The following is a 57,671-nucleotide window of genomic DNA, read 5'->3' as shown; positions in this document are numbered from 1 at the left end:
AGGTTAAACTGCCTGTGTTCTTTTTTATTGCTGTGGATGAGCAGGAAAAACTGCGTTCGGGCGGTGACCCGCTCTGTGCACTTCTCGTGGCGCAGGTACTGGGCGCTGCAGGGGTGCGGCTTTATACCGAAGTAGATGAAGATGACCTTACCAACCTGCGCGACGGCTTAAACAGCGATGATACTTTTGTGCTGTGCAGTGAACATAATGTGTTTTACCTGAATGAGGATTTTGAACTTTCTGACCCGCTTACCTGCTCGCTGGATATGACCGATACCCTGCGAGATGCAGAGGACGCAGGCTGTGACGTAATTTCGATTCACCTTACTTGCCCTGAGGATGCGCACTGTTTTGTACAAAGTGCGCATATGGCAAAACTGCCCGTTTCATTCCTCGCCGAAACCGAAGAAGCCCTTGAAGCCGGGCTGATTTTGTATAACGGCAGAGCCATGATTGATTCGCGCAGCGAAGTAACAGACGAACAGATGGCATCGCTTGCCGCCGGCTACGGCGCGGTGGTACGGTAAAAAAACCCCGCTTGAAACAATTAGTGAACAGGTCCAGTAAAAATGGACAATGACAAAAACCCCCTGATGTAGGAAAATAGAACTACATTAGGGGGTATTACTATGTCTAAAAGAAAATACACACATATTCAGGAGCTTTTGCCTGAAATCAAAGAGATGATAGCAACAGGGAAAACGCAGCGAGAAATAGCAGAACATTCCGGTTTCAAGGATAAGTACGTAGTAAAAGGGCTGTTGAAGCGCGAACGCAGAAAAGAAGCAAAAATCGCTGCCGGAATTGTGCCGAGACCTAAAGGAAAACCGAGAAAAGATGTTTCATTAAGAGATGTATTGGCCGAACAGGCATATGAGATTGAACGCCTGAAAATGGAGAACAGGCTGCTGCGGGATTTTCTGCAATTCACAGGAAGGAAGTGAGGCCGGTCGTCAAATATCACGTCATTTACCGCCACAAAGATGAATATCCGGTGTCATCCATGTGTCGTTTCTTTGGAGTATCGCGAAGCGGTTACTACAGCTTTGTACAACGTTTGGATATATCAAAAAAGGAGACGGAGCTGGCAGAAGTAATCTCGGCGCAACAGAAACGCTGCGGCTGCACCTACGGTTACCGGAGGATGTGGCTGGAAAAGCACAGTATTCATCACAATCCTAAAACAGTGCTGAGAATTATGAGAAAATATAACTTGCAGGCTGAGATTCGTCGCCGCAGGAAGTGGGTTCAGATGGGTCAGCAGATACATAAATATGAAAATTTACTAAATAGAAACTTCCATGCAGACAGACCGAATCATAAGTGGGTAACGGACATTTCCTACATCCATACCAAACAAGGTGTACTCTATTTATCCATGATTCGTGATTTATATGACAACAGTATTATTGCATACAAAACTGGAACCCAGCAGACGGTAAACCTTGTTCTGGATACCATTCACCTCGCAATGAAAAAGGAGAAAAAGAAGGTCACTGAAGAGTTGCAGCTCCACAGCGACCAAGGATTTCAGTACACGTCACAGGCATACTTTAACCTAACAAAAGCATACGGCATAACGCCGTCTATGTCAAGGCGAGGAAACTGCTATGACAATGCAATGGCTGAAAACTTTTTCTCAATTCTCAAAACAGAGTGTATCTACAGACACAAACCGGCCACATTTGCACAGGCTAATGAAATGATTGACCGCTACATTCACTTCTACAATTACGAGCGCATCCAACTAAAAACAGGAGTGGCACCACTTGCGCTACGACACTTCGTTTAAAACTAAACATTTCCTCACCGGGGACTTTTTGTGCTGTCCGCACAATCTGGGGCGGTTCACAGTTCATAGTTTGAAGCGGGGTTTTTGTTGTACAGCATAAGCAGCTATTCTATTTCATCAACAAATCAGATTCTCTGTATTGCTTTCCGCTGAAATCTTTATAAGCATTGTTATCAACAGATAAAAAAGCGTAGTCGGAGCCTACCGCGGTTCGTTCGCCGTTCTCTTCACAAGAAAGGAAAAGCACATTTTTCTTTCCTATTTCTAATTCAAGTCTTTTGGTATATTTCATATGGACAAAACCGTTTTGAATTTCCTCATCGGAGAAAGTTTTTTTAAAATCTTTGGCTGTTTTCGTTTGCTGTTCAAAGTATTTTAATGCAGGCACATATCCCCCGCGAACGAAAATTGTACTATACCGTCTGCTTCGCCTTTCAAAACTGTTTCGCATACTACTTCGGTCAGTGAATAAGGCAGTACTCTATCGTCGCGGTATTGACTGACACCAATTGACTGAATCTCCCCTACTATCACAAGGTCTGCGTAATCAAATACCTTCTCCACAGAAGAAAGATCAACCGAAGAAAGATCAACCGCAGTATCACCTATAGCCACTTCTGTCTCCATAATTACATTTGCCTTGGCATTCGTATAGTCATCATCCTTTGTTGTTTCTGCTTCTGTAGTAACGTTTTTGGGCGAATTAATGTATTCATCATTTTTAACCGTTTCTTTTGCTTTGCAGCCGGCAAAAACAAGTAACCCACAGCCTAAAAACAAAATCAATTTATAATAAATTCTATTCATAAAAATCTCCTTATTTCATAACCAAAATTACAGAAACGATACAATTTTCGAACTGACAAAATACAGGTTATTACTGATTTTGATTGTATTTGCTTGTTTATCTAATATCAAATTCAGTCATTATTAGTGCTTCTCTTAATTTGTATTGGCTCACTTTGCAGCCGCTTATTTGTACTTATAGTTTAAATAAGTTATAAAAATACAATCAGCAATTCCAAACCAAAATAGCAAATGAGATAGCCCGCCCGATAGAAAACAGGCTGATGTAATTAGTAAAAGCGCCAGTAGATTTAATACTGTTATAAATTTGATGCAGTTTGATGATATTGACAGCCACTCTTCCATTTTCAGTTTTATAAAAACAAAATGCATTTATATTTCTCTCCGTTCCAAAAAGCTTTCTGAATTAACGCTTGTTCATATTAGTAACTGCTATAGCCGCAAAAGCATTACACAGTTTATAATGAAGATATCATTTTTGTGTGACTCGCTAGATTTTTAAGATGATTTCAGTTAATAATGACTAATTTCAGCATGCAGAAGCTACAATAAAAAGTAAGTTTAATGTGTCCATGCACAAAATCACCTCTCTGAACATAAGATAGCAGAGAGGTGATTTACGATGTTTTCCGCATTGATAACACTTGCCCTTGGGGGGCTTTTGTATTTTGCTTTACACGTTACAAACAACGGTGCTTTTCCTCGCCCCCTATCGCCTACGGAGGAACGCGAATGTCTTGAAAAAATAAGAGAGGGTGACAATGAAGCTAAAAACAAACTGATTGAACACAATCTGCGTCTTGTAGCACACATTATAAAAAAATACTATTCCAGCTTTAAAGACCAAGATGATTTGATATCGATCGGCACGATTGGGCTTATCAAGGCAGCCTCTACCTTCGATTATGAAAAGGGCGCCCGTTTTGCAACTTACGCTTCACGTTGTATAGAAAATGCAATCCTTACCGTGTTGACACATCCCACAACATATTCATCTTCTTTTTGCTATTCACCGTGCATTCTTTAAATAGATATGCACTTCTTGTTCATCTTTTTGATTTGCTGTCACTACTATTTTATCTGTTGCTAATCGAATTAGTTCCATTTTTTCTTGGTAAGATAAAACTTCGGCTAACTTAGAAAAAGATGTGATCACTTTTCTAACCTCAGTTAAATTAAAATTGCCCTGTGCCGATGAAGTTGGCTCTGTTTTTTTATCCTCGAGTTTTTTTACTAACTCTCCCTGTTCGGCGGAGAGCTTTTCTATATCAGCCAATAGAATATCGCTAATTGTACTTGATGCCGTTCGCAAGTGGATTGTTTGCGCAGAAATTTCTTTTTTTACATCAGCCAATCGCTTTTCAACCAGTTTTATGTCATTTTCACGGTTGCCGTAATTTATATAAAAAGAGTTGCGTAATTCATATAAATAGTTAAAGTAATCTTCATACGGTTCTTGCATCAAACAAATGCTTTGCAACACAAATTCATCCAGCTTATTTCCGTTTATATCTTTGCAGCTGCAGGCTTTTCTGTTGTGGAATTTTGTTTTGCACACATAATTGTAACGTGGAAGTTCCTCTTTCGTGTACCTGCCACTTAATTTGCGGGTATACATCGCAGCACCGCAAACAGGACATACAATCAGCCCTGAAAGAAGTGAACGGCTTTGCTCATTCGGCTGTGCATAGCGGTTTTGGTTGCTTTGCAAAATATCCTGTGCTTTTACCCAATCTCTGCCTGCCACAATTCCGCAGTGTTTCCCAACTGAAATAATCCAATCTTCAACATCTCTGCTTTGTCTTTTTTTTACATATTCAGGTCGGGCAGCTGTACTATTATCTTTTAGTTCTTTTGTCTGCTCTGTTTTATTATAAATCATCAGCCCTCGCTTGTTATCAAAATCTTCTTTATCTGCGTAAATAGGTACCCCAAATGCCTTGAAGTAATCGTAAGTATCCTCGTCTGCAACCGCATAAACAGGGTTTTTGATGATGTTCTTGATACTTAAGTTGCTGTGTTGCTTGCCGTTTTTGGTAATGATTTTTTGTTCCTTTGTCCATTGTGTTACCCTACTCAAACTACGGTGTTGCAAAAATTGCCCAAAAAGCTCTTTTACGATCTGCTGTTCTTCGGGGATGGGTTCGAGGTGGTTGATGGTGGTTTTTTTACCGCCTAAAATCAAATACTCTTTTTTAGAGTAAAAGCCCGTGGGCGTGGTGCCACCCAGCCATCTACCCTCTTTTGCAAGTTCATAAAGGTTATCGGCAATCCGTTCTGCGATGATATCCCGTTCAAACTCGGATATGGATGCGAGCAGCGACATCACAATTTTTCCTGTTCTGCTGCCGGTATCCACTTCATCGGTACACGAAACAAAGGCGATTCGTTTGTGTTTTAACTGTTCTACAAGGTTGAGCAAATCAAGTGTTCGCCTGCTGATACGGTCAAATTTATAACAGATGACCGCTTTTATTTTATTTTCGCTGATATCTTGCAGCATTTGCATATAAGCCGGGCGGTCGGAGTAATAACCGGACAATCCCTCATCACGATAAACCAGAATATCATCATCTTTTGCGTCAAACTTTAAATCTGCGTAGCTGCGGCACTTGCTGATTTGATTTTCTATACTTTTGCCGCTTTCGGTAATTTTTGATTTTCGGGCATAAATTGCTACCTTACGGCAATCGCATCGTTCTTGTATTTTGGTTTTTGCCAAAAATACTCCCCCTTTTAAGCGAATACGCCAAAACTAAATACAGTTTATATAAGAAGCGCTTATAAACATTTATGCCGTTTATACAGGATGTATTACTTTGCTATATAATACTGGATTTATCTCTTGAATCTGCTAATAAAATTGGAGGAACCATCCTTACCAAAACTTAACTTTGAAATTTGCAAATGATAGGCGTATACTTTCAATAAATCTTGAAAGTGAGGTAAAAACTATGAAACCATTTAAGAAAACCGCGGTAACACTATCATGTGCTATCATCGCAATTTCCTCAATGTCTGTGTCCGCCAGTGCGAAAGCACCCTGTGATACAAACAAAAAGGTGGGCAATTTCTTTACATGTTCAAATGTACTTAGCCAAACGACACAAGATAAGAATTGTGATTGGAATGTTATCTTTAAGCAACTGACAAAAGGGTTTTGCATCAATATTCCCAATTTCAATAAACAAAACGCTGCTGATGCTGCAAAAAACTGCGTTTTACAAAGTAACGGAAATACTGGCACTGTAAAACCAGATTGTTCTAAGACCGATTGTTCCAAGACCGATTGTTCTAAGACCGATTGTTCCAAGACCGATTGTTCTAAGACCGATTGTTCCAAGACCGATTGTTCTAAGACCGATTGTTCTAAACCCGAGACTTCGAAACCTGAGACTTCGAAACCCGAGACTTCGAAACCCGAAACTTCGAAACCCGAAACTTCGAAACCCGAAACTTCGAAACCTGAGACTTCGAAACCTGAGACTTCGAAACCCGATGACAATCAGGTTGCAATGTCTGAATACGCACAAGAAGTTGTACGCCTTGTAAACGAAGAGCGCGCTGCTGCAGGGCTCTCTGCTTTGAAAGTAGATGTAAAAGTACTGGAAGCTGCACAGGTTCGTGCAGAAGAGCAGCCGATATTGTTCTCACACACACGTCCCAACGGCACCAGCTGCTTTACCGCCTTGGATGAAGCCGGTGCAACCTACAGAGGTGCAGGCGAGAACATCGCTTACGGTCAGAGATCGCCCGAGCAGGTAATGGACGGTTGGATGAACTCCAGCGGACACAGAGCCAACATCTTAAACCCTAACTATAAATACATTGGTGTAGGTTTCTACAAAGGCAGCAACGGCACCCTTTATTGGTCTCAAATGTTTACATACTAAATCACTTTAACCGCGCCTACATAGGCGCGGTTCTTTTTATTCAACAATAAAACACACCTGCTGCAAATCACTCCGATTTACAACAGGTGTGTTTTTTATTTGAGGTTTACTACTTGTCGGTTGCAGTGGCTAAATAAAGCCTTGCAGAAAAATCGGGCTGCAACCTTACCTGAGAATTGTACCCCGAGCCCATAAAAATCTGTTTGGGTCTAATCCCCGCGTTGCACAGCAAGCTACCGTATGCGGTATACTCTTCTTGCTCCGACGGAAGCACACAAACGCTGTCTCCCAAAGTACACCCCACCCCCTCAGTAATCTGGCCTGCCAAACTGCCAAAACAATGAATATCAAGATACTGCTGCCTTGCCTCCACTTGGTAGAGTGCATCTGCATCAAGCTGTGCAAAACGGAAAATCGGCTGCATGCCGTTTGGCTCAATCAAATGCATAAAATCGGCTGCAACACAGCTCTTTTTGTCATCACTGATAATCTGCCATGCTGTACCTTTGGTATTTTTACTAATGCCTTTAAGCCTTACAAAGTTGCCGAACTGCAACAGCTTTCGATGTTGTTTATACCATGCAATTTGCGCTTTTACTGCCTTGCGTTCACCCTCGGTCAGCTTAGTAGAGTCCATTTGATAACCCAAAATACCAAATGCAGCTACATCAAAGCGGCTTTCAAGCTGGCTTGTACGCCCTGTTTGATGATTCGGTACTGCCGATACGTGGCAGCACATCACACTTTGCGGATAACCATAGCTGCAGCCCGCCTGAATAAATTGGCGTTCGTAAGCATCCGTATCATCACTAATCCATATTTGCGGTACATAACACAGCATACCCAAATCAAAGCGGTTGCCGCCGGAGGAACAGCCCTCGAACAGCACTTGGGGGAAGCGCTCCATCAGTACCTGTGTTACTCGATAGAACCCCAAAATATATGAGTGTGCAAATTGCCCCTGATTCAGCAAACACGGGCTGAAATTATCGCTGATGTGGCGGTTCATATCCCATTTTACATAGCTGATATTGGCACTTTCAAGGGTGGCGGACATTTGCTCGATGATATAATCCTGCACTTCGGTACGGCACAAATCCAAAACATATTGATTGCGCCCCTTGCTTGGGGTGCAACCGGGTGTGGAAATAATCCAATCGGGATGACTTCTGTACAGGTCACTGTCTTCATTCACCATTTCAGGTTCAAACCATAAGCCAAACTTCAAACCGAGTTTTTCAATTTTATCTGAAAGACCGGAAAGCTCATCCGGCAGCTTATCACGGTTTACGTTATAATCGCCCAAGCCTGCATTGTCGCCGTTACGGTCACCAAACCATCCGTCATCCAATACAAAAAGCTCTACCCCAAGTTCCGCTGCATTTTCGGCAAGATGAAGCAGCTTATCCTCGTTAAAATCAAAATAAGTGCCTTCCCAGTTGTTGAGCAATACCGGGCGCTCTTTGTTTGCCCAATAACCGCGAACAATATGGTTGCTTACAAAATGATGCATATTTTGAGACAGGCCGTTTTTGCCCAAAGTACTGAACGACAATACCGATTCGGGTGTACTAAACGTTTCGTTGGGTGAGAGCGGCCAACAAAACTGCTGGCTTTGCAAACCGTTCATCACCCTTGTCAGCCCATGGGGGCTGACTTCAACCAAGCCCTCCCAACTGCCGGAGTAGATGAGGTTAAAACCATATATATTGCCTGAAAACTCGTTGGCCGAATCAGCACACAACGTAAAAAACGGGTTGCAACGATTGCTTGAGGCACCTGTAGTCGAACCAAATCTAAATTCACCTACGGTAAGCAAACGCTCAGTGATATGGCATTCTCTCGCCCAACTTCCTGTAAGGTTATGCAGTGTATATTGGCTGTCGGGTAAATCCAACTGCATACTCATCAGTTTTCTAATCTCGATTGGTTTATCCGCTGTATTTTTCACCTTAACCCGTCGGGTGATTACATTGGATTTTTCATAAACCGTATAGTATAACTCTGCTTCAATACCCTGTCCATCTGAAAGGGTGATAATCAAAGTTTCATTTCCGTGATAGGCTCCCGGCATCCCCTCCGGTGGTATACTCCCCTTTTCAATACGGTATCCAATGTAACGCATATCCGACGTATATCCGTTTGGTCCAAACACTTCCACCGCCTGCGCACGGTAATCACCTTTATTTACGGGTGTCCAGTCAAGGCATGTTGTATCCAACGAAAGTGGTGAAGTTTCTTTTTGATACACCACCTCAACCCCATAACTTACAGCTTGTTTGTGTTCTAGTGGCATTGGGTTTGCCATTGTAATTTGGGAACCATAATATAATTGAATCAATAGCCCATTATTTTGCCGTATAATATAGGATGTATTGTCTGTTTCAAGGATAAAACAGTTTTCTCTAAAAGTAATCATGTGGTCTCCACCGCCTCTAGTTAATATTTTTACTTAAATCCTCCAGTTTCATATCATGATAGCTACACATTTAAAAAAGGTCAATGGACAAATCACCCTACCTACTGTGCAAATTCATTCTTGACATATGCTCATAATAATTTTATAATGGTCATATGTCAATAATAAGTTAGCTTTTATCCGCTAGACGAAAGGATTGGTACTATTAATGAAAATTGCAGTCACTTATGAAAACGGCGAGGTTTTTCAACATTTTGGGCATACCGAACAGTTTAAGATTTACGAAACAAACGGCGGCGAAATTATTTCATCCGAAGTTATATCCACCAACGGCAGCGGGCACAGTGCTCTCGCTGAATTTTTAAAAGCAAAAAATGTTTCTGTTCTGATCTGCGGGGGAATTGGCGCAGGGGCAAAAACCGCACTTTCCGAAGCAAATATTAAGCTTTATGGCGGCGTTGCGGGCAATGCCGATGCAAAAGTAAAAGATTTTTTATGCGGAACGCTTTGTTATAACCCCAATACAGAATGCAATCACCACGAGCACCATGGCGACGATTGCGAAAACCACGACCACAACTGCGGTCATCATTGCGGTACCACCAAATAAAACGGAAACGAAGATTTGGTACCGTTTTTCTTTTTTAAAAATTAGTTAACAATACACCTAAACTAAAAAAGGAACGAGACAAATTGTCTCGTTCCTTTTTTACTATTATAAAATAGCTCAAAACCATTTTTTTCGTTTGAAAAACGCAATACAAAATACCAAAACAGCAATGCTTAGTATAATAACATAAGGATAGCCGTAATTCCAAGAGTATTCGGGAATTTGCAAATTCATACCATACCAGCCTACAATCAGGGTTAACGGCAAAAATACAGCGGTAACTACCGTAAAAATCTTCATCAAGCTGTTTTGCTCTATATCAATTTGTGCCTGATAAGCTTCGCGTACCTGAGTAACATAATCGCGCAAGTTCAGCACATGGGCAAATAGCCGGTCAATTCTGCTGTCTAAAATACGAAAATAACGCAAATCTTCCGATGGAATCAGCCCGTTTTCGTTTTCGGTAAGCCCTTCAAAAATCTGGTTCAGCTGTTCGTAGTATTTTTTCAACCTCAAAAGTTCCCGACGAAAAGCAATAATCTCTCTGGAGCATTCACGTTTGGATGCTGTGAGCAAATCGTCTTCCGTTTCGGTAATGCGTTCTTCCAATGCCTCCAAATGGTCGATGTCGTTTTTAATAAGTTCCAAAAAAAACGTATACAGTATTCTTTCGTTTGTTGGTTGCTCTTCACTAACCAATTTGCCGACATGTTGCAGGCATCTTTCTCCCTCACAAAGAAAAAAGATGTTTTCTTGCGTAAAGTATATTACTATTTGTGCCGGCTCAGCATTCTCATCCGTAATATCATACCAGTCAAACGATATTAAGTTGAGCTGAGGATAACATTCAAATTTGTTAACCTGCCCATAGCGAATGTTGCTAACTAACCGCGTACCGATATACTCTGACAGTTGGTCGAGCTGATTGTTTAACAAAAGTTTAATCATAGTAATTCCTTTTCTCCATACCTGCAAAAAGTTGTACTTGGTAACTTGATTAATATTTATCGGCAGAAGATTTTTTCACCTTGTAAAACTCATTCATGCTGTTTTCGTCGATATTTTCGTCTTCCTCTTTGCTATAATCAACAATACTGTTGTTTTTTATTTTAAATTTGCTTACCAGTTGCTTAAGCACTTGCGCCTGGCTGCTTAATTCTTCGCTTGCCGCAGCGCTTTCTTCGGCAGTTGCAGAGTTGGTTTGCACTACGTTGGATATCTGCTCGACACCCTGTGTTACCTGAGTAATCGAGGTAGCCTGCTCATTCGTTGCATTCGAAATTTTATCCAGCGCATCGATTACGCCAACGGCACCGTCTACCACCAACATCAACGATTGTGCCGCGCCGTCTGCGAGCTTCTTGCCGTTTTCTACCGCTGCAATCGAGTTTTCTATCATAACAGTAGTTTCTTTCGCAGCTTCAGCACTCTTGGATGCGAGGTTGCGCACCTCATCGGCTACCACCGCAAAACCTTTCCCTGCGGCGCCCGCACGTGCTGCCTCTACCGCAGCATTGAGTGCAAGAATGTTTGTCTGGAACGCAATATCGTCGATTGTTTTGATGACCTTGCTTATTTCTCTTGACGAAGAACTGATTTCAGACATCGCCTGAATCATATCCTGCATCTTTTGGTTGCTCTGCATCATCTCGTTGGCAACCACACTTGCTTTACTGCTTGCGCTAGAAGTGTTTTCTGCATTCGCTTTTATCTGAACAGATATATTATTGATTGTGGCGGATAACTCTTCAATCGAGCTTGCCTGTTCGGTTGCACCCTGCGACAATGCCTGTGCACCATTGGATACCTGCTCGGACCCGCTTGAAACCTGTTCGGAAGAAATATTTATTTGAGACATGGTGGTGTTAAGCGATTCGATAATATTGTTCATGGATGATTTAATAGATGCAAAATCTCCGATATAATCGATATCCACCGATGCATTTAAATCGCCTTGCGCCAGTAGTTGCATCGTTTCTGATATATTTTTGATATAGACATTAATAGTATCCACGGTATGCTGAATGGTGCTCGCAAGCAAGCCCAGTTCATTTTTTGAGCTGTATTCGATCCTACTGTTTAAATTACCGTTGGCAACTTCTTTGGATGCCTTCAGCACAACCGATATAGGGGTTTCAATGCTCTTTTTAAGCATTGTCATTATTATAATAATAATGGCTGCAGAAATTACCCACACTGCCATCATTACCAAAAAAACTATCTTAGATACGCTCTGCGATTTTGTATAAAAATTTTGCGCGCTATCATGCATTGCTTCACTAAGAATATCAGTTTTCTCTGTGAGTGTTATGGTTGTAGCACTATACTCATTTTCCATTGAATTAAGTGCCTGAGCATACTTGGCAAATTTTAAGTTTTCAAGTACCAAATCAATGGAATTGGACCAAGCCAAATACGCAGTTTTGAACTCATCGAAATCTTCGTTTAATTCTGCCCGTCCACTTAAACTTTCTATAATGCCTTCAATAACTTTTTTTGAATTATTAATTTTCGTTTCTGCTATATAGGTTCCATCCAGAGATTTATAAAGCATTCCGTCTTTTAAAGTGCTGCCGACCATTGCCATTTCGCTGCGCATAAGCAAAACAGATACAAGATTGGTATGGGGTTGCTCATAAAGTGTTTGCGTTTGGTTTGCTAACGTATAGATACCATACAAAGCAGTACCCCCGATGCACATTATAAGAAAATTTATAATGACAATGACGGCTACGATTAATGTTTTAATTTTAATGTTTTTCATGATGTCGTTCCCTTCAGGATTTTAATAAAATACCCATAGCATCTTCGATTATCTTTCGTATCAATAGTACTTTACATTGTTTGTCTTACTGAACCTCATATATTCAGCAAACATATACCTAGTTCATTCGTTTTATTCATACACCTCGCTTATCATCTTTATCCAACACAAAAGCAAAATTTTGCTTTCTCAATATGGTTACACAACAATTTTATTGTACCACAATTTTACAAAACATTCTATAAATCCAGATATTTTATAGAAACATTTCATCGCCATTCGGCAAACTTCTTGTGGAAACTAGACTATAAAAAATGTTGCCAACTTTTTTATAAGATATTGCCTCATCTTTTGGTTATAGCGGATAAGCCCCCTAAAATACAATATACAACCGGGGGTGCTGACAATGGCTTTTAAAGCAATAATACATGAACCTGAAGACGCTATTTGCAAGACCAAGCTGATGAATTCTCTAGCCCGTTTTTGGGCGGAAGCTACCGTAAAATATTTGCGGACACTTAAACTGCCGGATGACACACTGGATGCCCTGGCAGCAGATATTGAACAGAAAACAAAGAAGCATTCTGTACGGTAAGCCAAAGGGTTACTACAGCCCATCTGCCGTTTACTTTAAATTTGTGTCAATAGCAGATGGATAGCAAATGAGGTACTCATGTTCTTCCGCAGCAAGCGTAAAACCGCACAAGACATCTACATATCCGACCCAATTGATACCGACAAAGAGGGAAACTCGCTTACCTTAATGGATATTGTCGCAGATGAGGACAATATTTTGGATAACCTTGATCTTAAAATCAAAAGCGAAAAACTGCACAAATTTATTGAAACGCATTTGGATGAACGAGAAAAAACCATCGTATTAATGCGTTACGGGCTTTGCGGATATTTACCTATGACACAGCGCGAAGTTGCAAAAAAATTAGGCATTTCACGCTCGTATGTCTCACGTATCGAAAAGAAGGCACTGTGTACATTAAAAAAACAGTTTGTTCGCGAGGGCATATAGCTCACCCATCAGGATCATGTAGAAAAGAAAAACGGAACACGACGTCGTGTTCCGTTCTTCTTTGTGGGGATTGGTAATAATCAAGTTTATATCCGGATTACTTATGAATTTCGTTGGTGTAAAACTCGAATGCTTCTTTATCGGTAGCCTTTTCGTGAACAATCATGCGGATTGCTTTTGCCATCTCAACAGGATGCTCACTTTGGAAAATGTTACGGCCCATATCCAAACCGCGCGCACCGCCTTGCATGCTGCGGTAAGCCAAGGTAAGTGCCTCGTTTTCGGGGAGCTTTTTGCCGCCTGCAACAACAATCGGAACAGGGCATGCCGCTACAACCTCTTCAAAATCATCGCAGTAATAGGTTTTAATAATGTTAGCACCCAGTTCTGCAAGAATTCGGGTAGCCAGTTTAAAGAAGCGCGGAGTGCGGTCCATATCTTTACCAACTGCAACTATGCCCATAGTAGGAATGCTGTAGCGCATACCCATATCTACGGTTTTGCATAAGTTTTCAAGGCTCGATTTCTGCCCGTCTGCACCGACGAATGTCTGAACTGCCATACAGTCTGCGTTCATACGGATTGCATCCTCAATGTTGACAGCAATAACCTCATGGCTCAAATCTTCATCAATCATAGATGAGCCGCCGGTGCAACGCAGAGCAATACCTTTTTGGTTCTCGGGAGCAACACAGGTACGCAGAGCACCGCGGGTACCCATCAGTACATCCACATGATCCAACAGCGGAGGAATAACGAGATCCAGTCTCTCCAAGCCTGCGGTAGAGCCCATAAAATAACCATGGTCAAACGCAAACATAACAGTATTACCTGTTTTGGGATCGAACATGTTGGAAAGATGCTTTTTCATACCCCAATCGAGGTCTTGTGCGCCTTTTACATAGAAACCACCCTGTCTGCTAAATTCAACATTGGTGTGGTAATCTTTTGCTACTTTGAGTCCGTCTTTATCTGCCATTATAAAGGCCTCCTTTAGAGTATTAATATAACCATGTATCGCTGAAGTTCAAATTAGAACACAGCGATACATCAGTTGTTAAAATAATATACTGTTTATTTTATTAGAAATCGTAGTTATCAACGTTATCGATGGTAAATACGGTTCTTTCCGGAAGAAGAACGATGCCGGAGTCATCTGCGGTGTAAGCTTTTGGGTCCAAAATGGTGTTGGGCTCTACTTTAACGGTACCAATGTCGGGGATATCAATGCTGTCGCCCACTTTAAAGGTGTTGCCTGCTGCAACCCAGTAAGCAAGGTAAGCACCCATAGCGCCTTGAATTTTGCAATCCCACAGGCCAAACTTAGGGACGGTGCCGTCTTTGCAGAAATCTCTCATCGAGTTGGGAGAAGCAAAACCGGTAACAATCACTTTGCCGGAAAGACCGAGGTTTTTCGCAGCTTGAGCCTGACCGGGAAGTGCAGTGGAGTCGTTGCAGATGATAGCGTCGATATCCGGGTGAGCTTTGAGAATGGATTCACCTACAGATACCGCTTTTTCAGCATCCTGCTCGGAATAGTAGTTTTCAGGGGCAACATTTTGCCAGCCCGGGTATTTTAATTTAATGTAAGCCTCGCCTGCTACCTGCCAAGAGTTTTGGTCTGTAACAGTGGAGGAAGAATAGTGCCATACATATTTTGCATCTTTTTTCTGCTCATCGCTCATCTGAGAAGCAGCCATTTCAACCAGCATTTCGCCAAGCTGCTCGGGTGTACCCTGCGAAACCATCAAAGAACGCATGTCGGGCTGAACGTCAGAGTCCCAAGTCACAACTTTAACGCCTGCATCTCTGGCAGCTTTTAAAGCTTGGTTCAAACCGTCGGGAGTAACAGAAGAAATTGCAATTGCATCTGCACCCTGCTGTACAGCTGAGTTGATAACCTGCACCTGATTTGCAACAGAAGCTTCGGGGTTACCTGTGTAATCGCAGGTAAATCCAACTTTTTTAGCAAGATCCTGTGCACCAATATTAGCAGACTCGAAAAAAGCATTACCGGTAAGTTTTGGGATGAAAGCTACGGTGACGTCTTTGGCATCTTTGATATTGCCTGCAGCAGAAGAATCTGCAGAAGCTGCGCCGGACTCTGCGGGAGCAGCAGGCTCTGCACCTTTGCCGCAACCTGCAAACATAGAAACAACCAGAACCAATGCAAGAACTACTGAAAGAACTTTACGCATGGAAAAATGCCTCCTTAAATTTTGTTTTTATCAAATATGATCGGACAATCATATTATCGAAAAAATTGTGTTGTGCTTATGCCGCTGCTTTTTCTTTAGAGAATTTACGATTCAAAAAAGACGGCTTTCGAACTTGCCCCATCACACCTCTTACCGCAACCGCTACCACCAACAGCAGGCCAACAGGGATGTCGAGATATTGTGTGGGAACCTTTGCCATTTGCAAGCCGAAACGTAAAATACCAACCACAATACTGGCAATTGCTGTGCCGACCACGCCGCCTTTACCGCCTGTAATTGCAGTACCGCCCAGCACAACTGCCGTGATGACGGGCATGGTGAGCTCTTTACCCAAATCGGCGCGAGAAGAACCGAGATAGCTGGTAAGCACTACGCCCGCAACCGATGCAGACATACCCGAAAGAATATAGGTGCTCAGTGTAACCAGCTTGTGGTTGATGCCGGAATACTGCGCTGCATTTTGATTTACGCCAACCAAAAATACATATCTGCCGTAATTGGTTTTGTGCAGCAAAACATACGCAATCACTGCAAGCCCTATAAAAATGAGAAACGGGTTGGGGATACCAAAGGTTTTGCCGTTTGCAATCTGCACAAATGCATCGGGGAAACCGCCGATGCCCTCAAACGCACTGGAAACAGAGAGGCTGCCCAATACAACCGCAAGCCCTGAGTAAAGAAACATACCGCCCAGTGTAACAACCATTGCCTGTACGCGAGTATAAGCAACCAAAAAGCCGTTGAGTGCACCGCACAAACCACCAACCAAAATCGCCATTGGGATTGCTACCCAAATGTTCAGTCCGGCATCCTGCCACAACAAACCCAATACCATTGAGGTAAGCCCTACAATCGAGCCGCCGGAAATATCCATACCGCCTGTAATGATAACAAAGGTTACAAACAGCGAGATAATACAGGTAGAAACAAAATCGTTGATGCTGCCGAGCAACACATTGATTTTCAAGAATCTGGGGTTAATTGCACCGAAAACAATAATCTCAAGGGCAAGTATCAGAATCAGCGCCGTTTCCCAACGGAAAAGTATTTTCTTCAGCTTATTCATGCAACTTCCCTCTTTTCATTCAATGCTTTAGCGGAGAGACGCTCTTTGCGTGCTTTTTCCGACAAATGATGCTGCAACAAGGAGTCAGCAACAACAATAACAATCAGCAAAATGCCAGTAATGGTGTTGTCCCAGTCGGACGGGAACTTCATAAATACGAGAATACGGCTGATGGATGACATGATGATTGCACCAATGGATGCACCAAACACCGAGCCCATACCGCCCGAAAGGCTTACACCGCCGAGCACACAAGCTGCAATTGCCTTCATCTCGTATCCGTTACCTGCCATAGGGGATACAAAACCGACCTTGCTGACAAATACAAGACCTGCCAATGCAGCAAAAGTGCCGCTGAGAATAAAAGCGAGTATTCTTGTTTTTGCAACAGGGATACCAATGAGTTCCGCACCGCCGATATTGTCGCCGATTGCTGCAAAATACTTACCTTTTTTTGCTCTGGAAAGATACAGGTAAATGGCAACCACAGCGATTACGGTTGCTAAAAGGAACACATTGACAAAACCCAAAATGTTTTTTTGGGAATAAAGTTTGAATTGGTCCGGCAGGTTTTCAACCCATTTGCCTTTGGTATAAATGTAAACCGAACCGCGGATAATGCCGTTTGTACCCAACGTCATGATAATTGCGGGAACATGCAGCTTGGTAACACCCAATCCATTTATCAAACCAATCAACGCACCGATGAGCAATGTTACGGGAATCACCGCCCACAGGGTTACATCGTCACGAATCATGCTTGCAGACACCGCTGCGGTAATCCCCAGCGTACCGCCGATAGAAACATCAATATCGCTGGTTACAATTACAAACGAGATTCCTACCGCAAGCAATATGTACATTACACTGCCGTTAAAGCACAGCAACAGGTTGTCGGGTGAGAGAAAGTCGGGGTTGATAATACCTGCTGCCGCAAACAAAACCACCATAAATGCCAAAGCTGAAAATTCTCTTACCTTGGTGAGTTTTTGAATTACTTTTTTCATTCGGCTTTTACCCCCTTCTCATACACGCCGAAAGAGGCGGCCATAAGGTTATCTACGGTGATGTCGCAGCGCTCGAAAGTATGATTAATGGAGCCCTGGAACATCGTCATAACACGGTCGGAAAGCTGTACAACCTCTTCTATATCCGAAGATATTAATACAACCGCAACCCCTTGCTCTTTCAGCTGATTGATGATTTTATATACATCTCCGCGCGCACCCGCATCAATACCTCTGGTAGGCTCATCTAAGATAACCACTTTGGGTTTGGTTGCAAGTGTTTTTGCAATGACCACCTTTTGCTGGTTGCCGCCCGAAAGCGAGCCGATGAGCTGGTCGCGCCCTGTTACTTTGATTCTGAAGTCTTTAATATACTGGTCCGCCAACTCTTTTTCTGCTTTTGAATTGATGAACACCTTACTCATCTTGCGCAAAACGCCGGATGATACATTTTCTGTAACGCCTCTGATGCCGTAAATTGCATTGAGATGGCGGTCTTCCGGCACATAATTAAGCCCCTTGTCAATAATCTGCCTTGTTTTTTTACCGGTGATGTCCTCACCGTCCAGCAGAACTTTACCGCTTTTAATTTCGTCAATGCCAAAAATGCCTACCGCAAGCTCGGTACGGCCTGCACCAACTACACCTGCAATACCCAGTATTTCTCCGGGGTAAACATTCATATTAATATGGTCAAAACCGTAGCCGCAAAAATCTTGCACCTCAAGCATCGGTTTTGTTTTTGTATAATCTACACCGGCACCGATTGTGCAGGCTTGCGAGGTAATGTCTTGCGCATTGGGGGGCAGCAAGCCCTTGATTAAATCATCTTGGGTAAATTCTTTTACAGAACCCTCAATCGTAATGATGCCATCGCGCAAAATAACCACACGGGTTGCAATTTGGAAGACCTCTGTCAAACGGTGGGTGATGTAGAAAATGCAAATACCGCTCTTTTTAAGATCCTCCACAATTTTAAACAGTGATTCAATTTCGTTAAAGGTAAGTGCAGAGGTAGGCTCATCAAGAATTAATATCTGAGAGTTTCTTAATAAACCTCTCATAATTTCAACAAGCTGCTGCTCTGCAATCGAAAGGCTGTCCGCCTTTTGGTCAAGCTTCAAGTCCCAGCCAAGTTTGCGGTTCAGCTCTACCAAACGGGTATGTAAATCGCTTCGCTTTTCATCAAAGCCAAGCACAATGTTCTCTTCAACTGTCATATTAGGGAACAGCATCGGCTCTTGCGGCACGAGATAAATCCCTTTTGCCAAAGCAGCCGAAGGCGAATTTAGGTTTGCCTTTTCTCCGTTTATAAAGATTTCACCAGCATCCTGCTGATAAATACCCATAATTATCTTCATTAAAGTACTCTTGCCTGCACCGTTTCCGCCAATAATAGCCACTACATCACCGCTGTTTACATTCAGGTTAATCCCTTTTAAAACATTGTTGAGTGCAAATGACTTACAGACGCCGCGGATAGAAATCATGGGCACTTGAGAAGATTTGCTTTCGGTTGTACTCATATTCAATCCTCCGATTATACTGATGAAACATTTGTAACGCCACGAAATTTTTATCTGATATGTGCATCATAATGTATTTTTTTATATTTGTCAATAATCGAAATTTTTGTTTTCTTTACAAATCAAACCAAATAGCCCTATAAACTAGGTAAAAATTGTAATATCCCTATCTAAAAAATCTTTTTATTGTATATAATGCTTATATTTTTAAGTATATTTTTGTTGAACATATAATTTTTTAACATCATTTTTACCCGAATAAATTTAGTTGACACTTCTCTGAGATACTGCTATACTTTACTTAAACTCAAACATTTTATTTGTTGTAAAACATTTGTATGCAAAAAATTGGGTTTCTTGCAAATTTAACGCCTCGTCAATTATACTATTAAGGATAACAAACAGGAGGACTGCTACTTATGGATTATGAAGAAACCCTCATGATAAAAACAACTTGGTGCTATTACATCGAAAACATGACGCAGCAGGCTATAGCTGAACAACTTGGTATTTCCAGAATGCGCGTGATTAAGCTTTTGGAAAAAGCCCGCATGAAAAAGTTAATACAGTTTAAGATACGCTCGGATGCCGAAAACCGTATGGAGTTGGAAAAGAAATTGCTCGACCGTTATGGCTTACAGGACATCTATATCGTACCTTCTGTTTCCGATAATATTAACGAAACGGTGGCGCGCGCCGCAGCACTTTATATCGGCGACCACGTTGAAAACAAATCGTTTATCAACATCGGGTTTGGCGACACCACTTCTCGCACACTGAACAACCTCACCCTCGCCAGCGATTCTGAAATTTCTCTCGTATCGCTTACAGGCGGCGTAAGTTACTATACATCCTCTGCAAACTGCGGGGTGGCTTCGGCTACGCGGTACATAATACCCGCGCCGTTTATCGCATCAAGCGCTGAAATGGCAAGCGCAATCTGCCAAGAAAGTTCGGTAAGCGAAATTTTACGCCTTGCCAACCTAGCCAGCCTTACCGTGGTGGGAATTGGCGGCGTAACCGAACGAGCAACCGTTGTAAAAGATGGTAAGCTTACTGCAAACGACCTGCTCATTTTGCAAATGAAAGGCGCAGTGGGCGATATTCTTGGGCATTTTATTGACAAAAACGGAGAACCCATTGATTGCCCCATTCATAATCGTTTAATCAGCACCTCGCTTGAGGCATTAAAAACCTTCCAAAACGTTGTAGGCGTTGCAGGCGGTTTAGAAAAAACACAGGCAATTAACGCTGCGCTGAAAAGCGGCTGCTTGGATGTACTGATTACCGACGAAGAAACAGCCGAAAGCCTGTTGGCACTGTAATTTTTCACAGCAACCCATCGAGCAGATCGTTAAACAATAAACGGGTTTCTATCCCGTTACCACATATAAACAGGAGGCAGCGACTATGAGTAAGTATTTAATGGCGATTGATGCCGGTACCGGCAGCGTGCGCGCCGTATTGTTTGATACCCTTGGAAACCAGCTTTTTGTTTCTCAGCAGGAGTGGGAGCATAAAGAAGACCCTCTCTACCCCGGGTCGATGGATTTTGACTGGATTCGCAACTGGGAGCTTGCTTCGGGCTGTGTGCGAGATGTGATAAACGAAAGCAAAATCAACCCTTCTGAAATAGCAGGCATTGCTACCACCAGTATGCGTGAGGGTATTGTTCTCTATGACAAAAACGGCAAAGAAATTTGGGCTTGCGCAAATGTAGATGCTCGCGCGGGCAAAGAAGTCAGCGAGCTGAAGGCGATTTCAGAAAGCCTTGAAAAAGAAGTTTATCTCCCCTCGGGGCAAACCTATGCACTGGGCGCACTGCCCAGAATTTTATGGGTAAAAAACCATCTGCCTGAAGTTTACAATAATACCGCCACCGTTACCATGTTTAACGATTGGCTGATTGCAAGGCTCACCGATGTACTCACCGCAGAACCCTCCAACGGCTGCACTACCGGCATCTTTGACCTTTCAAAGCGTGCATGGCTGCCCGAAATTTCAGAAAAATGCGGGCTGAAAACAGATATTTTCCCACCTGTATTTGAAAGCGGCACTATAGTAGGTAAGGTTACCGCAGAGGTTGCGGCGCTCACAGGGCTTGCGGAGGGAACACCTGTTGTTACCGGCGGAGGAGATGCACAGCTTGGATGTGTAGGCGTTGGCGTAGTTGATAATAATGAGGCAGCTGTATTCGGCGGCAGCTTTTGGCAATATGAATTTAACACCAATGTACCTAAAACCGATGAACATTGCCGCGTAAGAGTAAATTGCCATGCAGTACCCGGTTTGTGGCAATACGAAGCACTTGCATTCTACCCCGGGCTGATTATGCGCTGGTACCGTGACGCATTTTGCCAGTTAGAAAAAGCAGAGAGCGAAAAAACAGGCAAAGACCCTTACTATTTGATGGATAAGGAAGCCGCAAAAATACCCGCGGGCAGCTACGGGATGATGTGCACCTTCTCGGATGTGATGAACTACATCTCATGGCGCCACGCAGCGCCCTCGTTTATTAACTTTGCACTCGACCCGCAAAAATTTAACCGCTATACTTTCTACCGCGCAATTATGGAAAACGCCTGTATGGTTACCAAAGGCAATATGGAGCTTGTCTATGAGGTAACCGGCAACCTGCCAAAAGAAATTGTGTTTGCCGGCGGAGCATCGAAAAGCCCAATCTGGTGCCAGATACTGGCAGATGTTTTGGGGCTTAAAGTACGTGTGCCAAAAATAAAAGAGGCAACCGCGCTTGGTGCGGCAATTGCAGCAGGCGTTGGTACCGGTATTTATTCAAGCATGCCCGAGGCAGCAAAAAAAATTGTAAAATGGGATGCAGAATATACACCCAACACTGAAAACCATGCTACATACAACAAGCTTTACGATACATGGCGCCAAGTTTACGACGCAAGCCTTTTACTTAGCGACCAAAAACTCACGAACTATATGTGGGTTGCCCCAGGCTTATAATTTTTTTATGATCAATCATCTGTAGCACAACTTTTTATCTGATTGCTTTGCCCTAGTTTTTGAATCTGCAGTGGGTAAAGTAAGTTAAAGTAATCCGTACTGCAGCGGAGATAGGATTATTTTTTATGTTTATTGTAGATGAAAAAGATAGTGAGTATCGTTTTGGCGATAATGGGCCGAAATACCTTATGAAAGGTCCTCGTATGAACTTTGCAATCGTTCAATTCACCCCGGGTAAAGATTTCCCTGCACATTACCACAATGTTATGGAAGAAAACTTCTATATCCTTGAAGGAACCGCAGAAATTACCGTTGACGGAAAAGTTTACAACCTTACCCCCGGGCAGATGATTCATATTGAACCAAAAGAAGTTCACTATGTACGCAACACTTCTGATAAAGTAATGAGAATGGTATCTACCCTTGCACCATATCAAGAAGTTGACAAGGTTGACGTTGAATAAAGAACAGATTGGCTTTTTAGGCAGATATGATTTCAGCAGTTGGGTAAGCTTTTAAAGCAATCCCGTTTCCTTTGTTTTTCTCTCCAATCGTTCTATTCCAATAAAAAAACCGATGCGATGTGCATCGGTTTTTTTCTGTTTACATTATCGTTTATTATTCTTCCATTTGTCTGCCCAAAAACATTGCTGCAGCATTAATAAGTTTAATTTCAGATTCTTCTGCCATCGTACCGGTATCACCTGCAAGGAACATGACAGAGCCGCACACATCGCCCGCAGCAATGATTGGCGCCGCTACCAACGCATAACGGTCTACACCCTCTACAGGTTGGAGTTTGCCTTGCTCTTTTGATATCATGGCATAATTTCGGCGCTGCTCCATAATTTCTTCAAGCGCAGGCGAAACGCGGCGCTCTAAAAGCTCTTTTTTCGGAATGCCCGACACCGCAATAACATGGTCGCGGTCGCATATCACAGCAGGGAACCCGCCTGCTTTGTGCAGTACTTCTGCATATTGGCTTGCAAAGTTTGATAACTCGCCAATTGGAGAGTACTTTTTAAAAATGACTTCTCCGTCATTATCTGTATAGATTTCGAGAGGGTCACCCTCGCGAATTCTCATTGTTCTTCTAATCTCTTTGGGAATTACGACACGGCCTAAGTCGTCAATTCTTCTCACGATTCCTGTGGCTTTCATATCCTTAAACCCCTTACTTATAAATAATGTACAAATTCTATGCTACATTGCTTGTAATACATGTTTGCCGTTTACGTAACGCATAAATCAAGAAAGCAAACATTTTTGTCGGTCTACCTGTGAGTAATTTCATTGGGCTTATTGCTATTATCTGCTTAATTAGAAAAAATATGCTGATATAAACAACAAAAATTCAACTGTTTTTTTGCAATACTTTTCTGCTTATGGTTACATGTTGGCAGCGTTGACAAAATAATAAAGGAAGATTATAATCTAAATTGTACCAAATGAGACAACATAAGTGAAAGGATGGTTGCATGGCTCTCACCGCAAAACAAAAAAAGATTGTAAGCTCCTGTTTTTTGTTTAAAGGGCTGGAGCTGCAACAGCTGGATACTTTTTTTAACAACCTTTCATCAGTAAGTTTTCTCACAGGTGAGCCAATTTATACCACAGAAAATTTTAAAAAATCAATCGGTATTATTACGGCAGGTACCATCAATGCCTACAAAGGCAAAGATATTGTGCTTAACACCTTTGGTGTGGGCGATTGCTTCGGCGTTGCAAGCCTATTTCATCCTACCGAGGAATATGTCGCTGTTATACAGGCAAAAATCAAGGCAGAACTTGTTTTTATTTCAGATACTCAATTGAACAGTCTGTTTCGTGAATATCCTGAAACGGCAATCAATTACATCACCTTTCTCTCTGAACGCATCCATTTTCTTAATCAAAAAATAGATAGTTTTACGGTGCCCAGTACGGCTGCTGCATTAAATTACTACCTGCTGGATAATCAGCAGAACGGTGTGGTTACTGTTGCAAACGGGTATTCACACCTTGCACGGCAGCTTCATATCGGGCGTGCATCGCTTTACCGCAGCCTGGAGCAATTAGAAAAACAGGGCATTATTAAAAGAGAAGACCGTAAAATTACAATATTAAATATCGATTCTCTTCAGACATCCTAATCTCGTTTTTCATTAAAGTAAAATACAATATCTATGCCATTAAAAAGGAGAACTATCTTATGAAAAAAATTTTAGCCATTGCAATTGCTCTGGTGTTGGTTCTATCAATTACCGCCTGCGGGCAGAAATCATCGAGCTCAGAGGCGTCCTCTGTACCTCCGTCTCAGCCTGCACCGTCTTCCGAACCGGCATCGGCTGAAAAAATTGATGTGAAAATAGCAGCACTCAAAGGCCCAACCGCAATGGGCATGGTAAAATTGATGGACGACACAGCGAATGGTAAAACCGCAAACAATTACGTGTTCACCCTTGCGGGTGCACCCGATGAACTCGTGGGCAGCATTATCAAAGGGGAATACGACATCGCTGCTGTACCAACCAACCTTTCCGCCACCTTGTATAATAAAACGCAAGGCAAGGTAAAGTTGGCTGCACTAAACACCATGGGCGTGCTGTACGTGGTTGAAAACGGAAATACTATCCAGTCTATTGCTGACCTCAAAGGCAAAACCATTTATTCAACGGGCAAAGGGGCAACCCCTGAGTTTGCTCTGAATTATGTGCTTGAGAAAAACGGGCTGAAGGTTGGCACCGACGTAACCGTAGAATACAAAACCGAGCACACCGAGCTTGCAAATATGCTTGCCGCAGGTCAGGCAGAAATTGCTCTTTTGCCCCAGCCTTTTGTCACCAGCGTTTTGATGCAGAATGAAAAAGTGCGCATCGCACTTGACCTTACCAAAGAGTGGGATACCGCAACCAAAGGTGAAAGCGGGCTCACCATGGGTTGCATTGTAGTTCAGCAAAAATTTATGGATGAACACCCGGACGCGCTAAAAGCATTTCTCGAAGAATATAAAACCTCAGCCGCTTTTATCACCGACAGTGCAAACCTTGATGCCGCCGCAGAACTGGTTGTTAAGCAAAATATTATCCCAAAATTGCCAATGGCAAAAAAGGCTATTCCGCAGTGCAGCATTGTTTATGTGGAAGGCGATGAGATGAAAAAAATTGCAAGCGGTTTTTTAAAGGTACTCTTTGACGCCAACCCTCAATCGGTAGGAGGAAAATTGCCCGATGAAAACTTCTACTACATCGCACAATAAAAAGTGGATTCAAATACTAGTAATCGCCCTTTGGTTGTTGCTGTGGCAGGGCGCGTATTACGCTGTGGGGGAAGATCTTTTGCTGGTCTCCCCCTTTTCTGCGTTGCGCAGAGTGATTGAACTTGCCGTAAGCGGTGCGTTTTGGCATATTGTTTTTGGCAGTGTGGCAAGGATTCTGCTCGGGTTTTTCTTAGGGTTGCTGCTCGGCACGGTTATTGCCGCGGCAACTGCCCGCTCGCAGGCTTTGTATGCATTCTTTTCGCTGCCGATGAGCATAATCAAAGCAACCCCCGTTGCCTCGTTTGTAATACTTGCTTTGGTGTGGATTCGCGGTGCTAATCTGTCGGTGTTCATCGCATTTTTAATGGTGCTACCGCTGATTTGGTCGAATGTTCATGAGGGCATTATGCAAATCGATGAAAAACTGCTTGAGATGGCAACTGTGTACCGCTTGCCTCGTTCGGCGATACTGAAAAACATCACCGTCCCGTCTGTACTGCCGTATTTTCTGTCTGCCGCAAAGGTTGGTTTAGGTTTTTCGTGGAAGGCGGGGATTGCAGGCGAAGTAATTGCCATCCCCGCTGCAGCGATCGGCACACAGCTGTACAATGCCAAAGTATACCTTGAAACGACCGACCTGTTTGCCTGGACGGCTGTCATTATTCTGCTTTCTGTCCTGCTTGAAAAACTGATGATACACGGCATCAACACACTGGCAAAACGTCTCAACCGCCTTGCAGAACAGGAGGTGCGCAAATGAAACTAAGCCTTCACAATGTCAGCTTCGCCTACGGCGAAAAACAAATTTTATATAATGTAAATTTGTCCCTCGCAGCAGGCGATAAAATTGCATTGATGGGTGCTTCGGGTACAGGCAAAACCACTTTGCTGCGTTTGATGGCGGGGCTGAACAAGCCCGATTCGGGTACGGTGGAGGGCATCCCCCCGCAAGGTGTTTCGATGGTGTTTCAAGAAAACCGCCTGCTGCCGCACCTTACCGTACTGGATAACCTCGCGCTTGTTGCACCCCATAAATCCACCGTAGAGTTGGTAACATTGCTTGCCGATGTAGGGCTTGGCGGTGAAGAAAAAAGTTACCCCAAAGCATTGAGCGGCGGTATGAAACGGCGTGTGGCAATTGCCCGTGCCATTGCGTTTGGCAGCCCGCTTGTTTTGCTGGATGAACCGTTTTCAGGGCTTGACGAAGGAACCCGCCGCCAAACTGCTGCGTTTTTAATACGGCACACCGCCGAAAGCATTGTTGTTGCAGTAACGCACGACCCGCAGGAGGCACAACTGCTCGGCGCACGCATCGTTACACTGGATTCTCTGCGAAAATAAGCATAAAAAAGCAACGCCGTCTTCTCATCAGACAGCGTTCCTTTTTTGGTTTTGTATTATTAGGCTTTGTCAGCCTCAAAAACAATGCCCGCACTTTTGCGCGCCTTACATAAAATATCCATCACCGTTTCGCTTTGGTTGAGCGCCTGCATTACATAGTTCCAATCATCGTTTTGTATCGCCTTTACAAATGCCGCCGCCTCATATTCCATGGGGTTGTCGCTTTGCTCAAGCGAGATATCCTGTTCATCTTCACCCACAAGCGCAAGCCCGATACAATCGCAGCGCCCTGTAGAACCGCGTACGGTAAGGTAACCTTTTTCTCCCTGAAATTCGGTGATTGTTGTGGAGTGTGTATCCTTGCTAAAGGTGATGTTGCACACTTTATCGGGGTACTTTAGCAACAGCATGCCCGAAATATCTACGCCGTACTGTTTATTATTGCAAAAACAAACTACGTCCTGAGGTGCTCCGAACAGCCCCACCGCAAGGTGAACGCCGTACACGCCAAGGTCATACAATGCCCCGCCAGAAAAGGCAGGGTCAAAAATATTGGTGCGCTCCCCCGCCTGCAACTGTGGGTAACGTGACGAAAATTGGCTGAAATCCACTTTTGCTATGTGTACAGGTGCTATTTTTTGAAGATTCTCTTTTATGCTAGTGTAATTGGGCATAGAAAGGGTAGTAATTGCTTCAAAAACAAACGCGCGTTTTTCCACAACCTTGCGCTTAATTTGTTGAAACTCTTTCATGGTAGAAACAAACGGCTTTTCGCAAATCACAGCTTTCCCTGCATCAATTGCACGGTCCATATAGCTAAAGTGCAGTGAATTGGGCGCACCGATGTATACAATCTCAACGTTTGGGTCATCCAAAAGCTGCTGATAATCATTATAAAAAACAGAGGCACCGTATGGCGCACCAAATGCCTTTGCCTTATCTATGTTGCGCGAAAATACACCGTATGGCTCTAACCCCTGCGTGACAACCGCCGCTTTTAAAAAACGTTCGGTAATCCAGCTCGTCCCAACTGTTGCTAGTTTCATGATGTCTCAACCTTTCTATTCTTTGTTGTCTCTATTTTCTAATGAGTGTGAACCCAGTTTGCAATATCATCAATTACCTTTTGCTCGACATGACCGGGTACATTGTAGTCTGTAATATCTTTTGCACCGGCTGTGGGCATAAACAAGTGGTTCAGCCCGCCATATACCCAGTAGGTTACATTCTCTTTATTTTTCAGCGCATCACGCCATGATTGAAAATCTTTGCCCACCAAGATTTGAAAATCCGCATCCCCTTGCAGTACCAACATAGGTATGGTAAGGTCGTGCACAAACAAAAGCCCTTTTGCATTGTTCAGGCTCACCCAGTACGAAGCCGGCTGTCCAAATAACTTTGCAGATTTTTTGGCATCTGCATTGGTAAGCTCTTTAATTCTTTCCAATTCTCTTTGCAATTGCTTTGTTTGTTTCAGCTTTTCACTTTCGCTACTATCACTTGCTTGTATCACAGCAAGGTTTTGGTCGAATAAAATATCCTCCATCCCGCGCAGGCTGCCCGCCAAAGAAATAATTCCGTCAACCGTTTGGTTATCGTAGGCAAGCTTTGGTGCAAGCATTCCGCCTATGCTGTGCCCTAAAAGATAAATACGGCTGTTATCCACTCTTGTATCGGTTTCTGCAAGCTCAATTGCGCCGGTCGCATCTTTCATGATTTCATCTTCAACGGTAAGTGAATTTACATGATTCTCCGCTTCTTCTGGATAGGTAAAATAACGTTTATTGAAGCGGATTGTTGCAATCCCCTGCTCAGCCAGCCCATGGGCAATATCGCGAAACGGTTTATTCGCAGCCTTGCCAACCGTTTCGTCCATGTCGGTAGAACCGCTTCCCTGCACCATAACCACAACCGGCGGCTTTTCTATCCCCTTGGGCAGCGTTAATTTTCCGCTTAGTTTGTTTGCAGTATGCCCTACCTCAACCCTGATTTCTTCAAACTTTTCGGTATTGGCAAGCGGCTGTTCAACAACCTTGCCGTACGAGAGCCATATATTCTCAATCTGTTTATGGGTGTTAAATGTAAGTTTGGCAACCACTTCTTTTGAAGTATACTCACTGGTGACGGTAACAACCGCTTTGCCGTCCTTGGGCTCTGCCTCAACCCCTTTCTGCTGTGCATAAGCGCCCGCTGTAAAGGTTACCAAGTCCCATGCTTGTTTTAAATTTTCGGCAGGCATTTTCGCGGCATAGCTCGGGCTCATCCTATCATGTACCTTGTCGTATTCACCCGCTGCCATCTCACTTACACTCTGTACTGCAATTTGCTTGATTGCCTTTTCGTTAAAACTTGCTTTACCGCCGCAAGCAGTCAAACTTATCGCCAATATCCCCACTGTTAGGGTCAGCCAAAGTCTTTGCATCGCTTACCTCCAAGGTTTTATTAAAATCTATGTCGTATCACTTTAAAAGTTTTATCCATGTAACTGGTATATCTATAATTTTACCATATTATGTGTTGATTTTCTGTAAACATTAAAAAAGAACTGCCTTTCGGCAGTTCTTTTTAAGCATAATAACCGTATTATTTATTTTCTTGTTCCAGTAACGGGTTTTTGGTAGCAATTTTTTCGGCTGCTTCGTTCTGGAAGCTTTTTACGGCAGCCATTGCTTTATTCAGCGGCATCAGTGTACCTGCACCGCCCACACAGCCACCCGGGCAAGCCATACCTTCCATCAGGTAGCCATCGCGTTTGCCCGCTTTTGCAAGCATCAACATTTTAGCACAGTTTTTCAGCCCTTCGGCACGGTCTACTTGCATCTCCACATCGGGGTACATCTCTTTTACACATGCGGCAATGGCATCTGCAACACCACCTGCAACGCTGTAACCGCGTCCGGCAGCGGTGGCATCATCGAATTTTTCGACTTTCTCCATTTCGCCAAATTCAATGCCTTTTGCAACAAACATGCCCATCAGTTCTTCAAAAGTGATGACAAAATCCACATCACTGCGCACAGTCCTTCTCGAAGCTTCGAGCTTCTTTGCTGCACATGGGCCGATAAAAACAATTTTTGCATTGGGGCGGTCTTTTTTAATGATACGCGCAGTGGCAACCATTGGGGTAAGCGCATCCGATACATAAGGTGCAATTTCGGGGAATTTGTTCTTCGCCATCACCGACCACGAAGGGCAGCAAGAGGTTGCAAGAAACGGCTCTTCACCGCTGACAACCTTGTGCACATAATGCTTGGCCTCTTCTACCGCACCGATGTCTGCACCGATTGCAACTTCAACCACATCGGCGAAGCCAAGGCGTTTAATTGCCTCTTTTACCTTATCGGGGGTAGCAAGCGGGCCAAACTGCCCTACAAATGCAGGTGCAATGGCACCGATTACTTCGTCGCCTTCTTTGATTGCATGAATCAACTGGAATATTTGTGATTTATCTGCAATGGCACCAAACGGGCAGCTCACCAAACACATACCGCAAGATACGCATTTTTCGTAGTTGATTTTTGCTCTGCCAAGATGGTCACTTTCTATTGCATCCACACCGCAGGCGGCAGAACACGGGCGGTCATATCTTACAATCGCCTCGTAAGGGCAGGTTTCTTTGCATCGGCCGCATTTTACACATTTGGTTTTGTCGATAACCGATCTTCCGTTCACCATAGAAATTGCCTTGACAGGGCAAACCGAAATACACGGATGTGCAAGGCATCCGCGGCAGTTATTGGTGACAAGATAAGATGTTTCTTCGCATTTATTGCAGGCAAACGGTATTACGTTAATCAGTGGCGGGTCGTATACTTTTTTTGCAATGGCACTTTCTTCAACACCGCGTGAAATAGGCGCCGGATTATCGGCTGGGTACAGCGGTAAACCAATGGCAAGACGCAGGCGTTCTCCTACAATTGCACGTTCCACAAACACACTGTCACGGTAGGTGGGCACTTCTCCCGGTATAATTTTAAAAGGGATCTCGACAATTCTCGAATAGTCCCCACCTTCGTACGCCATTCGCGCAACCTCAGCAAAAACCTGTCTGCGTATTTTTGTAACAGGTGTATAAATTCCCCTCATATTGGTCTATCGTCCTTTCGCCGCAACCGGCCTAAAATTGGTTTTTTTTGCAGGGGCTTTGCTAATGCAATGCCCCTGCCTGAAAAAAAAATCAATCTTCCACAGCTAGATTGATTTTATGTCCTGCGATGCGAGTGCGATAATTTTTGCCATTACCGTTTCGCTGTCCGCTTTTTCAACCAACTCATCGTTTATTTTTACAAGCGGAGATTGCAACCCATGTTTTGCTTCGCCCAGACATTTGTTCATTTCGATTTGGATTTGCGTGTTAAACCGAAGCTGTACCTTGAGTTTTTTGAGGCTCTCAATCGACTCAATCAGGTCCATTGCGCCTTTCATTACACACTCGGTGCACACACACACTTCCACGTTCAGCTTTTTCATGGTAACAAGCTGTCCCCTTTCACACATATTAAGTTACGATACATAGACAACTATTCGTCATAAATTTAACAACACTAATGTTATTATAGTAAATTGCACAAAACAAGTCAACCTTTCACAGAAAAAACTCTGGTCTCAAAATTAGATAAAATTCTGCTAAAAACCACTTGAAAAAGCTTTTGAAACTATCGTTTTCCTATTGAAATAAAGCAGTTGGTGGTGTATAATAACATTGATATTTTTTTAACAATTCAGTGTTCCTTTATACTACTTGCAATTAAAAATACAGTATGTTTTAATTAGTTTGTGTAAAATACGGCTAAAAGCAAATGTTGTACAATACTACGCGCTGCTGCTTTCGCGGCACACTGTGACAGCAGTGTTTTAAAAAAGATTTAGAAGCTTTTTTAAATGCGAAATAGTATTCATTGCTTTAATTTGAAAGGATGCAGGCTTTATGGTTGAAGTAAGTGTATGCGTAGGCAGCTCGTGCCATATGCGCGGCTCATATCAGGTAATTAAAACTTTTACCGAACTTATCAAACGCAATCATCTTGAAGAAACTGTCAAACTGAAAGCTGCGTTTTGCATGGGGCACTGCCTAAACGGCATTGCCATTACAGTGGCAGGTGAACCTGTGGATAATGTAGGATTTGCCAATGCAGAACAGGTATTTTACGAAAAAATATACCCCTTGGTAAAAACCTCGGAGGAATACAATAAGTGATAACCGTAAAACGGCAGCTCGTATTATGCCGCCGTTTTTACAGTTAAATGGAGGTTGCTATGAGCGTCATCGAACTGAACCCCACGAACTGCCAAAATTGCTATAAATGCATCCGAGAGTGCCCCATCAAGGCAATTGCTTTTAAAGACGGACGCGCCAAAATAATAGATAAAGAGTGTATTTTGTGCGGTATTTGTGTACAGTGCTGCCCGCAAAATGCAAAATATATCCGCAACGACGTAGATGCTGTGAAAGCGTTGATTGAATCGGGCAAGCCGGTATACGCTTCGATTGCGCCTTCGTGGCAAGGCTGGTACGATACCGATGAGTTCGGTGCCATCAGCGATGCACTGAAAAAGCTGGGGTTTGCGGGTGTGGAAGAAACCGCAATTGGTGCAGCCGAAACATCGCGCGAATACGCTGAACTGATGAAAACAGGCTCGATGAAAAACATCATTGGTACGGCATGCTCTTCTGTGGTGATGCTGATTGAACGCAAATATCCGGAGCTGATTAAGGCGCTGTCACCTGTCTCTTCGCCTATGATGGCACATGCCCGCTTGATGCGCGAAACCTACGGCGATATTAAAGTGGTGTTTGTCGGGCCCTGCCTCTCTAAAAAAGATGAAGCTGCCGATCCGCTTGCAGGCGGCTTGGTAAATCAAGCGCTTACTTTTTCATCACTCGACCGCTGGCTCAGAGAAGAAAACATCACCCTCGGCACGATAGACCAAGATGCACTTGGTGTTAAAAACAGAAAGTCACGTCTGTATCCCAAACCGCGAGGCATCCTCGCTACCATCCCATCGGAGCAATTCGGCAAGTACCGGCCTATGGCAGTAGACGGTATTTTTCGTTGTATTGAGTTGTTTGATGCCATGAAAAACGGCGAGTTGGAAAACGTATTTGTCGAGGCAAATATTTGTGCGGGCAGCTGCCTCGGCGGCCCGATTATGAGGATGGGCGGAAAGCGCTCTATGCTGCTGGAAGAACGTATTACCGACCGCCCCCTCAGCCATGATGACATCTGTGCGCCCACTGCGGCAACACAGTTTCCTCATCCGCGTGTGTTCGCAAACCGTGCAGACAAAGCTCCCATTCCCAGCGAGGAGGACATCAAAAAAATTCTTGCCCGCATCGGCAAATATACCCCCGAGCAAGAACTCAACTGCGGCAGCTGCGGATACCCCAACTGCCGTGCCAAGGCAATTGCGGTGTATCAGGGCAAAGCGGATATTAATATGTGCTTGCCTTTCTTCCGTGAGCGAGCCGAAAATATGAGCAACATGGTAATGGAACATTCCCCCAACGCAATCATTGCTTTTGACCACGAACTGCTAGTGCAAGAGCTCAACCCCAATGCCGAGGAAATGTTCCGCGTTTCACGTGCAGAGATTATGAATATGCCCATACCGGAGTTTTACGGCGAAACTGCTTTTGATGAAGCCAAAAAAACCGGCAAGGCGGTAAGCAAAAAGGCGCGGTTATTCAGTAACAACCACTCTGTGGAAGAAACTTATATTTATATACGAGAACATAATATGTATTTGGCATTTGTAAAGGATATTTCGGATGAAGAGAAGCGGCAGAATGAGCTTGCGCAATTGCGCGCCCATACCATTGATACCGCACAGCAGGTAATCGATAAGCAGATGCGTGTGGCACAAGAGATTGCAAGCCTGTTGGGTGAAACCACCGCCGAAACCAAAGTTGCCCTCACCAACTTAAAACGTTCCATGAGCGGCGAAGCAGGCAATACCCCCAGATAATATCTGTAAAACCTGCCTGTATATTGGTTAAATTACAGTCTTTATGAAATTGGAGAAGCGATACATGGATTTATTTATAGACGCTGCTTATGAAAGTTTAAACCATTACGGCGAAGAACTATGCGGCGATAAGGTGGAGTTTATACGCAACGACCATGGTTTTATCGTTGTGCTGGCAGACGGGTTGGGCAGCGGCGTAAAAGCAAATATTTTGTCTACCCTTACCAGCAAGATTATTGCCACCATGCTGGGCAGCGGTGCCCGTTTAAAAGATGCAGTAGAAACCATTGCCAGTACCTTGCCTGTATGCAGCGAGCGCGGCATTGCATACTCCACTTTTACTATCATTAACATCAGCAATAACGGACATGTTCGTATTGCAGAGTTCGATAACCCCAGCCTGGTTTATTTTAAGGGAGATACAATGACTCATATCAGCCGTACCGAGCAAGAAATCGGCGGCAAAATTGTATACATCAGCGATTTTTATGCCAATATCGGCGATACGCTGATTACCTTTTCGGACGGTGTCGTGCATGCGGGAGTAGGCGCACTGCTCGATCTCGGCTGGCAGTACGATAATATCGTAAAATACATTGAAGAAAATTTCACCCCCGATATGGCTCCCATCGTTGTATGCCGCAAGCTGCTCAGCGCGGTAAACACACTGTACATGGGCAAACCGGGCGACGACTCTACTGTATGCACCCTTCGCTTTAAACCAAGCCGCCCTGCTTATGTAATGGTAGGGCCCCCAATGAACCCCGAATTGGATAAAGTGGTTGTTGACAAGCTGATGTTTTCGGGCGGTTTAAAGGTAGTATGCGGTGGTACCACCTCTCAAATCGTCAGCCGTGTAACAGGCAGAGAACTGGAGGTGATGCTGGACTACGAAAACCCCGCTATTCCCCCCACTGCGCACATTCCCGGCATCGACCTTGTTACCGAAGGGGTGCTTACACTCGGTAAATGTCTGGACATCATTAAAAATATGAACGAAGCGGACAGCGAAAGTTGGGATATGTACTCGCTTAACAAAAAAGACGGTGCATCTGAACTGACAAAGCTGCTGCTGCAAGACAGCACCGAGGTGCACTTTTTGGTGGGGCGTGCGCTCAACCCCGCACACCAAAACCCCGGAATGCCTGTTTCGCTCGGGTTAAAGCTCAACCTCATCAAAGAGCTTGCCGCAGAGCTTGAAAAAACAGGCAAAAAAACCGTAGTGGAGTATTTTTAAAGAACACTTTGCACAAAAGGCTTCGTTAACAGGCAGCACCTGTAAAATACCATTTGTTATTTTTTTATATATAACTACCATTGGTTGTATCGTTTTGCAACAAAATGCGAGCGTTGCCCTACTAGGACAACGCTCGCATTTTTTCATAGGACGATACGTTGGTTTTAGTACCCTCGCCTGTAGTTTATGGTTCAACATAAGGCGGTTTTTATCCTATAATACCCGCTCACGGTTGTTCTTCGCCCGTGGGCAAACCTTCATACAAATGCCGCACACCGCACCGCGCCCAATGTGCTTGTACTTATCCTTCATGTGCCGGCTGCATTTTTCGGGGTTAAAAATCTCTTTGCGCTCGGTACCCACGTGCCATTCTCCGCCGAGTATTGCGCCCGAAGGGCACGCATCCACACACAACCTGCATGCGCCACACAACGACACCGGTTCAGCCTGCTCTGTTTCAAACACACAATCGGTAAAGATGGTGCCCAAGCGGACACGCGCACCGTACTGCCTGTGTAAAAACAACGAGCTTTTACCGATGGTGCCAAGCCCCGCCAAACATGCCGCTTTTTTATGAGAGTATCGTCCATCGTAGTTCCACCCGTCTTTATTGATGGATTGTGAAGCGGCAACCGTGATGTAGCGATATCCCGCATGGTCAAGAAACAACCCTGTTTTTAAAAGCATTTGGTCAAGAAAAGCATTGACGCTGCGGTAATGGTTAAAGTAGGTGTGGGTGGGCTCTGTGGTAATTTCCTCCACAATCGCATCCGAAAGCTTTACCACCAGGCTAACAAAATACCCGCACCCGCCCATAAAATCACAAGGCTCATCGGCAGCATGCCCAAAGCCCACATCGGATACTCCCTGTTCCAGTAAATATTGTTTTAACTCCTTTTGTAAGCTCATAGTGCCAAGCCCCCCTTTTTATTTGACTAGAATAGCACAATTTGATTTTGAATACAAGAAAGGAGCCTCAAACCGATTGAGACTCCTTTTTCTATTATGATTTCGCGTTGCCCTGTCACCTGCGGAAATAATCCACCGCACCACGGAACATGCCGTTGTCTTTTTCACCATCCACGTTGAGGTATAAACTGTCTGCCCAACGCTCGGAATGTGCCATCTTGCCAAACACTCTGCCATCGGGCGAGGTAATGCCCTCTATCGCAGCCGCAGAGCCGTTGGGGTTAAAGCGAATATCCATGGTGGGGTTACCGCCCAGGTCGACATACTGCGTTGCAATCTGCCCGTTCACCGCAAGCTGTTCAATCAACTCGGCTCCTGCTACAAACCGCCCCTCGCCGTGCGAAACAGCCGTTGTATGCACGTCGCCCACCTTGCTGTACATCAGCCACGGCGATTTATTGCTGGCAATACGGGTACGCACCAACATACTTTGGTGGCGACCGATGACATTATAGGTAAGTGTGGGGCTGTCGGCGGCAGCATCTACAATTTCGCCGTAGGGCACCAACCCAAGCTTGATCAGTGCCTGAAAGCCATTGCAGATACCGCACATCAAGCCATCGCGTACTTTCAGCAGTTCGTGAACATTTTCGGTAATGCGCGGGTTGCGGAAAAATGCAGTGATAAACTTGCCCGAACCATCCGGCTCGTCGCCGCCACTGAATCCGCCCGGAATGGCAATGATGTTTGATTGCGTAATCTTTTCTGCAAACGCCGCGACCGAGGCTTCAATCTCTGCGGAGGATAAGTTGCGGATAATAAAGATATCAGCTTTCGCACCCGCCTTTTCAAAGGCTTTGGCAGTGTCGTACTCGCAGTTGGTACCGGGGAACACAGGGATAAGCACACGCGGAACTGCTGTTTTGACAGCGGGTGACCTGTGCTCTTTGGCTTGATACGCATAGGCAGGTACCGTTATTTTAGGGGTGGGTATATCGTTGCAGGGGAAAACACGCTCCAGTTTTTGCTCCCACTTGTGCTGCAATTCAAACAAATCGAGCGTTTCTTCTTCCAGTTTTATTTCATAGCCTTCTATAGTAGTGCCAAGCAGCGTTGCATCATCCAGTGGTTCCTCGGCTTCGAGCACAAACGAACCGTAGCAGGGTGTAAACAAAATATCCGCAGGTGCATTTGTTAGGTCTGCCCCGATGCGGTTACCCAACGCCATTTTGAAAATGCCTTCTGCAACCGCACCATAGCCGCTTGCCCATGCAGAGAGCACTTTTTTCTCTTTAATGAGGCTCTCAACGCGGTCAAACACGGCTTTTACACTTTCAAAGTCAGGCAGGCCGTTTTCATCGTACTGTGGTGCGAGATAATAAAGTTTGCTGCCCGCTTTTTTAAACTCGGGGCTGATGACATTGGCTGTTTTACTCGCGCTCACCGCAAACGATACAAGCGTAGGCGGAACGTCGAGGTTTTCAAAACTGCCGGACATCGAATCTTTGCCGCCAATTGCCGCACAGTGCAGTTGTAACTGCGCCTCCAGCGCGCCGAGCAACGCCGCAAAGGGTTTCCCCCATCTTATCCGGTCGTTACCGGTTCGACCAAAATATTCTTGAAAAGTCAGCCAGCATTTGTGGTAAGAGCCGCCTGCCGCTACCAGTTTTGCTATACTTTCCACCACGGCAAGCAGTGCGCCATGGTAGGGGCTTTGCTCACTGAGGTAAGGGTTGTAACCCCACGCCATCATCGAGCAAGTGGTGGTTTCGCCTTGCAGCAGCGGTATCTTGGCAGCCATCACCTGTGTGGGCGTGAGCTGATAACGTCCGCCATAGGGCATCAGCACCGTGTTAGCACCTATGGTGGAGTCAAAGCGCTCTACCAAACCTTTTTGTGACGCAATGTTTAGGTTGCAAACCGCCTGTTCAAAGCGTCGAGCAAGGCTTTTATCGGTAGAACGTTCGCCACATAAAGCGGTTAAAACGGGTGACTTCCGTTCGTCTATTTTTACATTGGTGAATTTTTTCGCACCGTTCGAGTTTAAAAACTCACGCGACACATCGACAATGGTTTTACCGTTCCAGTTCATAATCAGGCGCGGTTCGGCAGTTACCTTTGCAACCACGACCGCATCAAGGTTTTCTTTGCGTGCTTCGTCGATAAAAGTTTCGGCATCGCTTGCCTCTACCACAACCGCCATGCGCTCCTGCGATTCGCTGATGGCAAGCTCGGTGCCGTCCAGTCCATCATACTTTTTTGGTACCGCATCGAGGTTGATTATCAAACCATCTGCCAGCTCGCCCACTGCAACCGAAACACCGCCCGCACCAAAGTCGTTGCAGCGTTTGATCAGTTTTGTCACGTCGGGGTTGCGGAACAACCTTTGCAATTTGCGTTCTTCGGGTGCATTGCCCTTTTGCACCTCAGCACCGCATGTCTCCAAAGAATCGAGTGTGTGCGTTTTGGAAGAACCCGTTGCGCCGCCGCAGCCGTCGCGCCCCGTTTTGCCGCCCAGCAGAATAACCACATCCCCTGCCTGCGGACGCTCACGCCGTATATTTTTGGCAGGTGCAGCGCCTACCACAGCACCAATTTCCATACGCTTTGCCGCATAACCGGGGTGGTATATTTCTGCCACATGCCCTGTCGCCAACCCAATTTGGTTGCCGTAGCTGCTGTAGCCCGCAGCCGCCGTGGTGGTAAGCTTGCGCTGCGGCAGCTTGCCCTGCATGGTTTGCGAAATAGGTACGGTAGGGTCTGCAGCACCGGTAACGCGCATTGCCTGGTACACATAGCTACGCCCCGATAGCGGATCGCGTATCGCGCCGCCCAAACAGGTAGCCGCACCGCCGAACGGCTCAATTTCGGTGGGGTGGTTGTGGGTTTCGTTCTTGAACATCAAGAGCCACGGTTCGTTTACTCCGTCCACATCCACATCAATCCGAACCGAGCAGGCGTTAATTTCCTCGCTTTCATCAAGGTCATTCAAATACCCCTGCTGTTTCAGTGCCTTGGCGCCAATCACCGCTAAATCCATGAGTGTAACGGGCTTGTCTTTGCCTGCGTACAAAGTTTCGCGGCATTTCAGATATTTTTTAAAGGTTGAGAGAATGTATTCTGGTTCAATTTCAACACAGCGGATATTGGTAGAAAATGTGGTGTGTCGGCAGTGGTCAGACCAATAGGTATCGATCATACGGATTTCTGTGATAGTAGGGTCACGGCGCTCGGTATCTCGAAAGTACCCCTGCAAAAACTTGATGTCGTCCAAATCCATCGCCAAACCATAATCGTCAACAAAACAATTTAGTTCATGCTCATTGTAAGCAATAAAACCACCCAGTGTCTGTACATCGGTTGGGATTTTACAGGTAGTTTCCAGCGTTGCTTCTTCTGCGAGCGACGCCTCGCGGCTTTCAACAGGGTTAATCACGAACGCTTTTATACGTGCAAAATCTTCATCCGAAATCTTGCCTGCCAAAATAAAAACCCGGGCAGTTTTTACAATCGGCCGTTCCCCCTGTGTCATAATCTGGATACACTGGGCACAGGAATCGGCTCGTTGGTCAAACTGTCCGGGCAAATATTGCACTGCAAAAATACGGTTTGGTGCGTTCGTTTCAGGTATGAAGTCATACAATAGATCAACCTGCGGTTCGGCAAAGATGGTGTTTTTGGCGCGCTCAAACTGCTGATGTTCCAAGTGCTCTACATCGTAGCGGTTGAGCAGCCGCACACCGGTTACACTTTCAACCCCCAACACGGTACGGATATCGGATCGTACCGATTGGGCTTCCACGGCAAACTCACTTTTTTTCTCGACATAAACTCGATAGACTGCCATAATGACCTCCTAATTTTATACTCTTTGTATATTATGGGGATCCCCCGTCGGTTAAGCTAGGGTATTCAGGGGTTAATCTGCCAGTTTTCCAATGCAACAGTCTCCGCTGACTGAGACAAGTTTTACATTGTGCAGCTGCCCGCGGATGTCTGTATCGGCAAGCACGCGCACAGGGATGTAATTTTTGGTATAGCCCTCGGTACCAAGCGCTGTCTCGGTGGTTTCAAAAAGCACTTGCTCTGTTTTGCCAACTTGTGTTTGCAAAAATGCACGGCGCACCTCTTCCATCTCGCGCGAAAGTGCGGCACAGCGTACTTCTTTTACCGCTTTGGTAACTTGATTTGGCATGGTTGCGGCACGGGTACCCTCGCGTACCGAATACGGGAACACGTGTACTTTGGCAAAACCAACGTCCTTTGCAAATTGGATGCACTGTGCAAATTCTTCGTCTGTTTCGCCGGGGAAGCCCACAACAATATCCGTAGTCATAGCAGCATTATCAAAAGCAGCACGCAGCTTTTGTACAATTTCTTTGTATTCTGCACCGGTATAGTGGCGGTTCATGCGTTTTAAGGTTGCGTCGCAGCCGCTTTGCAGCGACAGATGAAACTGTGGGCAAAACTTGGGCTGTGCCGCCATTCGGGCAATATCATCGTCGGTAAGCAGCTCGGGCTCAAGCGAACCAAGGCGAACCCGTTCTATACCGTTCACCGCGCAGGCAAGCTCAATGGCGTCAATCAGGCGCAGCTTGCCGCCAGTCTCTTTGCCGTAAGACGGCAAGTTGATGCCCACAAGAACAACCTCTTTGTAGCCCGATTTTGCCAGCCCCGCCAGTTCTTCTTCCAGTTCTGCCAACGGTTTGCTGCGCACAGGGCCGCGCGCCATAGGGATGATGCAATATGAGCAGTAGCGGTCGCATCCGTCTTGTATCTTTATAAAAGCGCGAGTGCGGTCGAGGAATTTGCTTGCTTTCATGCTCTCAAACTTTTCGCCGCGCTCATGCGCGGTAATATCAATCACACGCTCGCCTGTTGCCAAATATTTTTGGATATTGGTAAGCAGACTGGCGCGGTTATAAGAGCCGGTAATCACATCGGCCTCGGGTATTTTTTCTGCCGCATCGGGGAACGCTTGCGGAAAGCAACCGGTAAGTGCCGCAACCGCCTGCGGGTTTGCACGTTTAAAACGGCGCAGTGCCTGCCTTGTTTTTTTGTCGCCCGACGAGGTGACCGTGCAGGAGTTGATGACGAATACATCCGCCGCAGTATCGGGCGATACTATATCAAACCCGTTGTCATAAAAAATTTGCTCTAAAATTTGTGTTTCGTACTGGTTTACCTTGCAGCCCAGCGTATAAAAAGCGGCTCTCATATTCGCCCTCCGTAATTTGTTCTGTTAAAGGCTGCCGCACCGTTTGATATCATTCGACACAACTTGCACAACGAAATTAAAAATTTGTACAAAAAAGCCTTTTTCTCATCTACTATTATAATAAATTTCTAGGATTATTACAATTAGCAGTTGACTTAAAAACCCCTGACTGATATATTGTAATTATGGTAATTATCCTTATAAATCATACATAGAAATGGAGGATTGCTGTTATGAAAGAAGTTACAATTCTTCTGAACACAATCAACGACGTCAAAATTTTTGTAAACACGGTTTCCAAGTACGATTTCGATGTAGACTTGGTTTCGGGCAGATATGCAATCGACGCGAAGTCAATCATGGGTATTTTTAGCCTTGATTTATCGAAGCCGATTAAAATGCAGGTTTACAGCGACAACTGCGATGCATTTATGGACGAGATTAAACCTTTCATTGCCAAGTAACCGAATAAACAAAAACAAATAGCTGGGTGGCATTTTTTATAATGCTGTCCAGCTATCCTGCATGAAAGCACATTTTTTGCTCCCTTGTCTGCATACACTAGTAGCAACATGTGAACGAATGGGAGTGCTTTTATGTCTATAATCGGTAAACGTACCCTTGCACTGTTTTTGGCATTTTTGCTGTGCATTTTAGGCGCACAGCCTGTATTCGCCGAAGAGGCGAAGCTGGACGTTTCGCTCCCTGTGGAGCCAAGCAACCTAGCGATGAATGTAAAATCGGCCATTTTGGTCGAACAGACTACCGGGCAGGTGTTGTACGAAAAAAATCCCGACGAACTGATGCCCCCCGCATCCATTACAAAAATAATGACGCTCTTGCTTGTGATGGAAGCGCTGGAAGCGGGCAAACTAAAGATGGAAGATATGGTAAGCTGCTCGGAGCATGCTGCTTCTATGGGCGGCAGCCAAATCTGGCTGGAACCGAATGAACAAATGAGCGTACATGAACTGCTCAAAGCGGCAGCAATATCTTCGGCAAACGATGCTTCGGTACTGCTGGGTGAGGCAGTTGCAGGCAGCGAAGAAGGCTTCGTTGGCATGATGAACAACCGCGCCAAAGAACTCGGGATGAAAAATACCACATTTCACAACGCTTGCGGGTTAGATAACAAAGGGCATTTGACTACCGCCCGCGACATTGCTATTATGTCTGCAGAGCTGTTGAAACATGAAAAAATTAAAGAATATTCTACCGTTTGGATGGATTCGCTGCGCGGCGGTAAAACGCAGTTGGTAAACACCAACAAGCTTGTTCGCTTTTATGATGGCGCAACGGGATTAAAAACCGGTACAACCGACGGTGCAGGCAGCTGCCTTTCTGCCTCGGCACAGCGGGGCGGGCTTTCGCTGGTTGCAGTAGTATTGGGTGCACCTACGAGCAACGACCGTTTTGCAGGTGCCCGTAAATTGCTCGATTACGGCTTTGCCAACTATGCTATGGCAACCCCACCGAGCATTGATGAGCAACTTACCCCGGTAAAGGTTTTACATGGTACCAAACCCGAGGTTGCCGTGCAGTATGACCCGCCTAAGGCGATCGTGGTGAAGCAGGGCGATGAACAAAAGCTGGAACAGCGCGTGAGCATGGTGCCGGATGTAGTTGCTCCGATTGAGAAGGGGCAGATACTGGGTAAAGTAGTAATTTCGCTCGACAGCAACCCGATTACAGAATACCCGCTAAAAGCTGCCCATGCGGTTGAAAAGATGACTTTCCGTAACGGCGTGAAAACATTGTTTGGTTCTTTGATAAAATTAAAATAAAATGAACTTTTTGTGAAAACTGCATAAATTGACAAGATATTCGAACAAGATACTTGCAAATAATGCTGTAATATTGTAGAATAAAGACATAGAAAACTGGAGGAATTTTAAATGCCATTAAAATTAAACGCCAACTATATTAAGGGCTTTTTAACAGAGGCTGAAATCAATGCAATTTACCCCGAGATTAAGGCTGCACATAAAACCTTGCATGAAGGTACCGGCAAGGGGAACGACTTTTTGGGTTGGCTCAACCTCCCTACCGACTACGATAAAGAAGAGTTTTGCAGAATTAAAGCTGCTGCTGCAAAAATTAAAAAAGACAGCGACATTTTAATCGTCATCGGTATTGGCGGAAGCTACCTCGGTGCAAGAGCTGCCATCGAATTGCTCCGTTCTCCTTTCTATAACAACCTCAAAAAAGATACACCAGATATCTTCTTTGCGGGCAACAACATCAATCCTACTTATTTAAACGAAATCCTCTCGATTTGCGAGGGCAAAGATATTTCTATCAACGTTATTTCAAAATCGGGCACCACGACAGAACCCGCTTTGGCATTCCGTATCTTCCGTGAACTGCTTGAGAAAAAATACGGTGTTGACGGTGCAAAAGGCAGAATTTACTGTACCACCGACAAAGCCCGCGGAACACTCAAACAGCTTTGCAATGAACAAGGGTACGAAACCTTTGGCATCCCCGATGATGTAGGCGGAAGATTCTCGGTACTTACTGCGGTTGGTTTATTACCCATTGCTGTTGCAGGCATTGACATTGACGCCATTATGAATGGTGCGGCAACGGCCCAGAAAGAACTTGACAACGATGATGTTTCTTCCAACGATTGCTACCGCTACGCGGCCATTCGCAACTGTTTGTATCGCAAAGGCAAAGCCATAGAAATGCTGGTGAGCTACGAACCTGCTTTTACTATGATGGCAGAATGGTTCAAACAACTGTTTGGCGAGAGCGAGGGCAAAGAAAATAAAGGTTTGTTCCCCTCCTCTGCAACTTTTTCTACCGACCTCCACTCCATGGGTCAATACATCCAACAGGGTGAGCGTATTTTAATCGAAACCGTGATGGATATTAAAAAACCAAAATCCGATTTATACATTGATAATGATGCAGCCAACGCAGACGGGCTCAACTTCCTTTCTGGGCAGAATATGTCCGTTGTAAACAGAAAGGCGCTGGAAGGCACCATCTTAGCACACACAGAGGGCGGTGTTCCCAACATCGTGCTTGAGCTTCCCGAAATCAACGAACACGAGTTTGGCTATATGGTTTACTTCTTTGAAAAAGCATGTGCCATCTCGGGTTACACATTGAACGTAAACCCATTCGATCAGCCGGGCGTTGAGAGTTACAAAAAGAATATGTTTGCTTTGCTTGGCAAACCGGGTTATGAGGATATGAAGGCTGAATTGGAAGCAAAATTAAAATAGGCAACACACAACATTCGCCGCAGGGCGATACCAAATATAATAAAAACTGGGAGGAATAAAACATGATTAAGCTCATCGTGGGTAACAAAGGCTCCGGCAAAACAAAAACACTCATCAATCAGATTAATGCCGCCGTTAAAACAACCACCGGTAATATCGTATGCGTTGAGAAAGGTCTTAAAATGACATACAATATCGATCATGCTGTCAGATTGATTGATATCGAAGATTATAAGGTTGAGGGCTACAAGGCGTTTTATGGTTTCCTCGCAGGTATTTTTGCAGGCAACTATGATATTTCTGAAATCTTTGTAGATGGCACGCTGAAAATAGGCGGCAAAAATTACGAAGAGTTTGCTGCTTTTATAGAAGATTTGAATGCACTTGTTGAGGTAAGCAAAGCATCGATCATCTTTACAGTATCTTGCGACGCTGCAGAACTTCCCGAAAGCGTTAAAAAGTATATCGTATAATAAAGCAAATCACTAAAACAACTTACAAATGATAGCGTAAAAACGAGGATGGCTAGCCATCCTCGTTTTTGTTTGCCTGTTCACCTGAGGCAACATAAATTTCCTCGGTAATCTGCTGTGCGGTTTGCAACTGTTCAATTGCATCTGTCACCCTATTGAACAATACGGTATACATTTTTTCATAATCCGGCATCTTTTTCCCTCCAATTTAAATGTTATACATGCAATTTTACATAATATATTATGTAAAGTCAATACATCATATATGTTGTACGTATAATTTTATTGGAGTGATATATTTATGAAAACATATATAGAAATAATTAGGGAATTGCGTGAGGATAATGATTTAAAGCAGGAAGCTATTGCAAAAATATTGGGAACATCGCAACAGATGTATTCCCGTTACGAAAAGGGACTAAACGAAATGCCTATTCGCCATCTCATTATGCTTTGTAAGTTTTATAATGTGAGCGCTGATTATATTCTTGGGCTAAAACAGGATAAGAACTAAAACGAAGGTGTTTGGATGTATAAAAATAAAGCCGTCGACGGTAGAAATAATATCTGTGGTAAAAATGTAGCGCGAATACGTAAGAGTTTAAACCCAAAAGTGTCACAGCGAATGCTTGCTGATCAACTGCAAATTCAAGGGCTTGATGTTGACAAAAATGCAATTCAAAGAATCGAAAACGGAGAACGCTTTGTCACCGATATTGAATTGGTAGCACTTGCAAATATACTAAATGTTTCTCTTGAGCTACTTACAAATGCAAAGCATTGACCTTTGGCTGCAATAATGATTTACAGTAAAGCGTGGTGTAAAGCATGAAAATGTATTTTGAGGTGCTCAGAGAATTACGCGAAGATAACGACTTAAAACAAGAAGCAATAGCTAAAGTTCTAGGAACCACACAGGAAGTTTATTCGCGGTACGAAAATGGAATTAACGAATTGCCAATTTGCCATTTGGTTACCCTTTGCAAATTTTATAATGTGAGTGCTGATTATATTCTTGGACTAAAACAGGATAAGAACTAAAAACGGCTGTGATTGATTCATCACAGCCGTTTTGCATTTATATATTTTTGTTCCCTTCGGCAGGGCCGTCTGGGCTATCCAGGTCTTTTACCTTATAGCACAATGTCATCAGGCTATCGCCGAGGTGAACATTTTCTACCGCTACATGTGGATGATTCATATTGATATCATAATGCGAATAATTCCAAAAGCCACGCACGCCAAGTTCTACCAGCTTATCGGCAATGCGCTGTGCCGCTTCTCGGGGAGTACATAAAATAGCAACATCGGGTTTATTTTTTATGCAGAAATCTTCCATCTCGTCCATATCCATAACGGCTATATCACGAACAACGTCACCAACGACCTTCTCGTTGCTGTCAAACAAACCAATCAGTTCATAGCCTCTGCCATCAAACGTCATATGGTTTGCAACTGCTCTGCCAAGGTTACCCACACCGATAAGGATGGTTTTATAATTCTGATCCAACCCAAGAATATGGCCGATTTCGCCGTACAGTGCCTCGACGTTGTAACCATAGCCCTGTTGGCCAAATCCGCCAAAGCAGTTTAAATCCTGCCTGATCTGCGACGCGGTAAGCCCCATGCGGGAAGAAAGCTCGCGCGAGGAGATTCTATGTATGCCATTTTTCAAAAGTTCGCCAAGAAAACGGTAATATCTCGGCAGTCGCCTGATAACTGAGATAGATACCTGTTTGCTCATTGCATTCACCTTTTCCAACTTATTTACAGAGTCTCAATCGTGCTCATAACATAATTACCGAATTCTTCGCAGGTAGCCCCGGTATCGCGCCCGGTAATGGCCAGTTTTTTCTCCTCATACATGCAAATATCCAAAGCTCTTTCCAGTTTGTTTGCCTCGGTTTGGTGATCGATGTGCGAAAGCAGCATAACCGCCGCGCGCAGCATTGAACAAGGGTCTGCAAAGCAGCCTCTTCCCTCGTCCATCATTCTGGGTGCCGAACCGTGAATTGCTTCAAACATTGCATAACGCTTGCCAAGGTTTGCACTGCCCGCGGTACCTACACCACCCTGCATCTCTGCGGCTTCATCTGTAATAATATCGCCGTACAGGTTTGGCAGTACCATAACCTGAAAATCTTTTCTGCGCTTGGGGTCAATCAATTTGGCAGTCATAATATCAATGTACCAGTCATCGGTTGTGATGTCGGGGTACTCTTTTGCTATATTTTGGCACAGTTTTAAAAATTTGCCGTCGGTTGTTTTTACAATGTTTGCTTTTGTTACGATAGAAACACGTTTTTTGCCGTTTTTCTTTGCGTAATCGTAAGCAAGGCGAGCTATTCTTTCGGTGCCTTCGGTGGTGGTTACCGTAAAGTCAAACGCAAGCTCATCATCCACATTGGTACCGCAAGAGCCAAGTGTATAGGCACCCTCGGTGTTTTCGCGGAAGAATGTCCAATCAATGCCCTCCGAAGGCACTTTTACCGGACGCACGTTTGCAAATAAATCAAGCTCTTTTCGCATTGCAACGTTGGCACTCTCAATATTCGGCCATGGGTCGCCCGCACGCGGTGTGGTTGTAGGGCCTTTTAGGATAACATGGCACTCTTTGAGTTCTGCCAGCACATCATCGGGGATTGCCTTCATGCATGCAACACGGTTCTCGATGGTGAGGCCATCGATTTCGCGGAACTCTATTTTGCCTGCTTTTACTTCATCTGCCAGCAGATAACGCAAAACACGCTCCGCCTCGTGGGTAATAACCGGCCCAATACCGTCGCCGCCACATACGCCAATGATAATCTTATCCAGTTTTGAGTAATCCACAAAATCTTTTACTGCTTTCATGCGCTCAACTCTGGCAAGCTGCGCTTCAACCAAAGCGGCAAAGTGTGCCGCCGCAGCCTGTACTTTTTGTTCCATACTGACACCCCTGTTCTGTGTTGGTTATTCTGTATTACAATCAGTTCTTATATTAAACTATTGTTAAATCATTGTCAACGAAAAAACGCATTACACAATAATGCTATCGTGCAGTTTACGCTACAAGTGCTGCAAGATAACCTGCCACTACAGAAAGCACTACAAGCACAACAACATATGCGGCAATTGTTTTGGGTTTAAAAACACGGCTGAGCAGTACCACTTCGGGTATCGATATTGCCATTGCCCCCAGTGCAAACGCCAAGGTTGCCGAACGATTGATGGGCAGCAAAAGTTGTAGCAAAGGCAATATGGCAAACACATCTGCATGAATGGGTGCACCCACGATGCCTGCAAGCAACGGGGATAACACATTGTTTTGGCCGATCACTGTATTGAGTGTTTCTATGGGTACAAAGCTGATGACAGCACTGGACAGCGCAACACTCAGCACCATATAAACCCATGTTTGGCGCAAGATATGTGTGACATTATCTACACAATAGCCCACCCGTGTTTTTGGCTCATGATGGCAGCACTCGGTATGAATATGGCAGTTTTCATCATGGCAATGGTGGCCATGATGGTGACCTGCTTCGTAGCTTATGATATTTTCTTTACCGGCAAACGGACGAATAAGAATAGAAGTAAGCACTGCGATTAACAGCGATACGGCGATATAGATTCCACCAAACTGCACACCCATAGTGGAAAACATAGCAACTACCGTGCCCACATTGAGCAAAGCTGCGGATGTTAAATAGCAAAGAGCTACTTGAACCGGTACCCCCATCGAAATCAGCCCCATCACCACAGGGATGATGGTACAGCTGCAAAACGGAGAAACCACACCCAGAGCCAATGCAAGCAGATAACCCCATACACTGCCCAATGCCGAGAGCTTTTTTTGCAAGCGGTCAAAAGGGATATAGGTTTGCAGTAACGACACTGCAAACATGACTACGATCAAAATCAAAAACAAGTTGATGGTATCAGCCATAAAGTGCAGCAAAAATTCTGTCCACTCATGCGGTAAGCCCATCGATTCAAAAAATGCTTCCAGCATGCTGTCCAAAGCGGATTCATGCTGATGTAAAAGGGTTAATTCAAGTTTCATACAATATCTTCCTTCTTGCGGCAATGCCGCGGGCTTTTCGGGCAATGGCCACCCCGTTACACTGCATTTGCGCGCCGGAGAAAACTGCCTTACGTACAATATTTTTTTGTATTGATGATACGGCGAAGTTTATGCTTTAATGGTAAACAATTCATCCTGCCCAATACCAATTTTTCGCAGCATATCCAATGCGTAGTCCAAATCACACGTATCTTCTGGTTGGTGGCAATCGCTGCCCAAAGAAAATTTCACTCCGGCAACGTGTGCCTTTCGTATCAAATCCTCATCCGGGCAATGCCACAGGCCGCTAATTTCTATTGCAACTGTATATTTTTTGCAAAGTTTTACAACTTCATCCTGCCAGTCCGAGAGGTACTTTTGCCCCATCAAGGTATCGTAAAAGGGGTGCACCGTGCAATGCCCCAAAATATCCACTCTTTGGCATCTAAAATCAAATTCCAGTATCTGCAAAATTTGTTCGAGATAATGTTTTGCTTCATCGGCTGTAAAACTGCGGTTATAAGGCGGCGCACCCGCATCGCCTGCGCGGGCACAAAAATAGGGCCCCAGTTCCAACTTCTCTCCATTTAAGTCTTGCACAGAATGCACGCTTGCAATCACATAGTCCACACGTTCATCCAGTTTGTGCGGCAAAGTAAAATTTTCACCGAGGTTTGCCTCTACACCATGCAGTACGTTATAGCGGTCAAGCTCATCCAAATAGTGTTCTACATCGCGTAAAGTCAGCATTTTACAGCAGAAGATATGGTCTGAAATGCCCAGCCCATAGCCTTTTTTCTCTGCCGCATCCAGCAACTGCTGTGGGGTTTTTGTCCCGTCCGACAGCACGGTATGTGTATGTAGGTCGAAATACTTCATTGTATCATCCTTTGTGGGAAATCCCGTTTGTATTTATTTGCATATCCTACAAATTCAATAGATTTGATTGATAAATGCTTTAAATTTTATTATAGCACAAAATTGCAAAGAGCAAAATAAAGATCAGAGCATAAATATGTTCTGATCTTAAAAATTACTGTTTCGGAGGCTCTTCTTTGTTAGGCGCTGCTTTTTTCTCTGCATCCAAGAATTTTTTCAGCAACTCGGTTCTGCCGGACACTGCCTGCTCTATATTATAATCAATAAAATTAATATCCTTTTTCTCGGTCAACCCATCGGGGTCAGAAAGATCGGTGCGTACCGTACGCAGCCCAAACTGCTGTACCAGCGTTTTTTGAAAATCTTCGCCGCTTACATAATCCACAAACTGCTGTGCCATCTCTTTGTGTGCTGCTCCTTCTACAATCGCACTTACCTCCAGTGCAGCGGTGGTTCCCTCTTTGGGGTAGGCAATGCCAATCAAATTCTCATACCCGGCATCAAGATATTTTTTTACACTGCTCTCAAGCGTTATACCAGCAGCGAACTCACCCTCGGCTACTTTTGCGTAAACATCCGAAATACCATCGAGCATCTTGCCGTCAAGATTCAGCGCAAGCTTTTCGATATATTCAGGTCCTGTCTCTTTTGTCTGCGCCATAACACACAGTGCGGTGTAGGAGGTGCCCGATTTTTCGGGGTTTGCAAAAGCCACCCAGCCGTTGTAGCTGCTGTTTATCAGTGTTGCCCAACCCTCGGGTGCTCTTGTGGTCTGTTCTTTGTTGTACATCAGCACAATGGGCATGGGAGTAAGCGGTGTAAAAAGCTTGTTTTTGCTTGCAAATTTACTGTCAATAAAACTGCTCTCGGTTGATTCATAGGCAGAAAACAGCGTTTTAAACTGATGCACAACCTCTGCTCCTGCACCAAACAGTACATCTGCCTTGGGTGTATCTTTTTCTGTGTTCAGCTGCTGAATTAGGGCATCGGCGCTGTCACACACCACTTCGGTTTTTATGCCTGTTTTCTCCTCAAATCCTGCAACGGCAGCATCCAGCAGCTCTTGCGGCAACGGCGAATAAATAGTAAGCACATCGTTTATCGGTGCTTTTTCGGGCATATCTACCGGTACTTCTTCTTCCTTATTCTTTCCGCAGCTTGAAAGCCCCAGTACCAGCAACATCGCCAAAGCGGCGCACAACAATTTTTTCACGTTATAAGCTCCCCGTTTCAAATAAGTTGGTGCATATTCGGTAAGTATGTTACCTTAAATCACCAAATATTTTAGCATATAACGGGACAAAAAACCACTTATATTTCCAACATTTTTACAAAAGCAGCAGTTTACTTGTATTCAATGCAAAATTAATATAGAATTGTATGAAATATATGCTGCGCTGAAAAGGGGGTGCACTTTTCTGAGTTACGCTATCACGGTAGGTACACAGGTTTTCATCATGTTTTTGCTGATGGTTGTGGGGTATGTTGTATATAAGGGGCATTTATTTGATGATGAGGGCGCACGGCAGATTTCGGTTTTTCTGCTAAAAATCGTCACTCCTGTTACCATTGTTGTATCTTATCAGCGCGAGTTTGATTCAAATCTCGCGGGAATGCTTGCGATTTCTTTTCCTCTGGCAGTTTTGTGCCATCTTCTGCCCATTGGCGCAGGGCACTTGCTGTATCGCAGCCATGTTGCCGATTACCGCGATAAAAGGATGAGCCTTGTATTTTCGAACAACGGTTTTATGGCTCTGCCTTTGCTGCAAACTTTGCTGGGCAGTGTCGGTGTGTTCTTGGGTTCGGCACATATCGTGGTTGCCACTATTTTGATTTGGACATACGGGCAGTATACTCTCACGGGCGATAAACGCAGCATTTCGCTTAAAATGATTTTTTTGAACCCGGGCACCCTTGCCGTTATCGTTGGGGTTGTTCTGTTTGTATCTCCGGTCAAACTTCCCCTCCCTGTTTTTGAAACGCTCAAATATATTTCTGCACTCAACACACCGCTGGCTATGATACTCTGCGGCATTTTTGTAGCGCAAGCAAATATTTTGTCTGTTTTTAAGGACCGCTCTGTATATGCAATGGCTCTACTAAAGCTTGTAGTGGTACCCATTGCTGTGCTGTTACTGCTGCGCTTTATCCCTGTTGCCACTGAAATACGCGTTGCACTTATGATTGCAGTTTCATGCCCCTCTGCCACTTCTGTTGTGATGTTTGCAAACAACTATAAAACCAACTACATCTACTGTGCAAAAGTTGTTTCGGCAACCACCTTGCTTTCGGTTCTTACTCTGCCGTTCATACTGGCTCTTACTCAAATAGCTTGGTAGGATTTTCTACCAATTGTACAGTTACGCAGCAAAGTTTGGCTCTTGTTTTATGCATGTTTTTATTTTACAGTTTACAACACACTCTTACCCTCTCACCATATTGCGCGTTATTTACACTAATCATTGATAATTATTCTGTTTAATTGGATAGGTTGAACAAAATCAGGTGAAAATATGCCCAAAAACCATGTTTTGCATCTTCTCCTGTCCTCGCAGTAAGATAATGTTACAGAATAATTGAGGGGGTACACAAGTGAATACAAGCAGTAAATCTAAAATTACGGTGTATGATATTGTTTCAATCGCACTGATGGCGGCAATCGTTTATGTAGTAACCAATTTTCGAATTTCAATTCCCACACCAATCGGTAAAGCGATGATTCATTTCGGCAACGTCTTCTGCCTATTGTCCGGTCTGCTTTTAGGCGGCAAACGTGGCGGCTTGGCGGCAGGGCTTGGCTCGATGTTTTTTGATTTGTTCAGCGAGTGGGCAACCTCTGCGCCCTTTACCTTGGTGTTTAAATTTGTAATGGCATTTGTATGCGGTACCATTGCATACGGCAACGGTGCAATGGCGAAAAACACCAAGCGCAATACAGTAGCGGCAATCTTGGGTGCAATTTCGTATACCATACTGTATACGAGCAAAAACATCATCAGTGGTTTCTTCTTTTTGAGAAACCCATGGCAAACTGTTATGGTGGATGCAGCCTACAAGGGCGGTATTTCACTCACCAATGCCATTATTGCAGTGGTGGTAGCGGTAATACTTGCACCGCTCTTCCGTGAAGCCCTTACAAAAGCAGGCATTTATGAAAAGTTATGGCGCCCCAAAGAAGCATAGCAAAAAAGGAGATGGCAAAAGCCATCTCCTTTTTATTTGCATTTTACAACATGCCTGCTGCTGCAAACAAAATGCCAAGCAGCCAATTGCCCACTGTAAACACTATGGATAGAATGCTGAGCACCAAACCGGCAGTTGCTTTGCCCTTACTGCTTGATTTTCTGCCAACAACACCGCTGGTGATACCAACAATGCCGCAGATAAACCCTGCTAAAGGGATCAGCCATGCAACCAAACCCACAAGCCCCATGACCAAAGACAAAGTCGCCTTGCCTTTTGGGTCGTGCACCGCTACGGGTATGGTAACAGGTGCAGTTTGCACTGCCTGTGCAGCAGCCTGCCCCCCCTGCGCACCCTGAACAGCCGGAGCATTGTAGCCGGGGATATTTACATCTTGATTGAGCAAACCGATTAAGGTATCCACTCTGTTTTTAAGGGCACTTTTCACTGCCCATCCATAAGCACCGGTAATGCCTGTTTCGCCAAAATAAATGCCGGGCAGTGCAAATTTAGGCATCCATGCCTCTAAATGCACATTGCCGTTTTGATAAGCCAATTTCATAAACTGCGGGCTTGTCATCAACCCCATGCCTTTTCGCCACACTACTTCATTGCCCTTGTACTTGTCAAGTTCAAAGCCTTCTTTTGCGAAGAAGTCCTCAGAAACAAATTTAATAAAATCATCGGGTTTATTCACTTTAAAGTCTGTCACAAATCTTGAAATTGCAAACCTCTCCTCTTGTCTTATATGATGTAATGAACTACTTCCACCTCTTTGCCGTCCTGTACATAGACGCGCGGTATCCGTTTTGACAGCATGCAAGTAATTTCGTAATTGACAGTTCCTAATTTTTCTGCCAGTTCGTCAACCGAAAGATACTCGCCGCCTTGTCCGCCGAAAATCACTACCGGGTCGCCGCGCTTTACAGCGGGCAAGTCAGTCACATCCACCATAAGCTGGTCCATGCATACTCTGCCGATTACGGGTGCAAAATGCCCGTTTACCAGCATCCGCGCCTTGCCGGAAAGATTTCGCCCGTAACCGTCTGCATAACCGATGGGCACCACCGCAATCAGCGCATCTTGTTTTGCAGTGTAAATTCTGCCGTAACTCACCTGTGTGCCTGCATCAATGCGTTTAACCGATGCGATAACCGATTTCAGCGACATAACAGGTTTTAAGCTGATTTTGCCTGCACACTGGTCGGATGGGTCTAATCCGTACAAAATAATACCGGGGCGCACCATATCCAGATGCATTTCGGGGTAACTGAGTGTAGCCGCACTGTTGCAACAATGGCGAATGGGTACTTCTACGCCATGTTCCCGAAGAATATCAACCATATGCGTAAAGCGTGCAAACTGTGCTTTGGTGTATTCCACCGCATCACCAAGGTAATCATCTGCACTTGCAAAATGTGTAAAGATGCCGCCCAACGTAAGGTTGTGAAACCCCGCAACCTCTTCAATTTCTTGCAAAGAAGTTTCAAAATGGCTGTCATCCGCCAAAAAACCAAGTCTAGTCATACCAGTATCCACTTTAATGTGGCAGTTAACGGTTACGCCCTGTGCATGTGCCTGCTGCTGCAATGCTTTGGCATACTCCAAACCATACACGGTTTGTGTAATGTTCTGCTTTGCAAGTGTTTCGGCAAGTTCGGGCGGGGTTGTACCGAAAATTAAAATAGGTTGCGTAAAGCCATGCGTGCGCAAAGCCAGCCCCTCTTCAATATTCGAAACACCAAACCAGTCAACTCCGCACTCTGCCAGTTTGCGGGCAACCTGTGTTGCGCCATGCCCGTAAGCATCCGCCTTTACCACCCCAAGCAGCATGCAGTTGGGCTCTAGTATATTTTTAATTTGCTGTACATTGTATTGTAAGGCATCAAGGTTCACTTCTGCCCAGCTTCGTTTCAGGTAATCTATCATTGGTAAACCAGCTTTCTGTAATAACAATTTCTTTCATTATATGCCCTGGCAGGTTAACAATCAATATCAAAAATCGCCATCACATTGACCTCCACAGTTATTTTCGTCCAAATATGTATTTACTTTAACAAATATGCTATTTGATTTTTTGTAAAGAATCGTTTATGATAATGAGCGGACAAATTTTAATAATAAGGGGCTCTGTGATTGAAACTCAATAATAAAACCGATATGAGCGAGAAACTCGCCCATGCTGAAATTCTTCCGCTTTTACTAAGACTTACCATACCGGTCACAGTAGCACAGTTGGTGAACGCTGCATACAGCATTGTAGACCGTATGTACATCGGGCGTATGCCGGGTGTAGGCACAACGGCTCTCAGCGGGCTTGGGCTTACCTTCCCCATTATCATGATGATTACCGCGTTCAGCTCGCTGATTGGAATGGGCGGCGCGCCTCTTGCTTCCATCCGCCTAGGTGCAGGCGATAAAAAAGAGGCGCAGCTTTATTTGGGCAACGCCTTTTCGATGCTTCTGATCATCGGCGCGGTACTCACGGTGGTGTGTATTATTTGGAAAGACCCTATGCTCATGGCATTTGGTGCAAGCGAAGCAACCTTGCCGTATGCCTCGGATTACCTAGGGGTTTATTTGGTTGGCACGGTATTTGTTCAGCTTGCACTGGGGCTGAATTCTTTTATCAATGCGCAGGGTTACGCAGGTATGGGCATGGCTACTGTAGTAATTGGCGCGGTGCTCAATGTGGTGCTCGACCCTATTTTCATCTATGTGTTTGATATGGGTATCGTCGGTGCCGCTGTGGCAACCGTCATCTCGCAGTTTGTGTCTGCAATCTGGGTGGTGGGGTTCCTGTGCTCCAAAAAATCCAAATTGAATATCACCCTGCGCGATATGCGCCTTGATTGGAATATCGTTAAATCCAGCTGTGCATTGGGTGTATCTATGTTTACTTTTTTGATTAACGAAAGTATTGTGGTAATTGCCTTAAACCGTCTTCTGCGGCAGTACGGGGGTACAGCGGGCGACCTGCACATCGCCTCTATGGCAATTTTATCAAGTGTGGGGCAAATCTTTTTTATGCCGCTCAAAGGCATTGTACAGGGTGCCCAACCCATTATAAGCTACAACATGGGGGCGCGCAATTATCCGCGTATCCGCCAAACCATCCACTATGCCCGTATATGCAGTATTACCTGTGCCGTAGTGATGTGGGCTGCAATGGTGTTTTTACCAAAGTACATTGCTTTGGCATTTACAACCGACCAAGAACTTATCCGCATGACAGTGGTAACTATGCGCCTGATGTACTCTACCGTTTTTGTTTTGGGGATGCAGATGGTCAATCAAAACTCGTTTATTGCTATGGGCAACACACGTTATTCGTTTTTCTTTGGTATTTTGCGCAAAGTGCTGTTGCTTTTGCCGCTTGCATTTATTTTGCCCATCTTCACCGGAGTATGGGGTATCTACGCAGCAGAGGCAATCTCCAATCTTATATCGGTTGTAGTAACACACATTGTGTTTACAAAATATCTTAACAGGCTCAAGCTTGAATTCGCATGATGCAATTAGCACCTCACTCTTAAACATACTGAATGCCTATCATGTTTTAAACATGATAGGCATTTCTCTATGCATCTTATCAAAACAAACTATTTTACACTTGCAGACGAACATCGTATAATAAAAACAGTTTGCGTCAGTTGTGTATCACCTCGTCTATAAAACAGTTTATGGCTTGGGACAAAAATTTATTCTTATGGTAAATTAAATTAAAAGTGCGGTCAAATCGTGCATCCTCCAGGTGTATGATATGCAGCTTGCCTTGATGAACCAATTCATCTACCAATAGCTTTGAAATCACTGTAAGCCCTTGCCCGCCCATAACCGCGCTTAAAACAGCATCCGAGCTGTGGCAACTCCACTTGGTATAAATGTTTATGCCTGCGCTCTCAAGGCATTTTTCAAACTGCTCGCGCGTACCGCTGCCTTTTTCGCGCAAAACAAAAGGCTGCCCGTCCAAGTCCTTAAGCAAAAGCATGTCTTTGCCGTTAAACGGATGGTTGATGCCGCATACAAGCACCAATTCATCGTTAATTGCGGGCTTTACAATAATATCTTTGCTTTTGATGGTACCCTCCACAACCGCAACATCCAGTTCGCTGTTTAAAATCATATGTTCAATCACAGCAGTGTTATCAATCACCACCTGTACACCCATGCGGGGCTGCTTGGCTTCAACACGGTTTACAATCTCGGTTAATACACAGCTCCCCACGGTAATGGTGGCACCCACCTTTATGGTTTTTTGCTCTGCCGCATCGTTCATGCTGTGCTGCATTTCATCAAACAAAGCAACCATGCTACGTGCATACCCAAGCAGCTGCTTGCCTGCATCGGTGATGTAAAGCTTTTTGGCAAGGCGTTCAAACAATTTTATACCGTAATTCTCTTCAATTTCGGCAATCACCTGGCTTACGGTTGGCTGCGATATGTATAGCTTTTTGGCTGCTACGCTCATGTTATTATATTTTGCAACTGCAATAAAAATCTGCATATGGCGGATTGTCATATTTTCACAACCTTTGTTATAGGTATTTTACTATTATAATACAACCTTATTATTAAAAATTTAAATAGATGGAGGAAATATAAAATGGCAATCAACCCTCAAGATATGAAGCGCGTAAAAGGAATGGGTTTTTTACTAAACCGAAACACCGAGCAATTCTCCGGCAGAGTGATTACCGAAAACGGTGTATTAAATGCAAAACAATTAAAAAATTTAAGCGAGGCGGCAGAAAAATTCGGCAACGGAACAGTAGCGTTTACCTCTCGCCTGACAGTAGAATTGCCCGGAATAGATTATTCGAATATCGAGAACTTTCAAGATTAT

Annotated in this window: 57 protein-coding genes (2 of these 57 only partly in view); 29 read left to right on the top strand and 28 right to left on the bottom strand. The window is 44.4% G+C overall.

Features of this window, described 5'->3' with window-relative positions; translation table 11 throughout:
• The 3 genes from EDD70_RS01320 to EDD70_RS01310 all read left to right on the top strand — a co-directional run.
• Positions 1-527, top strand: the 3' portion of a protein-coding gene (locus EDD70_RS01320) for a hypothetical protein (protein WP_092753769.1). It extends 232 nt beyond the left edge of the window; the window shows 527 of its 759 coding nt (coding positions 233-759); its start codon lies off the left edge, out of view; it ends in the stop codon at positions 525-527.
• Between the two features lie 102 nt (positions 528-629).
• Entirely contained in the window at positions 630-944 is a 315-nt protein-coding gene (locus EDD70_RS01315; RefSeq protein WP_092753771.1) for an imidazolonepropionase, read from the top strand.
• Positions 941-1,792 carry an IS3 family transposase gene (locus tag EDD70_RS01310; RefSeq protein ID WP_092753773.1) on the top strand — a complete coding sequence of 284 codons (852 nt, stop codon included), beginning with the start codon at positions 941-943 and terminating at the stop codon, positions 1,790-1,792. The genes EDD70_RS01315 and EDD70_RS01310 overlap by 4 nt, the downstream gene beginning before the upstream one ends.
• A 109-nt stretch (positions 1,793-1,901) precedes the next feature.
• Here EDD70_RS01310 and EDD70_RS01305 read toward each other — a convergent pair whose 3' ends face one another.
• Entirely contained in the window at positions 1,902-2,180 is a 279-nt protein-coding gene (locus EDD70_RS01305) for a hypothetical protein (protein WP_092753776.1), read from the bottom strand.
• Positions 2,168-2,599: a hypothetical protein gene (locus tag EDD70_RS01300; protein WP_092753777.1), complete on the bottom strand. Its 432-nt coding sequence runs from the start codon at positions 2,597-2,599 to the stop codon at positions 2,168-2,170. The genes EDD70_RS01305 and EDD70_RS01300 overlap by 13 nt, the downstream gene beginning before the upstream one ends.
• A 622-nt stretch (positions 2,600-3,221) precedes the next feature.
• Here EDD70_RS01300 and EDD70_RS01295 point away from each other — a divergent pair.
• Entirely contained in the window at positions 3,222-3,626 is a 405-nt protein-coding gene (locus EDD70_RS01295; protein ID WP_092753779.1) for a sigma-70 family RNA polymerase sigma factor, read from the top strand.
• On the opposite strand, the gene EDD70_RS01290 is transcribed toward EDD70_RS01295, so the two are convergent.
• Positions 3,609-5,321: a recombinase family protein gene (locus EDD70_RS01290; RefSeq protein ID WP_092753781.1), complete on the bottom strand. Its 1,713-nt coding sequence runs from the start codon at positions 5,319-5,321 to the stop codon at positions 3,609-3,611. The genes EDD70_RS01295 and EDD70_RS01290 overlap by 18 nt on opposite strands.
• Before the next feature lie 232 nt (positions 5,322-5,553).
• Between EDD70_RS01290 and EDD70_RS15100 the strand changes: the two genes are divergently transcribed.
• On the top strand, positions 5,554-6,492 hold the full coding sequence (locus tag EDD70_RS15100) for a CAP domain-containing protein (RefSeq protein ID WP_242943108.1): 939 nt from the start codon (positions 5,554-5,556) through the stop codon (positions 6,490-6,492).
• A 109-nt stretch (positions 6,493-6,601) separates the two neighbouring features.
• Here the strand turns inward: EDD70_RS15100 and EDD70_RS01275 are convergent, their stop codons facing one another.
• On the bottom strand, positions 6,602-8,911 hold the full coding sequence (locus tag EDD70_RS01275) for an alpha-galactosidase (protein WP_092753783.1): 2,310 nt from the start codon (positions 8,909-8,911) through the stop codon (positions 6,602-6,604).
• A gap of 208 nt (positions 8,912-9,119) precedes the next feature.
• On the opposite strand from EDD70_RS01275, the gene EDD70_RS01270 reads away from it, so the two are divergent.
• Positions 9,120-9,521 carry a NifB/NifX family molybdenum-iron cluster-binding protein gene (locus EDD70_RS01270; protein ID WP_092753786.1) on the top strand — a complete coding sequence of 134 codons (402 nt, stop codon included), beginning with the start codon at positions 9,120-9,122 and terminating at the stop codon, positions 9,519-9,521.
• A 117-nt stretch (positions 9,522-9,638) separates the two neighbouring features.
• Here EDD70_RS01270 and EDD70_RS01265 read toward each other — a convergent pair whose 3' ends face one another.
• Both EDD70_RS01265 and EDD70_RS01260 read right to left on the bottom strand, forming a co-directional pair.
• A complete protein-coding gene (locus EDD70_RS01265) occupies positions 9,639-10,469 on the bottom strand; it encodes a magnesium transporter CorA family protein (protein ID WP_092753788.1) in 831 nt (276 codons plus the stop codon).
• Positions 10,470-10,518: 49 nt separating this feature from the next.
• Positions 10,519-12,285 (bottom strand): methyl-accepting chemotaxis protein, encoded by a 1,767-nt coding sequence (locus tag EDD70_RS01260; protein WP_123810990.1) that lies wholly within the window; start codon positions 12,283-12,285, stop codon positions 10,519-10,521.
• A 406-nt stretch (positions 12,286-12,691) separates the two neighbouring features.
• Between EDD70_RS01260 and EDD70_RS01255 the strand changes: the two genes are divergently transcribed.
• Both EDD70_RS01255 and EDD70_RS01250 read left to right on the top strand, forming a co-directional pair.
• Entirely contained in the window at positions 12,692-12,880 is a 189-nt protein-coding gene (locus EDD70_RS01255) for a hypothetical protein (RefSeq protein WP_092753790.1), read from the top strand.
• A 39-nt stretch (positions 12,881-12,919) separates the two neighbouring features.
• Positions 12,920-13,312 (top strand): sigma-70 family RNA polymerase sigma factor, encoded by a 393-nt coding sequence (locus EDD70_RS01250; RefSeq protein WP_279220870.1) that lies wholly within the window; start codon positions 12,920-12,922, stop codon positions 13,310-13,312.
• A gap of 97 nt (positions 13,313-13,409) precedes the next feature.
• Here EDD70_RS01250 and lsrF read toward each other — a convergent pair whose 3' ends face one another.
• From lsrF to EDD70_RS01225, 5 genes are all read right to left on the bottom strand, one after another.
• The gene (gene lsrF / locus EDD70_RS01245) at positions 13,410-14,291 is read right to left on the bottom strand and encodes a 3-hydroxy-5-phosphonooxypentane-2,4-dione thiolase (RefSeq protein WP_092753795.1); all 882 of its coding nucleotides are present in this window, start codon (positions 14,289-14,291) and stop codon (positions 13,410-13,412) included.
• Positions 14,292-14,394: 103 nt separating this feature from the next.
• The gene (lsrB, locus tag EDD70_RS01240; RefSeq protein ID WP_092753797.1) at positions 14,395-15,510 is read right to left on the bottom strand and encodes an autoinducer 2 ABC transporter substrate-binding protein LsrB; all 1,116 of its coding nucleotides are present in this window, start codon (positions 15,508-15,510) and stop codon (positions 14,395-14,397) included.
• A 76-nt stretch (positions 15,511-15,586) separates the two neighbouring features.
• Positions 15,587-16,597, bottom strand: coding sequence for an ABC transporter permease (locus EDD70_RS01235; protein ID WP_092753799.1), 1,011 nt, complete (start codon positions 16,595-16,597; stop codon positions 15,587-15,589).
• Complete coding sequence (locus EDD70_RS01230; protein ID WP_092753801.1) at positions 16,594-17,604, bottom strand: ABC transporter permease; 1,011 nt, start codon at positions 17,602-17,604, stop codon at positions 16,594-16,596. The genes EDD70_RS01235 and EDD70_RS01230 overlap by 4 nt, the downstream gene beginning before the upstream one ends.
• The gene (locus tag EDD70_RS01225) at positions 17,601-19,130 is read right to left on the bottom strand and encodes a sugar ABC transporter ATP-binding protein (RefSeq protein ID WP_092753803.1); all 1,530 of its coding nucleotides are present in this window, start codon (positions 19,128-19,130) and stop codon (positions 17,601-17,603) included. Before EDD70_RS01225 ends, EDD70_RS01230 begins: the two co-directional genes overlap by 4 nt.
• Positions 19,131-19,549: 419 nt before the next feature.
• On the opposite strand from EDD70_RS01225, the gene EDD70_RS01220 reads away from it, so the two are divergent.
• From EDD70_RS01220 to EDD70_RS01210, 3 genes are all read left to right on the top strand, one after another.
• On the top strand, positions 19,550-20,455 hold the full coding sequence (locus tag EDD70_RS01220; protein ID WP_205408595.1) for a sugar-binding transcriptional regulator: 906 nt from the start codon (positions 19,550-19,552) through the stop codon (positions 20,453-20,455).
• Positions 20,456-20,540: 85 nt separating this feature from the next.
• The gene (gene lsrK / locus EDD70_RS01215; RefSeq protein ID WP_092753807.1) at positions 20,541-22,103 is read left to right on the top strand and encodes an autoinducer-2 kinase; all 1,563 of its coding nucleotides are present in this window, start codon (positions 20,541-20,543) and stop codon (positions 22,101-22,103) included.
• Positions 22,104-22,228: 125 nt separating this feature from the next.
• Entirely contained in the window at positions 22,229-22,567 is a 339-nt protein-coding gene (locus tag EDD70_RS01210) for a cupin domain-containing protein (RefSeq protein WP_092753809.1), read from the top strand.
• 154 nt (positions 22,568-22,721) lie between these two features.
• Here the strand turns inward: EDD70_RS01210 and EDD70_RS01205 are convergent, their stop codons facing one another.
• Complete coding sequence (locus EDD70_RS01205) at positions 22,722-23,264, bottom strand: stage V sporulation T C-terminal domain-containing protein (RefSeq protein WP_092753811.1); 543 nt, start codon at positions 23,262-23,264, stop codon at positions 22,722-22,724.
• Positions 23,265-23,581: 317 nt separating this feature from the next.
• Between EDD70_RS01205 and EDD70_RS01200 the strand changes: the two genes are divergently transcribed.
• Genes EDD70_RS01200 through EDD70_RS01185 form a run of 4 tightly spaced genes read left to right on the top strand, consistent with a single transcriptional unit; the run spans position 23,582 to position 26,682 of the window.
• A complete protein-coding gene (locus EDD70_RS01200) occupies positions 23,582-24,235 on the top strand; it encodes a Crp/Fnr family transcriptional regulator (protein ID WP_092753813.1) in 654 nt (217 codons plus the stop codon).
• Positions 24,236-24,294: 59 nt separating this feature from the next.
• Positions 24,295-25,341: a PhnD/SsuA/transferrin family substrate-binding protein gene (locus tag EDD70_RS01195; protein WP_092753815.1), complete on the top strand. Its 1,047-nt coding sequence runs from the start codon at positions 24,295-24,297 to the stop codon at positions 25,339-25,341.
• Positions 25,313-26,101 carry an ABC transporter permease gene (locus tag EDD70_RS01190; RefSeq protein WP_092753817.1) on the top strand — a complete coding sequence of 263 codons (789 nt, stop codon included), beginning with the start codon at positions 25,313-25,315 and terminating at the stop codon, positions 26,099-26,101. Before EDD70_RS01195 ends, EDD70_RS01190 begins: the two co-directional genes overlap by 29 nt.
• A complete protein-coding gene (locus EDD70_RS01185) occupies positions 26,098-26,682 on the top strand; it encodes an ABC transporter ATP-binding protein (RefSeq protein ID WP_092753819.1) in 585 nt (194 codons plus the stop codon). Before EDD70_RS01190 ends, EDD70_RS01185 begins: the two co-directional genes overlap by 4 nt.
• 59 nt (positions 26,683-26,741) lie before the next feature.
• Here EDD70_RS01185 and EDD70_RS01180 read toward each other — a convergent pair whose 3' ends face one another.
• The 4 genes from EDD70_RS01180 to EDD70_RS01165 form a co-directional block, all read right to left on the bottom strand.
• Positions 26,742-27,728, bottom strand: coding sequence for a Gfo/Idh/MocA family protein (locus EDD70_RS01180; RefSeq protein ID WP_092753821.1), 987 nt, complete (start codon positions 27,726-27,728; stop codon positions 26,742-26,744).
• Positions 27,729-27,766: 38 nt separating this feature from the next.
• Positions 27,767-29,104 carry an alpha/beta hydrolase gene (locus EDD70_RS01175; RefSeq protein ID WP_092753823.1) on the bottom strand — a complete coding sequence of 446 codons (1,338 nt, stop codon included), beginning with the start codon at positions 29,102-29,104 and terminating at the stop codon, positions 27,767-27,769.
• Positions 29,105-29,265: 161 nt separating this feature from the next.
• The gene (locus EDD70_RS01170) at positions 29,266-30,768 is read right to left on the bottom strand and encodes a 4Fe-4S dicluster domain-containing protein (protein ID WP_092753825.1); all 1,503 of its coding nucleotides are present in this window, start codon (positions 30,766-30,768) and stop codon (positions 29,266-29,268) included.
• A gap of 105 nt (positions 30,769-30,873) precedes the next feature.
• Positions 30,874-31,152, bottom strand: coding sequence for an NAD(P)H-dependent oxidoreductase subunit E (locus EDD70_RS01165; RefSeq protein ID WP_162840869.1), 279 nt, complete (start codon positions 31,150-31,152; stop codon positions 30,874-30,876).
• Between the two features lie 457 nt (positions 31,153-31,609).
• Here EDD70_RS01165 and EDD70_RS01160 point away from each other — a divergent pair, with 457 nt between their 5' ends.
• The 3 genes from EDD70_RS01160 to EDD70_RS01150 all read left to right on the top strand — a co-directional run bounded on the left by EDD70_RS01160 (position 31,610) and on the right by EDD70_RS01150 (position 34,885).
• Complete coding sequence (locus EDD70_RS01160; RefSeq protein WP_092753829.1) at positions 31,610-31,879, top strand: (2Fe-2S) ferredoxin domain-containing protein; 270 nt, start codon at positions 31,610-31,612, stop codon at positions 31,877-31,879.
• 59 nt (positions 31,880-31,938) lie between these two features.
• The gene (locus tag EDD70_RS01155; RefSeq protein ID WP_162840870.1) at positions 31,939-33,648 is read left to right on the top strand and encodes a [Fe-Fe] hydrogenase large subunit C-terminal domain-containing protein; all 1,710 of its coding nucleotides are present in this window, start codon (positions 31,939-31,941) and stop codon (positions 33,646-33,648) included.
• A 64-nt stretch (positions 33,649-33,712) separates the two neighbouring features.
• Positions 33,713-34,885, top strand: coding sequence for a SpoIIE family protein phosphatase (locus EDD70_RS01150; RefSeq protein ID WP_092753833.1), 1,173 nt, complete (start codon positions 33,713-33,715; stop codon positions 34,883-34,885).
• Positions 34,886-35,098: 213 nt separating this feature from the next.
• Here the strand turns inward: EDD70_RS01150 and EDD70_RS01145 are convergent, their stop codons facing one another.
• The 3 genes from EDD70_RS01145 to mtaB form a co-directional block, all read right to left on the bottom strand.
• Complete coding sequence (locus EDD70_RS01145) at positions 35,099-35,794, bottom strand: 4Fe-4S double cluster binding domain-containing protein (RefSeq protein ID WP_092753835.1); 696 nt, start codon at positions 35,792-35,794, stop codon at positions 35,099-35,101.
• A 115-nt stretch (positions 35,795-35,909) separates the two neighbouring features.
• Entirely contained in the window at positions 35,910-39,641 is a 3,732-nt protein-coding gene (locus EDD70_RS01140) for a phosphoribosylformylglycinamidine synthase (protein WP_092753837.1), read from the bottom strand.
• A 72-nt stretch (positions 39,642-39,713) separates the two neighbouring features.
• Entirely contained in the window at positions 39,714-41,012 is a 1,299-nt protein-coding gene (gene mtaB / locus EDD70_RS01135; protein ID WP_092753839.1) for a tRNA (N(6)-L-threonylcarbamoyladenosine(37)-C(2))-methylthiotransferase MtaB, read from the bottom strand.
• Between the two features lie 233 nt (positions 41,013-41,245).
• On the opposite strand from mtaB, the gene EDD70_RS01130 reads away from it, so the two are divergent.
• The 4 genes from EDD70_RS01130 (at position 41,246) to EDD70_RS01115 (ending at position 44,718) form a co-directional block, all read left to right on the top strand.
• A complete protein-coding gene (locus EDD70_RS01130) occupies positions 41,246-41,476 on the top strand; it encodes an HPr family phosphocarrier protein (RefSeq protein WP_092753841.1) in 231 nt (76 codons plus the stop codon).
• A gap of 132 nt (positions 41,477-41,608) precedes the next feature.
• Positions 41,609-42,796: a D-alanyl-D-alanine carboxypeptidase family protein gene (locus EDD70_RS01125; RefSeq protein ID WP_242943109.1), complete on the top strand. Its 1,188-nt coding sequence runs from the start codon at positions 41,609-41,611 to the stop codon at positions 42,794-42,796.
• A gap of 111 nt (positions 42,797-42,907) precedes the next feature.
• Positions 42,908-44,245 carry a glucose-6-phosphate isomerase gene (locus EDD70_RS01120; protein ID WP_092753843.1) on the top strand — a complete coding sequence of 446 codons (1,338 nt, stop codon included), beginning with the start codon at positions 42,908-42,910 and terminating at the stop codon, positions 44,243-44,245.
• Positions 44,246-44,307: 62 nt separating this feature from the next.
• A complete protein-coding gene (locus EDD70_RS01115) occupies positions 44,308-44,718 on the top strand; it encodes a hypothetical protein (protein WP_092753845.1) in 411 nt (136 codons plus the stop codon).
• Positions 44,719-44,770: 52 nt separating this feature from the next.
• Here the strand turns inward: EDD70_RS01115 and EDD70_RS14845 are convergent, their stop codons facing one another.
• Positions 44,771-44,911 carry a hypothetical protein gene (locus EDD70_RS14845; RefSeq protein WP_162840871.1) on the bottom strand — a complete coding sequence of 47 codons (141 nt, stop codon included), beginning with the start codon at positions 44,909-44,911 and terminating at the stop codon, positions 44,771-44,773.
• Positions 44,912-45,019: 108 nt separating this feature from the next.
• On the opposite strand from EDD70_RS14845, the gene EDD70_RS01110 reads away from it, so the two are divergent.
• The 3 genes from EDD70_RS01110 to EDD70_RS01100 are packed head-to-tail and all read left to right on the top strand — an operon-like array spanning position 45,020 to position 45,759.
• The gene (locus EDD70_RS01110) at positions 45,020-45,232 is read left to right on the top strand and encodes a helix-turn-helix domain-containing protein (protein WP_092753847.1); all 213 of its coding nucleotides are present in this window, start codon (positions 45,020-45,022) and stop codon (positions 45,230-45,232) included.
• Between the two features lie 15 nt (positions 45,233-45,247).
• A complete protein-coding gene (locus EDD70_RS01105) occupies positions 45,248-45,502 on the top strand; it encodes a helix-turn-helix domain-containing protein (protein WP_092753849.1) in 255 nt (84 codons plus the stop codon).
• Positions 45,503-45,546: 44 nt separating this feature from the next.
• The gene (locus EDD70_RS01100; protein WP_092753851.1) at positions 45,547-45,759 is read left to right on the top strand and encodes a helix-turn-helix domain-containing protein; all 213 of its coding nucleotides are present in this window, start codon (positions 45,547-45,549) and stop codon (positions 45,757-45,759) included.
• Positions 45,760-45,796: 37 nt separating this feature from the next.
• Here the strand turns inward: EDD70_RS01100 and EDD70_RS01095 are convergent, their stop codons facing one another.
• The 5 genes from EDD70_RS01095 to EDD70_RS01075 form a co-directional block, all read right to left on the bottom strand.
• Positions 45,797-46,462: a redox-sensing transcriptional repressor Rex gene (locus tag EDD70_RS01095; protein WP_092753853.1), complete on the bottom strand. Its 666-nt coding sequence runs from the start codon at positions 46,460-46,462 to the stop codon at positions 45,797-45,799.
• Between the two features lie 23 nt (positions 46,463-46,485).
• Positions 46,486-47,646, bottom strand: a complete 1,161-nt coding sequence (locus EDD70_RS01090) for an isocitrate/isopropylmalate family dehydrogenase (protein ID WP_092753855.1) — start codon at positions 47,644-47,646, stop codon at positions 46,486-46,488.
• Positions 47,647-47,761: 115 nt separating this feature from the next.
• Positions 47,762-48,763: a permease gene (locus EDD70_RS01085; RefSeq protein WP_092753857.1), complete on the bottom strand. Its 1,002-nt coding sequence runs from the start codon at positions 48,761-48,763 to the stop codon at positions 47,762-47,764.
• A gap of 129 nt (positions 48,764-48,892) precedes the next feature.
• Positions 48,893-49,642: a PHP domain-containing protein gene (locus EDD70_RS01080; protein WP_092753859.1), complete on the bottom strand. Its 750-nt coding sequence runs from the start codon at positions 49,640-49,642 to the stop codon at positions 48,893-48,895.
• 154 nt (positions 49,643-49,796) lie between these two features.
• Positions 49,797-50,855, bottom strand: coding sequence for an extracellular solute-binding protein (locus EDD70_RS01075; protein ID WP_092753861.1), 1,059 nt, complete (start codon positions 50,853-50,855; stop codon positions 49,797-49,799).
• A gap of 163 nt (positions 50,856-51,018) precedes the next feature.
• On the opposite strand from EDD70_RS01075, the gene EDD70_RS01070 reads away from it, so the two are divergent.
• Together EDD70_RS01070 and EDD70_RS01065 are read left to right on the top strand one after the other, a co-directional pair.
• Entirely contained in the window at positions 51,019-51,981 is a 963-nt protein-coding gene (locus tag EDD70_RS01070; RefSeq protein WP_278320592.1) for an AEC family transporter, read from the top strand.
• Positions 51,982-52,234: 253 nt separating this feature from the next.
• Positions 52,235-52,825 (top strand): ECF transporter S component, encoded by a 591-nt coding sequence (locus EDD70_RS01065; RefSeq protein ID WP_242943110.1) that lies wholly within the window; start codon positions 52,235-52,237, stop codon positions 52,823-52,825.
• Positions 52,826-52,868: 43 nt separating this feature from the next.
• Here the strand turns inward: EDD70_RS01065 and EDD70_RS01060 are convergent, their stop codons facing one another.
• Positions 52,869-53,537: a DUF4190 domain-containing protein gene (locus EDD70_RS01060; protein ID WP_092753865.1), complete on the bottom strand. Its 669-nt coding sequence runs from the start codon at positions 53,535-53,537 to the stop codon at positions 52,869-52,871.
• A 32-nt stretch (positions 53,538-53,569) separates the two neighbouring features.
• Positions 53,570-54,754 (bottom strand): alanine racemase, encoded by a 1,185-nt coding sequence (gene alr / locus EDD70_RS01055; protein ID WP_092753867.1) that lies wholly within the window; start codon positions 54,752-54,754, stop codon positions 53,570-53,572.
• A 207-nt stretch (positions 54,755-54,961) separates the two neighbouring features.
• Between alr and EDD70_RS01050 the strand changes: the two genes are divergently transcribed.
• Entirely contained in the window at positions 54,962-56,338 is a 1,377-nt protein-coding gene (locus tag EDD70_RS01050) for an MATE family efflux transporter (RefSeq protein WP_242943111.1), read from the top strand.
• Positions 56,339-56,474: 136 nt separating this feature from the next.
• Here the strand turns inward: EDD70_RS01050 and EDD70_RS01045 are convergent, their stop codons facing one another.
• Positions 56,475-57,347 (bottom strand): LysR family transcriptional regulator, encoded by an 873-nt coding sequence (locus EDD70_RS01045; protein WP_092753869.1) that lies wholly within the window; start codon positions 57,345-57,347, stop codon positions 56,475-56,477.
• 84 nt (positions 57,348-57,431) lie between these two features.
• Here EDD70_RS01045 and EDD70_RS01040 point away from each other — a divergent pair, with 84 nt between their 5' ends.
• Positions 57,432-57,671, top strand: the beginning of a protein-coding gene (locus EDD70_RS01040) for a 4Fe-4S binding protein (protein WP_092753871.1). It continues 675 nt past the right edge of the window; only the first 240 of its 915 coding nucleotides appear in the window; the start codon lies at positions 57,432-57,434; the stop codon falls past the right edge of the window.

Source organism: Hydrogenoanaerobacterium saccharovorans, from assembly GCF_003814745.1.
Lineage (GTDB): Bacteria > Bacillota > Clostridia > Oscillospirales > Ruminococcaceae > Hydrogenoanaerobacterium > Hydrogenoanaerobacterium saccharovorans.
This window is presented reverse-complemented; position numbering and strand designations above follow the sequence as displayed.

Coding starts and splice junctions, on each gene's coding strand:
- EDD70_RS01300 (WP_092753777.1), bottom strand. CDS start 2,599: ATGAATAGAATTTATTATAAATTGATTTTGTTTTTAGGCTGTGGGTTA.
- EDD70_RS01120 (WP_092753843.1), top strand. CDS start 42,908: ATGCCATTAAAATTAAACGCCAACTATATTAAGGGCTTTTTAACAGAG.
- lsrF (WP_092753795.1), bottom strand. CDS start 14,291: ATGGCAGATAAAGACGGACTCAAAGTAGCAAAAGATTACCACACCAAT.
- EDD70_RS01255 (WP_092753790.1), top strand. CDS start 12,692: ATGGCTTTTAAAGCAATAATACATGAACCTGAAGACGCTATTTGCAAG.
- EDD70_RS01090 (WP_092753855.1), bottom strand. CDS start 47,646: ATGGAACAAAAAGTACAGGCTGCGGCGGCACACTTTGCCGCTTTGGTT.
- EDD70_RS01155 (WP_162840870.1), top strand. CDS start 31,939: ATGAGCGTCATCGAACTGAACCCCACGAACTGCCAAAATTGCTATAAA.
- EDD70_RS01260 (WP_123810990.1), bottom strand. CDS start 12,285: ATGAAAAACATTAAAATTAAAACATTAATCGTAGCCGTCATTGTCATT.
- EDD70_RS01180 (WP_092753821.1), bottom strand. CDS start 27,728: ATGAAACTAGCAACAGTTGGGACGAGCTGGATTACCGAACGTTTTTTA.
- EDD70_RS14845 (WP_162840871.1), bottom strand. CDS start 44,911: ATGCCGGATTATGAAAAAATGTATACCGTATTGTTCAATAGGGTGACA.
- EDD70_RS01095 (WP_092753853.1), bottom strand. CDS start 46,462: ATGAGCAAACAGGTATCTATCTCAGTTATCAGGCGACTGCCGAGATAT.
- EDD70_RS01210 (WP_092753809.1), top strand. CDS start 22,229: ATGTTTATTGTAGATGAAAAAGATAGTGAGTATCGTTTTGGCGATAAT.
- EDD70_RS01145 (WP_092753835.1), bottom strand. CDS start 35,794: ATGAGCTTACAAAAGGAGTTAAAACAATATTTACTGGAACAGGGAGTA.
- EDD70_RS01125 (WP_242943109.1), top strand. CDS start 41,609: ATGTCTATAATCGGTAAACGTACCCTTGCACTGTTTTTGGCATTTTTG.
- EDD70_RS15100 (WP_242943108.1), top strand. CDS start 5,554: ATGAAACCATTTAAGAAAACCGCGGTAACACTATCATGTGCTATCATC.
- lsrB (WP_092753797.1), bottom strand. CDS start 15,510: ATGCGTAAAGTTCTTTCAGTAGTTCTTGCATTGGTTCTGGTTGTTTCT.
- EDD70_RS01265 (WP_092753788.1), bottom strand. CDS start 10,469: ATGATTAAACTTTTGTTAAACAATCAGCTCGACCAACTGTCAGAGTAT.
- EDD70_RS01150 (WP_092753833.1), top strand. CDS start 33,713: ATGGATTTATTTATAGACGCTGCTTATGAAAGTTTAAACCATTACGGC.
- EDD70_RS01230 (WP_092753801.1), bottom strand. CDS start 17,604: ATGAAAAAAGTAATTCAAAAACTCACCAAGGTAAGAGAATTTTCAGCT.
- EDD70_RS01200 (WP_092753813.1), top strand. CDS start 23,582: ATGGCTCTCACCGCAAAACAAAAAAAGATTGTAAGCTCCTGTTTTTTG.
- EDD70_RS01315 (WP_092753771.1), top strand. CDS start 630: ATGTCTAAAAGAAAATACACACATATTCAGGAGCTTTTGCCTGAAATC.
- EDD70_RS01295 (WP_092753779.1), top strand. CDS start 3,222: ATGTTTTCCGCATTGATAACACTTGCCCTTGGGGGGCTTTTGTATTTT.
- EDD70_RS01085 (WP_092753857.1), bottom strand. CDS start 48,763: ATGAAACTTGAATTAACCCTTTTACATCAGCATGAATCCGCTTTGGAC.
- EDD70_RS01195 (WP_092753815.1), top strand. CDS start 24,295: ATGAAAAAAATTTTAGCCATTGCAATTGCTCTGGTGTTGGTTCTATCA.
- EDD70_RS01140 (WP_092753837.1), bottom strand. CDS start 39,641: ATGGCAGTCTATCGAGTTTATGTCGAGAAAAAAAGTGAGTTTGCCGTG.
- lsrK (WP_092753807.1), top strand. CDS start 20,541: ATGAGTAAGTATTTAATGGCGATTGATGCCGGTACCGGCAGCGTGCGC.
- EDD70_RS01080 (WP_092753859.1), bottom strand. CDS start 49,642: ATGAAGTATTTCGACCTACATACACATACCGTGCTGTCGGACGGGACA.
- EDD70_RS01205 (WP_092753811.1), bottom strand. CDS start 23,264: ATGAAAGCCACAGGAATCGTGAGAAGAATTGACGACTTAGGCCGTGTC.
- alr (WP_092753867.1), bottom strand. CDS start 54,754: ATGATAGATTACCTGAAACGAAGCTGGGCAGAAGTGAACCTTGATGCC.
- mtaB (WP_092753839.1), bottom strand. CDS start 41,012: ATGAGAGCCGCTTTTTATACGCTGGGCTGCAAGGTAAACCAGTACGAA.
- EDD70_RS01160 (WP_092753829.1), top strand. CDS start 31,610: ATGGTTGAAGTAAGTGTATGCGTAGGCAGCTCGTGCCATATGCGCGGC.
- EDD70_RS01185 (WP_092753819.1), top strand. CDS start 26,098: ATGAAACTAAGCCTTCACAATGTCAGCTTCGCCTACGGCGAAAAACAA.
- EDD70_RS01270 (WP_092753786.1), top strand. CDS start 9,120: ATGAAAATTGCAGTCACTTATGAAAACGGCGAGGTTTTTCAACATTTT.
- EDD70_RS01225 (WP_092753803.1), bottom strand. CDS start 19,130: ATGAGTACAACCGAAAGCAAATCTTCTCAAGTGCCCATGATTTCTATC.
- EDD70_RS01115 (WP_092753845.1), top strand. CDS start 44,308: ATGATTAAGCTCATCGTGGGTAACAAAGGCTCCGGCAAAACAAAAACA.
- EDD70_RS01100 (WP_092753851.1), top strand. CDS start 45,547: ATGAAAATGTATTTTGAGGTGCTCAGAGAATTACGCGAAGATAACGAC.
- EDD70_RS01220 (WP_205408595.1), top strand. CDS start 19,550: ATGGATTATGAAGAAACCCTCATGATAAAAACAACTTGGTGCTATTAC.
- EDD70_RS01045 (WP_092753869.1), bottom strand. CDS start 57,347: ATGACAATCCGCCATATGCAGATTTTTATTGCAGTTGCAAAATATAAT.
- EDD70_RS01170 (WP_092753825.1), bottom strand. CDS start 30,768: ATGAGGGGAATTTATACACCTGTTACAAAAATACGCAGACAGGTTTTT.
- EDD70_RS01130 (WP_092753841.1), top strand. CDS start 41,246: ATGAAAGAAGTTACAATTCTTCTGAACACAATCAACGACGTCAAAATT.
- EDD70_RS01275 (WP_092753783.1), bottom strand. CDS start 8,911: ATGATTACTTTTAGAGAAAACTGTTTTATCCTTGAAACAGACAATACA.
- EDD70_RS01165 (WP_162840869.1), bottom strand. CDS start 31,152: ATGAAAAAGCTGAACGTGGAAGTGTGTGTGTGCACCGAGTGTGTAATG.
- EDD70_RS01190 (WP_092753817.1), top strand. CDS start 25,313: ATGAAAACTTCTACTACATCGCACAATAAAAAGTGGATTCAAATACTA.
- EDD70_RS01105 (WP_092753849.1), top strand. CDS start 45,248: ATGTATAAAAATAAAGCCGTCGACGGTAGAAATAATATCTGTGGTAAA.
- EDD70_RS01175 (WP_092753823.1), bottom strand. CDS start 29,104: ATGCAAAGACTTTGGCTGACCCTAACAGTGGGGATATTGGCGATAAGT.
- EDD70_RS01235 (WP_092753799.1), bottom strand. CDS start 16,597: ATGAATAAGCTGAAGAAAATACTTTTCCGTTGGGAAACGGCGCTGATT.
- EDD70_RS01110 (WP_092753847.1), top strand. CDS start 45,020: ATGAAAACATATATAGAAATAATTAGGGAATTGCGTGAGGATAATGAT.